The sequence below is a fragment of the Bacillus sp. BML-BC051 genome, from assembly GCF_019656175.1.
GTDB classification, from domain to species: Bacteria; Bacillota; Bacilli; order Bacillales; family Bacillaceae_G; genus Bacillus_A; species Bacillus_A mobilis.
This window is the reverse complement of the sequence record NZ_BPLI01000059.1, coordinates 1-56432: the sequence shown is the minus strand read 5'-3', so window position 1 is coordinate 56432 and position 56432 is coordinate 1. Positions and strand designations below refer to the sequence as shown.

Annotated in this window: 72 protein-coding genes and 2 other annotated features (1 of these 74 running past the window's edge); of the genes, 70 read left to right on the top strand and 2 right to left on the bottom strand. The window is 39.0% G+C overall.

All coding sequences use genetic code 11. The features are described from left to right. From mcsB to K5S59_RS22265, 68 genes are all read left to right on the top strand, one after another. A protein-coding gene (mcsB, locus tag K5S59_RS22600; RefSeq protein ID WP_000050824.1) for a protein-arginine kinase McsB crosses the window boundary here: on the top strand, positions 1-635 show its 3' portion. It extends 430 nt beyond the left edge of the window; the window shows 635 of its 1065 coding nt (coding positions 431-1065); its start codon lies off the left edge, out of view; its stop codon occupies positions 633-635. A 22-nt stretch (positions 636-657) separates the two neighbouring features. After that, positions 658-3093: an ATP-dependent protease ATP-binding subunit ClpC gene (gene clpC / locus K5S59_RS22595; RefSeq protein ID WP_061678382.1), complete on the top strand. Its 2436-nt coding sequence runs from the start codon at positions 658-660 to the stop codon at positions 3091-3093. A gap of 96 nt (positions 3094-3189) precedes the next feature. Further along, a complete protein-coding gene (radA, locus tag K5S59_RS22590; protein ID WP_001085204.1) occupies positions 3190-4566 on the top strand; it encodes a DNA repair protein RadA in 1377 nt (458 codons plus the stop codon). 3 nt (positions 4567-4569) lie between these two features. Continuing rightward, a complete protein-coding gene (gene disA / locus K5S59_RS22585; RefSeq protein WP_000392166.1) occupies positions 4570-5643 on the top strand; it encodes a DNA integrity scanning diadenylate cyclase DisA in 1074 nt (357 codons plus the stop codon). Between the two features lie 160 nt (positions 5644-5803). Beyond that, positions 5804-6913 (top strand): PIN/TRAM domain-containing protein, encoded by a 1110-nt coding sequence (locus K5S59_RS22580; protein ID WP_000919678.1) that lies wholly within the window; start codon positions 5804-5806, stop codon positions 6911-6913. A gap of 16 nt (positions 6914-6929) precedes the next feature. After that, a complete protein-coding gene (ispD, locus tag K5S59_RS22575; RefSeq protein WP_120449335.1) occupies positions 6930-7610 on the top strand; it encodes a 2-C-methyl-D-erythritol 4-phosphate cytidylyltransferase in 681 nt (226 codons plus the stop codon). A gap of 115 nt (positions 7611-7725) precedes the next feature. Then, positions 7726-8202 (top strand): 2-C-methyl-D-erythritol 2,4-cyclodiphosphate synthase, encoded by a 477-nt coding sequence (ispF, locus tag K5S59_RS22570; RefSeq protein ID WP_000488390.1) that lies wholly within the window; start codon positions 7726-7728, stop codon positions 8200-8202. Between the two features lie 91 nt (positions 8203-8293). Beyond that, positions 8294-9751: a glutamate--tRNA ligase gene (gene gltX, locus K5S59_RS22565; protein WP_097845670.1), complete on the top strand. Its 1458-nt coding sequence runs from the start codon at positions 8294-8296 to the stop codon at positions 9749-9751. A gap of 47 nt (positions 9752-9798) precedes the next feature. Continuing rightward, positions 9799-10045 (top strand) — a binding site (T-box leader). Between the two features lie 138 nt (positions 10046-10183). Further along, entirely contained in the window at positions 10184-10849 is a 666-nt protein-coding gene (cysE, locus tag K5S59_RS22560; protein ID WP_000476503.1) for a serine O-acetyltransferase, read from the top strand. After that, complete coding sequence (gene cysS, locus K5S59_RS22555; protein WP_000152266.1) at positions 10830-12227, top strand: cysteine--tRNA ligase; 1398 nt, start codon at positions 10830-10832, stop codon at positions 12225-12227. Before cysE ends, cysS begins: the two co-directional genes overlap by 20 nt. Positions 12228-12229: 2 nt before the next feature. Beyond that, a complete protein-coding gene (locus tag K5S59_RS22550; protein WP_000564258.1) occupies positions 12230-12637 on the top strand; it encodes a Mini-ribonuclease 3 in 408 nt (135 codons plus the stop codon). After that, on the top strand, positions 12634-13377 hold the full coding sequence (rlmB, locus tag K5S59_RS22545; RefSeq protein ID WP_000093762.1) for a 23S rRNA (guanosine(2251)-2'-O)-methyltransferase RlmB: 744 nt from the start codon (positions 12634-12636) through the stop codon (positions 13375-13377). The genes K5S59_RS22550 and rlmB overlap by 4 nt, the downstream gene beginning before the upstream one ends. Before the next feature lie 3 nt (positions 13378-13380). Then, positions 13381-13893, top strand: a complete 513-nt coding sequence (locus tag K5S59_RS22540; RefSeq protein ID WP_000997888.1) for an NYN domain-containing protein — start codon at positions 13381-13383, stop codon at positions 13891-13893. A 67-nt stretch (positions 13894-13960) separates the two neighbouring features. Continuing rightward, complete coding sequence (locus K5S59_RS22535) at positions 13961-14620, top strand: RNA polymerase factor sigma-70 (RefSeq protein WP_000387198.1); 660 nt, start codon at positions 13961-13963, stop codon at positions 14618-14620. Between the two features lie 128 nt (positions 14621-14748). Beyond that, positions 14749-14895: a 50S ribosomal protein L33 gene (rpmG, locus tag K5S59_RS22530; RefSeq protein ID WP_002070160.1), complete on the top strand. Its 147-nt coding sequence runs from the start codon at positions 14749-14751 to the stop codon at positions 14893-14895. A gap of 32 nt (positions 14896-14927) precedes the next feature. Further along, positions 14928-15107, top strand: coding sequence for a preprotein translocase subunit SecE (gene secE / locus K5S59_RS22525; RefSeq protein WP_001241321.1), 180 nt, complete (start codon positions 14928-14930; stop codon positions 15105-15107). Positions 15108-15238: 131 nt separating this feature from the next. After that, the gene (gene nusG / locus K5S59_RS22520; RefSeq protein WP_000415794.1) at positions 15239-15772 is read left to right on the top strand and encodes a transcription termination/antitermination protein NusG; all 534 of its coding nucleotides are present in this window, start codon (positions 15239-15241) and stop codon (positions 15770-15772) included. A gap of 167 nt (positions 15773-15939) precedes the next feature. Then, on the top strand, positions 15940-16365 hold the full coding sequence (rplK, locus tag K5S59_RS22515; RefSeq protein ID WP_001085872.1) for a 50S ribosomal protein L11: 426 nt from the start codon (positions 15940-15942) through the stop codon (positions 16363-16365). A 177-nt stretch (positions 16366-16542) separates the two neighbouring features. Continuing rightward, positions 16543-17235 (top strand): 50S ribosomal protein L1, encoded by a 693-nt coding sequence (gene rplA / locus K5S59_RS22510; protein ID WP_002070162.1) that lies wholly within the window; start codon positions 16543-16545, stop codon positions 17233-17235. A gap of 49 nt (positions 17236-17284) precedes the next feature. After that, positions 17285-17429 (top strand) — a sequence feature (ribosomal protein L10 leader region). A gap of 39 nt (positions 17430-17468) precedes the next feature. After that, the gene (gene rplJ / locus K5S59_RS22505; protein ID WP_000048719.1) at positions 17469-17969 is read left to right on the top strand and encodes a 50S ribosomal protein L10; all 501 of its coding nucleotides are present in this window, start codon (positions 17469-17471) and stop codon (positions 17967-17969) included. A 67-nt stretch (positions 17970-18036) separates the two neighbouring features. Beyond that, positions 18037-18396, top strand: a complete 360-nt coding sequence (gene rplL, locus K5S59_RS22500) for a 50S ribosomal protein L7/L12 (protein ID WP_000159737.1) — start codon at positions 18037-18039, stop codon at positions 18394-18396. Positions 18397-18472: 76 nt separating this feature from the next. Further along, positions 18473-19072: a class I SAM-dependent methyltransferase gene (locus K5S59_RS22495; RefSeq protein ID WP_000763261.1), complete on the top strand. Its 600-nt coding sequence runs from the start codon at positions 18473-18475 to the stop codon at positions 19070-19072. A 291-nt stretch (positions 19073-19363) separates the two neighbouring features. Next, the gene (gene rpoB / locus K5S59_RS22490; protein WP_000147556.1) at positions 19364-22897 is read left to right on the top strand and encodes a DNA-directed RNA polymerase subunit beta; all 3534 of its coding nucleotides are present in this window, start codon (positions 19364-19366) and stop codon (positions 22895-22897) included. Between the two features lie 37 nt (positions 22898-22934). After that, the gene (gene rpoC, locus K5S59_RS22485; RefSeq protein WP_000567949.1) at positions 22935-26546 is read left to right on the top strand and encodes a DNA-directed RNA polymerase subunit beta'; all 3612 of its coding nucleotides are present in this window, start codon (positions 22935-22937) and stop codon (positions 26544-26546) included. A gap of 113 nt (positions 26547-26659) precedes the next feature. Next, complete coding sequence (locus K5S59_RS22480) at positions 26660-26908, top strand: 50S ribosomal protein L7ae-like protein (protein ID WP_000121828.1); 249 nt, start codon at positions 26660-26662, stop codon at positions 26906-26908. 114 nt (positions 26909-27022) lie between these two features. Next, positions 27023-27445 carry a 30S ribosomal protein S12 gene (rpsL, locus tag K5S59_RS22475; protein ID WP_001142341.1) on the top strand — a complete coding sequence of 141 codons (423 nt, stop codon included), beginning with the start codon at positions 27023-27025 and terminating at the stop codon, positions 27443-27445. A gap of 29 nt (positions 27446-27474) precedes the next feature. Then, positions 27475-27945, top strand: coding sequence for a 30S ribosomal protein S7 (rpsG, locus tag K5S59_RS22470; protein WP_001137490.1), 471 nt, complete (start codon positions 27475-27477; stop codon positions 27943-27945). A gap of 208 nt (positions 27946-28153) precedes the next feature. Beyond that, positions 28154-30232, top strand: coding sequence for an elongation factor G (fusA, locus tag K5S59_RS22465; RefSeq protein ID WP_000090359.1), 2079 nt, complete (start codon positions 28154-28156; stop codon positions 30230-30232). 117 nt (positions 30233-30349) lie between these two features. Next, a complete protein-coding gene (gene tuf / locus K5S59_RS22460) occupies positions 30350-31537 on the top strand; it encodes an elongation factor Tu (RefSeq protein WP_001029617.1) in 1188 nt (395 codons plus the stop codon). A gap of 400 nt (positions 31538-31937) precedes the next feature. Further along, positions 31938-32246, top strand: coding sequence for a 30S ribosomal protein S10 (gene rpsJ / locus K5S59_RS22455; RefSeq protein WP_001040595.1), 309 nt, complete (start codon positions 31938-31940; stop codon positions 32244-32246). A gap of 34 nt (positions 32247-32280) precedes the next feature. After that, positions 32281-32913 (top strand): 50S ribosomal protein L3, encoded by a 633-nt coding sequence (rplC, locus tag K5S59_RS22450; RefSeq protein WP_000160209.1) that lies wholly within the window; start codon positions 32281-32283, stop codon positions 32911-32913. A 24-nt stretch (positions 32914-32937) separates the two neighbouring features. Then, positions 32938-33561, top strand: a complete 624-nt coding sequence (gene rplD, locus K5S59_RS22445; protein ID WP_001127258.1) for a 50S ribosomal protein L4 — start codon at positions 32938-32940, stop codon at positions 33559-33561. Continuing rightward, the gene (gene rplW / locus K5S59_RS22440) at positions 33561-33851 is read left to right on the top strand and encodes a 50S ribosomal protein L23 (RefSeq protein ID WP_001205558.1); all 291 of its coding nucleotides are present in this window, start codon (positions 33561-33563) and stop codon (positions 33849-33851) included. Before rplD ends, rplW begins: the two co-directional genes overlap by 1 nt. Positions 33852-33879: 28 nt before the next feature. Continuing rightward, positions 33880-34710, top strand: a complete 831-nt coding sequence (gene rplB / locus K5S59_RS22435) for a 50S ribosomal protein L2 (protein ID WP_000511582.1) — start codon at positions 33880-33882, stop codon at positions 34708-34710. 60 nt (positions 34711-34770) lie between these two features. Further along, the gene (rpsS, locus tag K5S59_RS22430) at positions 34771-35049 is read left to right on the top strand and encodes a 30S ribosomal protein S19 (RefSeq protein ID WP_000124454.1); all 279 of its coding nucleotides are present in this window, start codon (positions 34771-34773) and stop codon (positions 35047-35049) included. Positions 35050-35066: 17 nt separating this feature from the next. After that, positions 35067-35408 carry a 50S ribosomal protein L22 gene (gene rplV, locus K5S59_RS22425; protein ID WP_001148024.1) on the top strand — a complete coding sequence of 114 codons (342 nt, stop codon included), beginning with the start codon at positions 35067-35069 and terminating at the stop codon, positions 35406-35408. Positions 35409-35411: 3 nt separating this feature from the next. Next, entirely contained in the window at positions 35412-36071 is a 660-nt protein-coding gene (rpsC, locus tag K5S59_RS22420) for a 30S ribosomal protein S3 (RefSeq protein ID WP_000529958.1), read from the top strand. Between the two features lies 1 nt (position 36072). Beyond that, positions 36073-36507 carry a 50S ribosomal protein L16 gene (gene rplP, locus K5S59_RS22415; RefSeq protein ID WP_000928969.1) on the top strand — a complete coding sequence of 145 codons (435 nt, stop codon included), beginning with the start codon at positions 36073-36075 and terminating at the stop codon, positions 36505-36507. Beyond that, complete coding sequence (rpmC, locus tag K5S59_RS22410; protein ID WP_000855718.1) at positions 36497-36697, top strand: 50S ribosomal protein L29; 201 nt, start codon at positions 36497-36499, stop codon at positions 36695-36697. The genes rplP and rpmC overlap by 11 nt, the downstream gene beginning before the upstream one ends. A 20-nt stretch (positions 36698-36717) precedes the next feature. Beyond that, positions 36718-36981, top strand: coding sequence for a 30S ribosomal protein S17 (gene rpsQ / locus K5S59_RS22405; RefSeq protein ID WP_000004106.1), 264 nt, complete (start codon positions 36718-36720; stop codon positions 36979-36981). A 43-nt stretch (positions 36982-37024) separates the two neighbouring features. Further along, positions 37025-37393: a 50S ribosomal protein L14 gene (gene rplN / locus K5S59_RS22400; protein WP_000615912.1), complete on the top strand. Its 369-nt coding sequence runs from the start codon at positions 37025-37027 to the stop codon at positions 37391-37393. 38 nt (positions 37394-37431) lie between these two features. Beyond that, positions 37432-37743, top strand: coding sequence for a 50S ribosomal protein L24 (gene rplX / locus K5S59_RS22395; protein ID WP_000558201.1), 312 nt, complete (start codon positions 37432-37434; stop codon positions 37741-37743). Between the two features lie 26 nt (positions 37744-37769). Beyond that, complete coding sequence (rplE, locus tag K5S59_RS22390) at positions 37770-38309, top strand: 50S ribosomal protein L5 (protein WP_001080829.1); 540 nt, start codon at positions 37770-37772, stop codon at positions 38307-38309. A 33-nt stretch (positions 38310-38342) separates the two neighbouring features. After that, entirely contained in the window at positions 38343-38528 is a 186-nt protein-coding gene (gene rpsN, locus K5S59_RS22385) for a 30S ribosomal protein S14 (protein WP_001085700.1), read from the top strand. Between the two features lie 29 nt (positions 38529-38557). Continuing rightward, positions 38558-38956, top strand: a complete 399-nt coding sequence (gene rpsH / locus K5S59_RS22380) for a 30S ribosomal protein S8 (RefSeq protein ID WP_000245511.1) — start codon at positions 38558-38560, stop codon at positions 38954-38956. Between the two features lie 32 nt (positions 38957-38988). Next, complete coding sequence (rplF, locus tag K5S59_RS22375) at positions 38989-39528, top strand: 50S ribosomal protein L6 (RefSeq protein WP_000086555.1); 540 nt, start codon at positions 38989-38991, stop codon at positions 39526-39528. Positions 39529-39561: 33 nt separating this feature from the next. Beyond that, positions 39562-39924 (top strand): 50S ribosomal protein L18, encoded by a 363-nt coding sequence (gene rplR / locus K5S59_RS22370; RefSeq protein WP_000628818.1) that lies wholly within the window; start codon positions 39562-39564, stop codon positions 39922-39924. A gap of 21 nt (positions 39925-39945) precedes the next feature. Continuing rightward, positions 39946-40446: a 30S ribosomal protein S5 gene (gene rpsE / locus K5S59_RS22365; RefSeq protein WP_000554646.1), complete on the top strand. Its 501-nt coding sequence runs from the start codon at positions 39946-39948 to the stop codon at positions 40444-40446. A 13-nt stretch (positions 40447-40459) separates the two neighbouring features. Further along, positions 40460-40642, top strand: coding sequence for a 50S ribosomal protein L30 (gene rpmD / locus K5S59_RS22360; RefSeq protein WP_001085231.1), 183 nt, complete (start codon positions 40460-40462; stop codon positions 40640-40642). A gap of 33 nt (positions 40643-40675) precedes the next feature. Continuing rightward, positions 40676-41116, top strand: coding sequence for a 50S ribosomal protein L15 (gene rplO / locus K5S59_RS22355; RefSeq protein ID WP_000766082.1), 441 nt, complete (start codon positions 40676-40678; stop codon positions 41114-41116). Then, the gene (gene secY / locus K5S59_RS22350; RefSeq protein WP_000490122.1) at positions 41116-42417 is read left to right on the top strand and encodes a preprotein translocase subunit SecY; all 1302 of its coding nucleotides are present in this window, start codon (positions 41116-41118) and stop codon (positions 42415-42417) included. The genes rplO and secY overlap by 1 nt, the downstream gene beginning before the upstream one ends. 56 nt (positions 42418-42473) lie before the next feature. Continuing rightward, complete coding sequence (locus K5S59_RS22345; RefSeq protein WP_001048992.1) at positions 42474-43124, top strand: adenylate kinase; 651 nt, start codon at positions 42474-42476, stop codon at positions 43122-43124. Further along, a complete protein-coding gene (map, locus tag K5S59_RS22340) occupies positions 43124-43870 on the top strand; it encodes a type I methionyl aminopeptidase (protein ID WP_000582541.1) in 747 nt (248 codons plus the stop codon). Before K5S59_RS22345 ends, map begins: the two co-directional genes overlap by 1 nt. A 68-nt stretch (positions 43871-43938) precedes the next feature. Next, positions 43939-44157, top strand: coding sequence for a translation initiation factor IF-1 (infA, locus tag K5S59_RS22335; RefSeq protein ID WP_001029884.1), 219 nt, complete (start codon positions 43939-43941; stop codon positions 44155-44157). A gap of 35 nt (positions 44158-44192) precedes the next feature. Then, entirely contained in the window at positions 44193-44306 is a 114-nt protein-coding gene (gene rpmJ / locus K5S59_RS22330) for a 50S ribosomal protein L36 (RefSeq protein WP_000868344.1), read from the top strand. A 21-nt stretch (positions 44307-44327) separates the two neighbouring features. Further along, positions 44328-44693, top strand: a complete 366-nt coding sequence (rpsM, locus tag K5S59_RS22325) for a 30S ribosomal protein S13 (protein WP_000090790.1) — start codon at positions 44328-44330, stop codon at positions 44691-44693. A gap of 24 nt (positions 44694-44717) precedes the next feature. Beyond that, complete coding sequence (rpsK, locus tag K5S59_RS22320) at positions 44718-45107, top strand: 30S ribosomal protein S11 (RefSeq protein WP_000101797.1); 390 nt, start codon at positions 44718-44720, stop codon at positions 45105-45107. Positions 45108-45287: 180 nt separating this feature from the next. Next, positions 45288-46232 (top strand): DNA-directed RNA polymerase subunit alpha, encoded by a 945-nt coding sequence (locus tag K5S59_RS22315; RefSeq protein ID WP_000569644.1) that lies wholly within the window; start codon positions 45288-45290, stop codon positions 46230-46232. Between the two features lie 35 nt (positions 46233-46267). Then, on the top strand, positions 46268-46630 hold the full coding sequence (gene rplQ / locus K5S59_RS22310; protein ID WP_000331490.1) for a 50S ribosomal protein L17: 363 nt from the start codon (positions 46268-46270) through the stop codon (positions 46628-46630). Between the two features lie 103 nt (positions 46631-46733). Continuing rightward, positions 46734-47576 carry an energy-coupling factor ABC transporter ATP-binding protein gene (locus K5S59_RS22305; RefSeq protein WP_000711784.1) on the top strand — a complete coding sequence of 281 codons (843 nt, stop codon included), beginning with the start codon at positions 46734-46736 and terminating at the stop codon, positions 47574-47576. Then, positions 47552-48433 (top strand): energy-coupling factor ABC transporter ATP-binding protein, encoded by an 882-nt coding sequence (locus tag K5S59_RS22300; protein ID WP_000406519.1) that lies wholly within the window; start codon positions 47552-47554, stop codon positions 48431-48433. Before K5S59_RS22305 ends, K5S59_RS22300 begins: the two co-directional genes overlap by 25 nt. Further along, positions 48421-49215: an energy-coupling factor transporter transmembrane component T family protein gene (locus tag K5S59_RS22295; RefSeq protein WP_001186531.1), complete on the top strand. Its 795-nt coding sequence runs from the start codon at positions 48421-48423 to the stop codon at positions 49213-49215. The genes K5S59_RS22300 and K5S59_RS22295 overlap by 13 nt, the downstream gene beginning before the upstream one ends. Before the next feature lie 14 nt (positions 49216-49229). Next, the gene (gene truA / locus K5S59_RS22290) at positions 49230-49973 is read left to right on the top strand and encodes a tRNA pseudouridine(38-40) synthase TruA (protein ID WP_033656275.1); all 744 of its coding nucleotides are present in this window, start codon (positions 49230-49232) and stop codon (positions 49971-49973) included. Positions 49974-50125: 152 nt separating this feature from the next. Next, positions 50126-50563, top strand: a complete 438-nt coding sequence (gene rplM, locus K5S59_RS22285; RefSeq protein ID WP_001260795.1) for a 50S ribosomal protein L13 — start codon at positions 50126-50128, stop codon at positions 50561-50563. 21 nt (positions 50564-50584) lie between these two features. Next, complete coding sequence (gene rpsI, locus K5S59_RS22280) at positions 50585-50977, top strand: 30S ribosomal protein S9 (RefSeq protein ID WP_000079986.1); 393 nt, start codon at positions 50585-50587, stop codon at positions 50975-50977. A gap of 162 nt (positions 50978-51139) precedes the next feature. Then, positions 51140-51568 carry a YbaK family protein gene (locus K5S59_RS22275; RefSeq protein ID WP_001101006.1) on the top strand — a complete coding sequence of 143 codons (429 nt, stop codon included), beginning with the start codon at positions 51140-51142 and terminating at the stop codon, positions 51566-51568. A 66-nt stretch (positions 51569-51634) separates the two neighbouring features. Next, complete coding sequence (cwlD, locus tag K5S59_RS22270) at positions 51635-52348, top strand: N-acetylmuramoyl-L-alanine amidase CwlD (RefSeq protein WP_000822445.1); 714 nt, start codon at positions 51635-51637, stop codon at positions 52346-52348. Between the two features lie 143 nt (positions 52349-52491). Beyond that, positions 52492-53559: an Mrp/NBP35 family ATP-binding protein gene (locus K5S59_RS22265; RefSeq protein WP_097845666.1), complete on the top strand. Its 1068-nt coding sequence runs from the start codon at positions 52492-52494 to the stop codon at positions 53557-53559. A 59-nt stretch (positions 53560-53618) separates the two neighbouring features. On the opposite strand, the gene gerD is transcribed toward K5S59_RS22265, so the two are convergent. Next, entirely contained in the window at positions 53619-54233 is a 615-nt protein-coding gene (gerD, locus tag K5S59_RS22260; RefSeq protein ID WP_000827518.1) for a spore germination protein GerD, read from the bottom strand. 138 nt (positions 54234-54371) lie between these two features. Between gerD and kbaA the strand changes: the two genes are divergently transcribed. After that, positions 54372-54983, top strand: coding sequence for a KinB signaling pathway activation protein KbaA (gene kbaA, locus K5S59_RS22255; protein ID WP_001088506.1), 612 nt, complete (start codon positions 54372-54374; stop codon positions 54981-54983). A gap of 90 nt (positions 54984-55073) precedes the next feature. On the opposite strand, the gene pdaB is transcribed toward kbaA, so the two are convergent. Next, positions 55074-55838, bottom strand: coding sequence for a polysaccharide deacetylase family sporulation protein PdaB (gene pdaB, locus K5S59_RS22250; protein ID WP_000464698.1), 765 nt, complete (start codon positions 55836-55838; stop codon positions 55074-55076). A 170-nt stretch (positions 55839-56008) separates the two neighbouring features. Between pdaB and K5S59_RS22245 the strand changes: the two genes are divergently transcribed. Next, complete coding sequence (locus K5S59_RS22245) at positions 56009-56227, top strand: hypothetical protein (protein ID WP_000900299.1); 219 nt, start codon at positions 56009-56011, stop codon at positions 56225-56227. The last annotated feature ends 205 nt before the right edge of the window (positions 56228-56432 follow it).

Sequence of the window (56432 nt, the reverse complement as noted above, 5' to 3'; positions counted from 1 at the left end):
AAATAGATAATTGGATAGAGGAAGAGGTTGAATATGCTTTTGATGAATCACTTGGATATATAACGAGCTGTCCTACTAACGTTGGTACAGGATTGAGGGCTTCTGTAATGATTCACTTACCGGGACTCGTTTTAACGAAAAGAATTAGCCGTATTATACAAGTAATTCAAAAATTAGGGTTAGTAGTAAGAGGAATATACGGTGAAGGTAGCGAAGCGTTAGGTAATATATTTCAAGTGTCAAATCAAATGACGCTAGGAAAATCTGAAGAAGACATTATTGCAGATTTAAAGAGTGTCATTCAACAAATCATACAGCAAGAAAAAATGGCTAGAGAATTAATTGTACAAAATTCAAGTATTGAGCTTGAAGATAAAGTTTATCGCTCTTATGGCATACTAGCAAACAGTCGGTTAATTCAATCTGCGGAAGCGGCCACTTGCTTATCAGATGTACGACTTGGTATTGATTTAGGATATATAAAAGGTGTATCGAGAAATATTTTGACTGAGCTAATGGTTCTTACACAACCAGGTATTTTACAACAATATGCAGGTGGACCTTTAGGACCAGAAGAAAGAGATTATCGAAGAGCAACCTTAATCCGTGAGCGATTACGTATTGAAAAAAACTAAGCGCAAGTAGGAGGCGATTTCTATGATGTTTGGAAGATTTACAGAAAGAGCACAGAAAGTATTAGCTTTATCTCAAGAGGAAGCAATTCGTATTGGGCATAATAATATTGGAACAGAACATATTTTACTTGGGCTTGTACGTGAAGGTGAAGGAATTGCAGCAAAAGCGTTAATTGCTCTTGGATTAAGTCCAGAGAAAGTTCAAAAAGAGGTAGAAGCATTAATTGGACGCGGAACAGAAGCTTCTCAAACTGTACATTATACACCGCGTGCCAAAAAGGTTATTGAGTTGTCAATGGATGAAGCTCGTAAATTAGGTCATTCTTACGTTGGAACAGAACATATCTTACTTGGTTTAATCCGTGAAGGTGAAGGTGTAGCAGCACGTGTTTTAAATAACTTGGGTGTTAGCCTAAATAAGGCAAGACAACAAGTATTGCAACTTCTTGGAAGTAATGAAGCAAGTTCAGGTCACCAAGGTGGTTCTTCAACAAATGCAAATACACCGACACTGGATAGCTTAGCGCGTGATTTAACAGTTGTTGCACGTGAGAATCGTCTAGATCCTGTTATCGGGCGTGGTAAAGAAATTCAACGTGTAATTGAAGTTTTAAGCCGTAGAACAAAAAACAATCCTGTATTAATTGGAGAGCCTGGTGTGGGTAAAACGGCAATTGCAGAAGGATTAGCACAACAAATTGTAAATAATGAAGTTCCTGAAACATTAAGAGATAAGCGTGTTATGACACTAGATATGGGTACAGTTGTAGCTGGAACGAAATATCGTGGTGAATTTGAAGATCGTTTAAAGAAAGTTATGGATGAAATTCGTCAAGCTGGCAACATTATTCTATTTATTGATGAACTTCATACATTAATTGGTGCAGGTGGAGCAGAAGGTGCTATTGATGCATCGAACATTTTAAAACCATCTTTAGCACGCGGAGAATTACAATGTATTGGGGCAACAACTTTAGATGAATATCGTAAATATATTGAAAAAGATGCGGCTTTAGAGAGACGATTCCAACCAATTCACGTTGATGAGCCAAGTTTAGACGAATCAACTCAAATCTTGAAAGGTTTACGTGATCGTTACGAGGCACATCACCGTGTATCTATTACAGATGATGCAATTGATGCAGCTGTAAAGCTTTCAGACCGTTATATTACAGATCGTTTCTTACCAGATAAGGCAATTGACTTAATTGATGAAGCTGCTTCCAAGGTTCGCTTACGTTCTTATACAACACCACCAAATCTAAAAGAGCTTGAAGTGAAGCTTGAGGAAATTAGAAAAGAAAAAGATGCAGCTGTGCAAAGTCAAGAATTTGAAAAAGCTGCTTCCTTACGTGATATGGAACAACGCTTACGTGAGAAGTTAGAAGATACGAAGCGTCAATGGAAAGAGCAACAAGGAAAAGAAAACTCAGAAGTGACAGTAGAAGATATTGCAAATGTCGTTTCTACGTGGACTCGTATACCGGTTTCTAAACTTGCACAAACAGAGACTGATAAATTGTTAAACTTAGAATCGATCCTTCACGATCGTGTTATTGGTCAAGATGAAGCAGTAGTGGCTGTGGCGAAAGCTGTTCGTCGTGCTAGAGCGGGATTGAAAGATCCGAAACGTCCGATTGGTTCATTTATTTTCTTAGGACCAACAGGTGTAGGTAAAACGGAGCTAGCAAGAGCATTAGCGGAATCTATGTTCGGTGATGAGGATGCAATGATTCGCATCGATATGTCTGAGTATATGGAGAAGCATTCTACTTCTCGTTTGGTTGGATCTCCTCCAGGATATGTTGGATATGAAGAAGGTGGACAATTAACAGAAAAGGTTCGCCGTAAGCCATATTCAGTTGTCCTATTAGATGAAGTAGAGAAAGCTCACCCTGATGTGTTTAACATTTTACTACAAGTATTAGAAGATGGTCGTTTAACGGATTCTAAAGGGCGTACAGTTGATTTCCGTAATACAATTGTTATTATGACATCTAACGTTGGTGCAGACGCGTTAAAACGTAATAAACATCTTGGATTTAACGTACAAGATGAGAGCCGCGATTATTCAGATATGAAAGGTAAGGTAATGGATGAACTGAAAAAGGCATTTCGTCCAGAATTCTTAAACCGTATTGATGAAATTATCGTGTTCCATATGCTTGAGAAAAAACATATTCAAGAGATTGTAACACTTATGGTAAATCAGTTAGTGAATCGCTTAAAAGAGCAAGAAATTGAATTGCATTTAACAGAAGGAGCAATTTCAGCCATTGCTGATAAAGGATTTGACCGAGAATACGGTGCTCGTCCGCTTCGTAGAGCAATTCAGAAACATGTAGAAGATAGACTGTCGGAAGAACTTTTAAAAGGTGCTATTGAGAAAGGACAAAAAGTTATCTTTGATGTTGAAGGGGAAACATTTGTCATTCATAGTGCTGAAAAGGTAAAATAAGTATAGACAAACTAAGAGGGCTACGAGATAGCCCTCTTTCTTGTACGAGAAGGATAAACTGTTTATAGATGAAAGTGAAGTGAAATATAAAACGATATGGCTAAAAAGAAAACAAAATTCACATGTCAAGAGTGTGGTTATCAGTCACCAAAATATATGGGGAAATGCCCTGGTTGTGGTCAATGGAATACACTTGTTGAAGAGATGGAACCGGTTGTATCATCAAGACGCCTTAATTATGCCAATGCAATTCAATCAGAAGTAACAAAACCAAGACGCCTAACAGAAGTAGAAACAAAATCTGAGGCACGTATTGAAACGAAATTCCAAGAGTTTAACCGTGTACTTGGTGGTGGGATTGTAGATGGATCTTTAGTACTTATTGGTGGAGACCCTGGTATTGGAAAATCAACATTGCTATTACAGATTTCATCACAATTAGCAGATTCTTCATATGATGTACTATATATATCAGGTGAAGAATCGGCAAAACAGATTAAACTTCGTGCAGATCGTTTGCATGTAAAGGGTAGTAATCTATTTGTTGTAGCAGAGACAGATTTGCAGCGAATTGCTGCACACATTGAAGAGATGAATCCAGCTTTTGTTGTTATTGATTCCATTCAAACGATACATTTACCTGAGGTAACGTCAGCGCCGGGAAGTGTGGCACAAGTACGTGAATGTACAGCGGAATTAATGAAACTTGCAAAAACGAAAGGAATTCCTATTTTTATCGTCGGACATGTAACAAAAGAGGGGGCAATTGCAGGACCTCGTATGTTAGAACATATGGTCGATGCAGTTCTTTACTTTGAAGGAGATCGTCATCATACATATCGTATCTTGCGAGCTGTGAAGAATCGTTTTGGTTCCACGAATGAAATGGGTATTTTTGAAATGAAAGAGCTTGGTCTTGCGGAAGTCTTAAACCCTTCTGAAATTTTTCTTGAGGAAAGACCCGTTGGAGTCGCAGGATCAACAGTAGTTGCCTCAATGGAAGGAACAAGACCGGTTTTAGTAGAAATACAAGCATTAATCTCCCCTACTAGTTTTGGAAACCCTCGAAGAATGGCGACGGGAATTGATCATAACCGTGTATCGCTTATTATGGCAGTGCTAGAAAAAAGAACAGGTTTATTATTGCAAAACCAAGACGCATATTTAAAAGTAGCAGGTGGTTTGAAATTAGATGAACCAGCAATTGATTTAGCTGTGGCTTTAAGTATTGCTTCAAGTTTTAGAGATAAACCTACGACACCAACTGATGCAGTAATAGGAGAAGTAGGATTAACTGGAGAAATAAGAAGAGTATCAAGAATTGAACAACGTGTACAAGAAGCAGCTAAATTAGGATTTCAACGTGCTATTATTCCTAGAAAAAATTTGGGGGGATGGACAATCCCGGATGGGATTGAGGTAGTAGGTGTATCTAATTTAGGGGAAGCGCTTCGTTTGACATTAGGAGGCTAGGCTATGGAAGAAAACAAGCAACGTGTCAAAAGTATGATTAATATTTTACAGCTCGTGGCCCCAGGAACACCACTGCGCGAAGGGATAGATAATGTGCTTCGCGCACAAACAGGGGGACTAATTGTTCTTGGATATAATGAACAAATTAAAAGTATTGTTGATGGAGGATTTCACATTAATTGTGCATTCTCTCCTGCTAGTTTATACGAATTAGCAAAAATGGATGGGGCACTTATTTTAAATGAAACTGGAAGTAAAATTTTAATTGCAAATGCACAGTTAGTTCCAGAGGCATCTATTGATTCTATTGAAACAGGTATGCGCCATCGGACGGCAGAGCGTGTAGCAAAGCAGACAGGTAGTCTCGTTGTGGCTATTTCACAAAGACGTAACGTAATTACACTATATCAAGGGAATTTACGTTATACACTAAAGGATATAGGTGTTATTTTAACAAAGGCAAATCAAGCTATTCAAACGTTAGAAAAATATAAGGCCGTATGGAATGATGGTATTACGAATTTGGGCATTCTAGAATTTGAAGAAGTCGTTACAATGTCCGAGGTGGTTCATGTGTTACATAGTGTTGAAATGGTACTGCGTATTAAAAATGAAATATTGAGCTATATTCATGAGTTAGGAACAGAGGGTAGGTTAATTCGTTTACAACTTACAGAACTACTAGCTGATTTAGAGGCAGAGGCAGCGTTATTAATTAAAGATTATTACCAAGAAAAAACACAAGACCATCATCAAATTTTGAAAAAGTTACAAGAGCTTGCGAACACGCAACTTCTAGAGGATAGCGATTTAGTTAAATTGCTTGGCTACCCAGGGCAAACGAGTTTAGAAGAAAGTGTGACGCCGAGAGGATACCGAATCACAAGCAAAATTTCGCGCGTTCCGCCACTTATCATTGAAAATTTAATTAATCGGTTTAAGACTTTGCAAGGTGTTTGTCGAGCGACTATTAATGAATTGGATGATGTGGAAGGAATTGGAGAAGTCAGGGCGAAGAAAATACGAGAAGGCCTAAAAAGAATCCAAGAGCATCTCTATATGAGTAGACACAATTAAGAATATTACATTGATTCCATAATATAACGACACTAGAACACTTTTGGTATATGATATGATATATTGGTAAATAAAACTATTTATAAAAAAACACGTCCGCTTTTGCATTCGGCGTTTTGATTAGCGAAACAATGGTTAATAATGAGTAGGAGGTGGTTGGATGTTAAAACGGATTGTACAGCTCTTCTTTCTAGTAATTGGGGGAGCGTTAGGGATTTACTTAATCCCAAAAGTTATTAATGTATTAGACATCGGTGCCGTTCCTTTATTGGAAGGATCGTATGCTCGTGCAATTATTGGTGCAATTATTTTATTTTTAACAACATTTTGGCTTGTAGATTATATTGTTCAACTTATCAAGCATATTGAAGAGGCTCTTGTAAAGGCGCCTGTAGCGGATGTTTTATTTGGTACATTAGGTTTAATCTCTGGGCTTATTGTTGCGTATTTAATTTTAATACCAATTCGTGAATTTACAATTCCAGTTATTAGTACAGTGTTGCAAGTATTCTTTACTCTTTTACTTGGATACTTAGGATTCCAAGTAGGGTTTAAAAAGAGGAATGAATTGCTAGGGTTATTTACACTACCACAACGTGGAAAGAAGAAAAATAATAATAGTGATAATGAAGAAACTGAAACAGAGGTAGAAGAATCTACAACTCATTGGAAAATTCTCGATACGAGTGTAATTATCGACGGACGTATTGCTGATATTTGCCAAACGAAGTTTTTAGAAGGAACAATTGTGATTCCACAATTCGTGTTAGAAGAACTTCAGCACATTGCCGATTCTTCTGATGCTTTAAAACGTAATCGTGGTCGCAGGGGATTAGATATTTTAAATCGTATTCAAAAAGAGATGCCGATTCCGGTAGAAATTTATGAAGGCGATTTCGATGATATTCAAGAAGTGGATAGCAAACTTGTAAAGTTGGCGAAAATCACTGGTGGAACGGTAGTAACGAATGATTTCAACTTAAACAAAGTTTCTGAATTACAAGGGGTAACGGTGTTAAATATTAACGATTTAGCTAATGCAATTAAACCTGTTGTACTCCCAGGTGAAGAACTAAGTGTTTATGTTGTCAAAGATGGAAAAGAACAAAATCAAGGTGTTGCATACTTAGATGATGGCACGATGATTGTAGTAGAAGATGGTAGGGAATATGTAGGTTCACAACTCGATGTGCTTGTTACTAGTGTGTTACAAACATCGGCTGGTCGTATGATTTTCGCCAAACGTAAATTATTAGAAAAAGCATTATAAGTAGAGGATTATTAATATGTATACATTAATTATTCCAGCAGCTGGTCAAGGTAAGCGGATGGGTGCCGATAAAAATAAGTTGTTCTTACTTATTAATGAAGTACCGATTATTGTGCATACGTTACGTGCTTTTGAAACAGATAAAGCGTGCAAAAGTATTATTATGGCAATTAACGAAGAGGAACGTCCTTATTTTGAAGAATTAATGCAGAAGTATCCAATTGAAAAGCCAGTACAATTTATTCAGGGTGGAGCTGAAAGACAAGATAGTGTATATAACGCCATTCAGCATACTAGTGATGTTGATTATGTTCTTGTACATGACGGTGCGCGTCCATTTGTAACGAATAAAGTGATTCAAGATGTATTAACTGCAGCGGAAAGATATGGAGCATCCATTTGTGCGGTACCAGTGAAAGATACAGTTAAGAAAGTAGAGCAGGATATCGTTGTTGAAACGGTAGAAAGATCTCAGCTTAAAGCTGTACAAACACCACAAGGGTTCGCTGTTTCTCTTTTGTTAGAAGCTCATAGAAGTGCGAAACAGAGTTGTTTCCTTGGTACAGATGATGCAAGTCTCGTAGAACGTATCGGGAAGCAAGTAGGTGTAGTAGAGGGGAGTTATTATAATATTAAAGTGACGACTCCAGAGGATTTATTAATTGCTGAAAGTTTCCTTCATGTTCAAAAGAAATGACAGTGATGATTATAGCGAAGAAAAGCTCGGCAACAGCCGGGCTTTTCTTTATAAGGATAGCGATATAATATAGAATCATAAAGCTATGTAGTTTAGCTTGAGGAGGATGTAAAAAATGTTTCGAATTGGACAAGGTTTTGATGTGCATGAATTTGCGGAAGGCAGACCGTTAATTATTGGTGGAATTACAATTCCTCATGAGAAAGGATTAATTGGTCATTCAGACGCAGACGTATTGTTACATACGATTGCAGACGCATGTTTAGGTGCAATTGCAGCTGGGGATATTGGAAAGCATTTCCCTGATACAGATCCTGCCTTTAAAGATGCTGATTCAGCTGTATTGCTGCAAAAGGTTTGGGAATTTGTACGTGAACAAGGTTACGAGTTAGGGAATCTAGATTGTACAATTATTGCTCAAAAGCCAAAGATGGCACCACATATTGAAAGTATGCGTCAACGCATTAGTGAACTATTAGAAACGTCTATTGATAATATCAATGTAAAGGCAACAACAACAGAAAAATTAGGATTTACAGGTAGAGAAGAAGGAATTGCTTCTCAAGCAGTTGTTTTATTACAGAAAAAATAATATGGTTTTTAATTCGTAAGATGGATAATCACATTTTTTTGGTGTACAATTATAGAATGTGTTGACATTAAGAATGGAAGGTGTACCAATTATGGAAAAGCAAGTGAGAGTGCGCTATGCGCCAAGTCCAACAGGACACTTACATATCGGAAATGCGCGTACGGCATTATTTAATTATTTATTTGCTCGTCATCAAGATGGTAAGTTTATTATTCGTATTGAAGATACTGATGTAAAACGTAATGTTGCTGGTGGAGAAGAAAGCCAATTAAAATACTTGAAATGGCTCGGTATGGACTGGGATGAAGGTGTTGATGTTGGTGGTGAATTTGGACCATATCGTCAAACAGAGCGTTTAGATATTTATAAAAAATTATATGAAGATTTACTAGAGCGTGGTTTAGCTTACAAATGTTATATGACAGAAGAAGAGCTAGAAGCAGAACGTGAAGGGCAAATCTCTCGTGGTGAAACACCTCGTTACGCAGGTAATCATCGTGATTTAACTGAAGCACAAGTGAAAGAATTTGAAGCTGAGGGACGTATTCCAAGTATTCGTTTCCGTGTGCCAGCTGACCGTGATTACACATTTAAAGATATCGTAAAAGATGAAGTTGCATTCCATTCAAATGATTTCGGTGATTTCGTTATCGTGAAAAAAGATGGAATTCCAACTTATAATTTTGCGGTAGCAGTAGATGATCATTTAATGGAAATTACACACGTACTTCGTGGTGATGATCATATTTCAAATACGCCAAAACAAATGATGATTTATGAAGCTTTCGGTTGGGATATCCCGCAATTTGGTCATATGACTTTAATTGTAAATGAAAGCCGTAAAAAATTAAGTAAGCGTGATGAATCTATTATTCAATTTATTGAGCAATATAAAGAGCTTGGATATCTTCCAGAAGCAATCTTTAACTTTATTGCACTACTAGGTTGGTCGCCAGTAGGAGAAGAAGAAATCTTCTCTCAAGAAGAGTTTATCAAAATGTTCGATGCAGCTCGTTTATCAAAATCGCCTGCATTATTTGATTCTCAAAAATTAAAATGGATGAACAACCAATATATGAAAAAGCAAGACTTAGATACGGTGGTAGAATTAAGCTTACCGCATCTAGTGAAAGCTGGACGTATAGGTGAAACTTTAAGTGAACAAGAACAAGCTTGGATTCGTGATGTAATTGCGTTATATCATGAACAAATGAGTTTTGGAGCTGAAATTGTAGAGCTTTCTGAAATGTTCTTCAAAGATCATGTTGATCATGAAGAAGAAGGACAAGAAGTATTAAAAGGTGAACAAGTACCAGAGGTACTTCGTGCATTTGCTGGTCAAGTAGAAGCACTAGAAGAGATGGAACCAGCAGCAATTAAGGCGGCTATTAAAGCAGTTCAAAAGGAAACAGGTCATAAAGGTAAAAACTTATTTATGCCAATCCGTGTTGCAACTACTGGTCAAACACATGGTCCAGAGCTTCCTAATGCTATTGCACTTCTTGGAAAAGAAAAAGTTTTAAATCGTCTTCAAAAAGTAATTGGTTAACATTTTCTAGGTTTAGAAATATAATAAGTATACTTAAAACCTAATAAGGAAAAGCGACGAGAAGGAGAAGTAGAAAATCAGGCTTTTTACAGAGAGAACCACCTTTAGGCTGGAAGTGGTTTATAAGCGGATTTTTGAAATGCCCCTTCGAGTCTTCTGCTGAACAGCAAATTGTTTTGCGAAACGTCTTAGGGCGTAAAGTAAGCAGAAGCGGTGTACACCGTTATCAGAGATGAGTTTGAGGCTTTTTTTAGCCTAAACAGAGTGGAACCGCGCTTATAAGGCGTCTCTGTCAATATGACAGAGGCGTCTTTTTTTATACCGTAAAACTGGGTATGAGTATAAGTTTTATCTGCGTGTATAAAGGTTTAGGAAGATAAGTAGGGATTTAGTTCGCTCGAAAAAGCAGCCCATAAAGGGGAGGGAACGTCGATGTTTAAGAGGCTTCGGGAAGATATTGAAGTCGTTTTTGAACAGGATCCAGCGGCAAGAAGTTATTTCGAAGTCATTTTGACTTACTCTGGATTACATGCAGTTTGGGCCCATCGAATTGCACATTCTTTTTATAAAAAGAATTTCTTCTTTATTGCACGTTGGATCTCACAAGTTAGTCGTTTCTTTACTGGCATCGAGATTCATCCAGGAGCAACAATTGGTCGTCGTTTTTTCATAGACCATGGAATGGGGGTTGTAATTGGAGAAACGTGCGAAATTGGCGATAATGTAACAATCTATCAAGGGGTTACATTAGGTGGTACGGGTAAAGAAAAGGGAAAGAGGCACCCTACAATTCAGGATAATGTATTAATTGCAACAGGTGCTAAAGTACTAGGTTCTATTACAGTTGGAGAGAACTCTAAAATTGGAGCAGGGTCTGTTGTATTAAAAGAAGTCCCTGCACATTCTACAGTTGTAGGTATACCTGGCCGAGTCGTTATTCAAAATGGAGTAAAGATCGGTCAAGAATTAAATCATTCTGACCTTCCAGACCCAATTTTTGATAAGTTAAAGGTCATGGAAGTAGAACTTGATAAATTGAAAAAACAACTTGAAGTAAAGGTAGAAAGGAAGGGTAAAAATGACTATTCACATTTATAATACGTTAACGCGTCAAAAGGAAGAGTTTACTCCATTAGAAGAAAATAAGGTAAAGATGTATGTGTGCGGACCTACAGTTTATAACTATATTCACATTGGGAACGCAAGACCACCTATGGTATTTGATACGGTACGCCGTTATTTAGAATATAAAGGTTATGATGTGCAGTATGTATCTAACTTTACTGACGTAGATGATAAACTAATTAAAGCAGCAAATGAATTAGGGGAAGATGTGCCGACAATTGCGGACCGTTTCGTTGAAGCGTATTTTGAAGATGTAACGGCACTAGGTTGCAAACATGCAACAGTTCATCCGCGTGTAACGGAAAATATGGACATTATTATTGAATTTATTCAAGAACTTGTGAATAAAGGATATGCATATGAATCAGAAGGTGATGTGTACTTTAGAACGAAGGAATTCGAAGGGTACGGTAAATTATCACATCAACCAATCGCAGACTTACGTCACGGTGCACGCATTGAAGTAGGAGAAAAGAAACAAGACCCTCTTGATTTTGCTTTATGGAAAGCTGCGAAAGAAGGAGAAATCTTCTGGGAAAGCCCTTGGGGGAACGGTCGTCCGGGCTGGCATATTGAATGCTCGGCAATGGCGCGTAAATACTTAGGAGATACAATCGATATTCATGCTGGTGGTCAAGACTTGGCATTTCCTCATCATGAGAATGAAATTGCACAGTCTGAAGCATTAACAGGAAAAACATTTGCACGTTATTGGATGCACAATGGATATATTAATATTAATAATGAGAAGATGTCTAAGTCACTGGGGAACTTCATTTTAGTTCACGATATCATTAAGCAATATGATCCGCAGCTAATTAGATTCTTTATGTTATCGGTACATTACCGTCACCCAATTAATTTCAGTGAAGAGTTATTACAAAGCACAAATAACGGACTGGAAAGAATTAAAACGGCTTACGGTAACTTAAAACACCGTATGGAAAGTAGTACTGAGTTAACAGATCATAATGAGAAATGGTTAGCTGAACTGGAAAAATTCCAGACTGCATTTGAAGAAGCGATGAATGATGACTTCAACACTGCTAATGCAATCACTGAATTATATAATGTAGCAAATCATGCAAATCAATATTTACTGGAAGAACATACGTCTACAGTTGTAATTGAAGCATACGTAAAACAACTTGAAACATTATTTGATATTTTAGGGCTAGAATTAGCGCAAGAAGAGTTGCTTGATGAAGAAATTGAGGCACTTATTCAAAAGCGGATTGAAGCTCGTAAAAATCGAGATTTTGCATTATCAGATCAAATTCGTGATGATTTAAAAGATCGTAATATTATTTTAGAAGATACCGCTCAAGGTACAAGATGGAAAAGAGGATAAGAATGATTGATGCAAAGCAATTGAACAGCTTAGCGTTAGCATATATGGGTGATGCGGTATATGAACAATATATCCGCTATCACCTACTCCAAAAAGGGAAAGTTCGTCCTAACCAATTACATCGATTAGGGACAAACTTTGTTTCGGCAAAAGCACAGGCGAAAGTTGTTTATCATTTATTAGAGACAGCATTTTTAACTGAGGAAGAAGAAGCGGTACTAAGAAGAGGGCGTAATGCAAATTCAGGTACTGTTCCGAAAAATACAGATGTACAAACATATCGATATAGTACAGCCTTTGAAGCGCTAATTGGCTATCATCATTTATTAAATAATCGCGAAAGATTAGACGAAATTGTATATAAGGCAATTGCTGTTTTAGAAGAAAAGGAAGGGGGCACATCATCATGAGTAGTGAATATATTATCGGACGTAACCCTGTAATTGAAGCGTTACGATCAGGAAGAGATATTAATAAAATTTGGATTGCAGAAGGTGCTGCCAAAGGACAAGTACAAATTGTACTAGCACTAGCGAAAGAAAATAAGGTTATTTTACAACATGCACCAAAGAAGAAGTTAGATCAATTAGTTGAGGGGAACCATCAAGGTGTAATTGCTCAAGTGGCTGCGTATCAATATGCTGAGCTAGAAGATCTATTTAAAGTAGCAGAGAAGCGTAATGAAGATCCGTTTTTCTTAATTTTAGATGAAATTGAAGACCCGCATAACTTAGGTTCTATTATGCGTACTGCGGATGCAACAGGAGCTCATGGAATTATTATTCCGAAAAGAAGAGCTGTGGGACTTACAGCGTCAGTTGCAAAAGCATCTACTGGAGCAATTGAATACATTCCTGTTGCACGTGTAACGAATTTATCTCGTACAATCGATGAATTAAAAGAACGTGGACTTTGGATTGCTGGTACAGATGCAAAAGGGAAAACGGATTACCGTAATTTAGATGGTAAAATGCCAATTGGATTAGTAATTGGAAGTGAAGGGAAAGGTATGAGTCGTATTATTGGTGAAAAATGTGATTTCCTAATTACTTTACCGATGGTCGGTAAAGTTACATCCTTAAATGCTTCAGTAGCCGCAAGTTTGTTAATGTATGAGGTATATCGTAAGCGTCACGAAATTGGTAAATAAAAAATGAACGATATTTTAATCGTTGACGGTTACAACATTATCGGAGCTTGGGGAGACTTGAAGAAACTACGGGATGTAGATTTGCAATCATCAAGGGATGCACTGATTGATAAGATGGCGGATTACCAAGGATACACTGGTACAAAGGTAATGATAGTCTTTGATGCTTATACAGTACAAGGTATTGAAAAAAAGATGAAACAATCGCGTGTGGAAGTCATATTCACGAGGAAGAATCAAACTGCAGATGAAAAGATAGAGCAACTAGCGATTGAGCTTAGAAATATAAATACGCAAATATATGTTGCGACTTCTGATTATACGGAACAATGGGTTATATTTGCGCAAGGTGCTCTTCGGAAATCGGCACGTGAATTAGAGTTGGAAGTACAAGCGATGGAGCAACAAGTAAGAAGGCGTACGCAAGACACAAAAGAAAAGCAACCCGCCATGCGAAAGATATTTAGTAAAGATATTACAGAAAAATTAGAAAAATTAAGAAGAGGAGAGCGTTGAAGCATTGACGCTCTTTATCTTTTTACTGTATAATATTGCTAAATAAATAGCGGTCGGAGGGATCAAGGTGGAAGCAGGCTTCGTAAGTGTAGGCGACGTTACATTTCGTGATTTAGAGGATGAGGCAATCGTTGAGTTAGTTCGAAAAGGTAATACTGACGCTCTAGAATATTTGATTCACAAATATAAGAACTTTGTTCGCGCGAAATCAAGATCTTATTTCTTAGTGGGTGCCGATCGAGAAGATATTGTTCAAGAAGGTATGATTGGATTGTTTAAAGCGATTCGTGATTATAAAGAGGACAAGCTGTCTTCATTCAAAGCATTTGCTGAACTGTGTATCACTCGACAAATTATTACCGCTATTAAAACAGCAACAAGGCAAAAGCATATTCCGTTAAATTCATATGTGTCTTTAGATAAGCCGATTTATGATGAGGAATCTGATCGGACGTTATTAGATGTTATTTCGGAAGCAAAGGTAACAGATCCTGAAGAAATGATTATAAGTCAGGAAGAATATACAGACATAGAATCTAAAATATCTGAATTATTAAGCGATTTAGAAAGGAAAGTTCTTTCTTTATATCTAGATGGTCGTTCTTATCAAGAGATTTCGGAACAGTTAAATAGACATGTGAAATCTATTGATAACGCTTTACAGAGAGTCAAGCGGAAATTGGAACGATATATGGAAATGAGAGAGAGTACCACTTTAAATTCATAACAAATACTACAGGTGTAAAAAATCACCTGTTTTCTTTTTGTAGAGAGTACAAAAGGCATGTCATTGACATTGTCTTTTGTTGTATGATACATTTTTAGGGACATAATGTTACAAGGTTGGTGTAACTAATGAGGAAAAAAGTTGTACTCTCATGTGAAGAGTGTAAAAATCGAAACTACTCTACGATGAAAGATACGAGCTCAGTAGAGCGACTTGAAATAAAAAAGTTTTGTAAAACATGCAATCAGCATACAGTTCACAAGGAAACAAAATAAATAATTGAAATAATACACTGGAGGTCCCGTAGATGCGTTTAACGAACTTTTTCGGCGATGTAGGTCGCGAAATGAAAAAAGTAAGTTGGCCTAAAAAAGATGAATTACTCCGTTCAACAGCGACTGTTATCGCTACAGTTGTCTTCTTTGCGATTTTCTTCGCAGTGGTTGATATGGGCATTTCTTCTTTAATTCGGTTAATTCTTGGTTAATTCTTGAATAAGAAGCACTTATCCATGATATAATGTTATTTATAAGAACTGTGTAAAAGCCCGGTGAACGGGTTTTTTCATTTGCGCAAAAAAATGTACGTCAGGGAGGGAAGGACGCTCGTCCTAAATGAATGGAAAAAAGTTGGTATGTTGTCCATACTTATTCTGGATATGAAAATAAAGTAAAAGCAAACCTAGAGAAACGTGTAGAATCAATGGGTATGCAAGATAAAATTTTCCGTGTTGTTGTCCCGGAAGAAGTAGAAGTAGAAATGAAAAACGGTAAAGAAAAATTAATGAAAAGAAAAGTGTTCCCAGGTTATGTATTAGTAGAATTAATCATGACTGATGACTCTTGGTATGTTGTACGTAACACGCCAGGTGTAACTGGGTTCGTTGGTTCTTCTGGTTCTGGATCTAAACCATCACCTCTATTAGAAGAGGAAGTTGTTACCATTATGAAGCATATGGGAATGGACAACGAAGTGGTTGATTTCGACTTTGAACTTCATGAAACAGTGCGTGTAAATGAGGGACCATTCGCAGATTATACAGGTGCTATTGAAGAAATTGATGTGGAGAAGAAAAAGGTTAGCGTGCTTGTGGACATGTTTGGTCGCGAGACTCCAGTTGAGCTTGACTTCCATCAAATTGAAAAATTATAAAATGAAACTTGAAATGAATTGTAAAAAGTGATAATATCTTTTAAGTCAGTACGTCTTCGTTATCGGAGACGTTTTTTGAAAGATTTTATCCTTACAGATAAAATATGACGTGGGAGGGCAAATCACTGTCCAATTGACCACATCACGGACTTAAGGAGGTGTGTCTCGTGGCTAAAAAGGTAATTAAAATGGTAAAGCTTCAAATTCCTGCAGGTAAAGCTAACCCAGCTCCACCAGTTGGTCCAGCATTAGGACAAGCAGGTGTTAACATCATGGGCTTCTGTAAAGAGTTTAACGCTCGTACAGCTGATCAAGCTGGTCTTATCATCCCTGTTGAAATTACGGTATTTGAGGACCGTTCATTCACTTTCATTACTAAAACTCCTCCTGCTGCTGTTCTTCTTAAGAAAGTAGCTGGTATTGAGTCTGGTTCTGGTGAACCAAACCGTAATAAAGTGGCAACTGTTAAGCGTGATAAAGTACGCGAAATCGCTGAAACTAAAATGCCTGACCTAAACGCTGCTAGCGTAGAAGCTGCAATGCGTATGGTTGAAGGTACTGCACGCAGTATGGGCATCGTTATCGAAGACTAATTCGATTTGTTTTTTTAAAAAGGTTGCGGGTCTGGAATTCCAATTCGCAACCTTTATTATCGTAAATGATTATCGTTTTTAAATAAATGGATGGCGCGCATCCTCAGGTTATACCTGAAAATAAGCGTAAACGTGGGAGGTTATTCCGCTAAAACCACATTCGAGGAGGAAATAAAAATGGCTAAAAGAGGTAAAAAGTACGTAGAAGCTGCAAAGCTTGTTGATCGTGCAACTGCTTACTCTGCAACAGAAGCAGTAGAATTAGTAAAGAAAACAAACACAGCTAAATTTGATGCGACTGTAGAAGTTGCATTCCGTTTAGGTGTTGACCCTAAGAAAGCTGACCAACAAATCCGTGGTGCAGTTGTTCTTCCACACGGTACTGGTAAAGTACAACGTGTATTAGTATTCGCTAAAGGTGAAAAGGCTAAAGAAGCTGAAGCTGCTGGAGCTGACTTCGTAGGCGATGCTGATTACATCGGTAAAATCCAACAAGGTTGGTTCGATTTCGATGTAGTAGTAGCAACTCCTGACATGATGGGTGAAGTTGGTAAACTTGGTCGCGTATTAGGACCTAAAGGTTTAATGCCAAACCCTAAAACTGGAACAGTTACTTTCGATGTAACTAAGGCTGTTAACGAAATCAAAGCTGGTAAAGTTGAATACCGCGTTGATAAAGCTGGTAACATCCACGTTCCAATCGGTAAAGTATCTTTCGAAGATGCTAAATTAGTAGAAAACTTCAGCACAATTGCTGACACTTTACAAAAAGTTAAGCCAGCTGCTGCAAAAGGTACTTACATGAAGAACGTAACAGTTGCTTCTACAATGGGACCTGGCGTACGTGTAGACGTTTCTACATTAGCGTAAATTTTGGAAGTTGACTTCATAAAGAAGTTTTTATATAATCATTTATGTTGTGAATTTAATTAGTGTACCGTAGACAGTAGGTGTCAATAGACTTAATTTCCTACCTAGGTGTTAATATACGAAACGGAATTTTTTTTCTGTGACTATATGCCTCCATGTCTACAAGTTGGGCATGGAGGTTTTTAGTGCACTTTCGGTACATCTTCTATATAATCTACAGGAGGTGTAATAACATGAGCAAAGTAATCGAAACTAAACAACAAGTTGTAACTGAAATCGCGGACAAACTTCGTGAAAGTAAATCTACGATCGTTGTTGACTACCGTGGTTTAACAGTTTCTGAAGTAACAGAATTACGTAAAAACTTACGTGAAGCTGGCGTTGAGTTCAAAGTTTACAAAAACTCTTTAACTCGTCGTGCTGCAGAATCTGCTGAAATGGCTGAGTTAAACGAATTCTTAACAGGACCAAACGCAATCGCGTTCAGTAACGAGGATGTAGTTGCTCCTGCGAAAGTATTAAACGACTTCGCTACAAAACATGAAGCTTTAGAAATTAAAGCTGGTGTAATCGAAGGTAAACTTGTAACACTTGATGAGGTTAAAGCTATCGCTACTCTTCCATCACGTGAAGGCTTACTTTCTATGCTTCTTAGCGTTCTTCAAGCTCCAATCCGTAACCTTGCACTTGCTACTAAAGCAGTTGCAGATCAAAAGGAAGAGCAAGGCGCTTAATTTTTTAAAAGATAATTACTTGTTATCTATAAAACAATACAAACCTATTTAAGGGAGGATATTTACAATGACTAAAGAACAAATCATTGAAGCAGTTAAATCTATGACTGTATTAGAACTTAACGACTTAGTAAAAGCTATCGAGGAAGAATTCGGCGTAACTGCTGCTGCTCCTGTAGCTGTAGCTGGTGGCGCTGGTGAAGCTGCTGCTGAGAAAACTGAATTTGACGTAGTACTTGCAAGTGCTGGCGCTCAAAAAATCAAAGTTATCAAAGCTGTACGTGAAATCACTGGTCTTGGCTTAAAAGAAGCTAAAGAATTAGTTGACAACACTCCAAAAGCAATCAAAGAAGGCGTTTCTAAAGAGGAAGCTGAAGAAATGAAAGCTAAACTTGAAGAAGTTGGCGCTGCTGTAGAAGTTAAGTAATTAACTTTTGATGCTTTAAAAAAAGCTCGCTCTCATGCGAGCTTTTTTTTTAACTGTAAAGAAAAGAGGTGGCCATATGGCAGACCATTATTTTTCTAATGACCCTTCTAGTAAAAGTGATCGCAAGCGATGGGAATTTGCACTTCGTGGATCTCAATTTACTTTCTTATCTGACCGTGGGGTGTTCTCGAAAAACGAAGTGGACTTTGGTTCTCGTCTTTTAATTGAAGCGTTTCAAGTGTCGGATATTAAAGGTGATATATTAGACGTAGGTTGTGGATATGGACCAATTGGTTTATCGTTGGCGAAAGAGTTTCAAGACCGTAAAGTTCACATGGTGGATGTGAATGAAAGGGCGCTTGAGCTTGCGAAAGAAAATGCCGCTAACAATAGAATTGGAAATGTACACATTTTTCAAAGTAGCGTCTATGAAAATGTAGATGGTATGTATGCTGCTATTCTATCTAATCCTCCAATTCGTGCAGGTAAAGATATCGTGCATGAGATTTTAGAAAAGGCTGTAGAGTATTTAGTTCCAGGTGGAGAGTTGTGGATTGTTATTCAAAAGAAGCAAGGTGCACCATCTGCACTGAAGAAACTAGAGGAAGTGTTTTCTGAAGTCGAAGTTGTAGAAAAGAAAAAGGGATATTATATCATAAAATCAAAAAAACGTTGACGGTTATTTTTGGCTATGTTAACATTATACAATGCCAATATATGATTTTCTGCGTTGAGAAAGATGTATATTTTTGTTTCTCTTGGAAAAGATAGTAAAATCAGCAGATTATGAAACAGAATGATGGTTTTCTTATAGAAGCCATTTTTCTTTTTTGAGCAGGTAGAAAGACTCAACGTATTTATCTTTAAGAGAAAAAGACTACGCTAATAGCAGTAGTTGTATTTATTTGTGATTTTGCGCAAATTTTTTTGCGCATTTATAATACTCATGATTTGAGGGGTGAAGCAGTTGACAGGTCAACTAGTTCAATACGGACGCCACCGCCAACGAAGAAGTTATGCCCGTATTAGTGAAGTATTAGAGTTACCAAATCTTATCGAAATTCAAACCTCTTCTTATCAGTGGTTTCTTGATGAGGGTTTGCGAGAAATGTTCCAAGACATTTCTCCGATTGAAGACTTTACGGGAAATCTATCGCTTGAATTTATCGACTACAGCTTAGGTGAACCTAAATACTCTGTAGACGAATGCAAAGAGCGTGATGTGACGTATGCAGCACCACTTCGTGTAAAAGTGCGTCTAATCAACAAGGAAACTGGTGAAGTAAAAGAACAAGATGTGTTCATGGGAGATTTCCCACTCATGACAGAGACTGGAACATTCGTAATTAACGGTGCAGAACGTGTTATCGTTTCCCAGTTAGTTCGCTCTCCAAGCGTATACTATAGTGGCAAAGTGGATAAAAACGGAAAACGTGGTTTTACTGCTACTGTAATTCCAAACCGCGGAGCTTGGTTAGAGTATGAGACAGATGCTAAGGATGTTGTATATGTGCGTATTGACCGTACGCGTAAACTTCCTGTAACTGTTTTGTTACGCGCATTAGGGTTTGGCTCTGATCAAGAAATCACCGAGCTTTTAGGTGATAACGAATACTTAAGCAACACATTAGAAAAAGACAACACAGATAGCACAGAAAAAGCATTGCTTGAAATTTATGAGCGTCTACGTCCTGGTGAACCACCAACAGTAGAAAATGCAAAGAGCTTACTTGTGTCTCGTTTCTTCGATCCGAAGCGCTACGATTTAGCAAATGTAGGTCGCTATAAGATCAACAAGAAGTTACACATTAAAAACAGATTGTTTAACCAACGCTTAGCTGAAACATTAGTGGATCCAGAAACTGGTGAAATTTTAGCGGCAGAAGGAACAATCTTAGATCGTCGTACACTTGATCGCATTTTACCTTACTTAGAGAAAAACATTGGATTCAAAACAGCGAAACCAATGGGTGGAGTGGTAGAAGGCGATGTTGAGCTGCAATCTATTAAGATTTATGCTCCTGAGTCAGAAGGCGAACGCGTAATTAATGTAATTGGTAATGCGAATATTACTCGTGATGTAAAACACATCACACCAGGTGATATCCTTGCTTCTATCAGTTACTTCTTCAACCTACTATACAAAGTAGGGGATACAGATGATATCGACCATTTAGGAAACCGTCGTCTGCGTTCAGTTGGAGAACTATTACAAAATCAATTCCGTATCGGTCTTTCTCGTATGGAACGTGTTGTTCGTGAGAGAATGTCGATTCAGGATACAAATGCAATTACACCACAGGCACTAATTAATATTCGTCCTGTTATTGCATCTATTAAAGAGTTCTTCGGAAGTTCTCAGTTATCTCAGTTCATGGACCAAACAAACCCATTAGCAGAGTTAACTCACAAACGAAGACTATCTGCATTAGGACCCGGTGGTTTAACGCGTGAGCGCGCAGGCTTTGAAGTGCGTGACGTTCACTACTCTCACTATGGTCGTATGTGTCCGATTGAAACACCAGAGGGACCAAACATCGGTTTGATTAACTCATTATCATCGTTCGCGAAAGTAAATGAGTTTGGTTTCATTGAAACACCATACCGTCGTGTTGATCCAGAAACTGGTCTTGTAACAGGGCAGGTTGATTACTTAACTGCAGATGAAGAAGATAATTATGTTGTAGCCCAAGCGAATATGAAATTATCTGAAGAAGGAGAATTCCTTAGTGAAGATATCGTAGCTCGTTTCCGTGGTGAAAACATTGTCACAAATAAAGAACGCATCGATTACATGGATGTATCTCCAAAACAAGTAGTGTCGGCAGCGACAGCTTGTATTCCGTTCTTAGAAAACGATGACTCTAACCGCGCACTTATGGGAGCGAACATGCAACGTCAGGCGGTTCCGTTAATGAATCCGGAATCTCCGATTGTAGGTACAGGTATGGAGTACGTATCAGCAAAAGACTCAGGTGCTGCAGTAATCTGTAAACACCCTGGTGTTGTTGAACGCGTAGAAGCACGTGAAGTTTGGGTACGTCGCTATGTAGAAGTTGACGGTCAAACAGTAAAAGGCGACTTAGATCGCTACAAAATGCAAAAATTCATTCGTTCTAACCAAGGAACTTGCTACAACCAACGCCCAATCGTAAGTGTTGGAAATGAAGTTGTAAAAGGTGAAATCCTTGCGGATGGTCCTTCTATGGAATTAGGTGAACTAGCACTTGGACGTAACGTGCTTGTTGGCTTCATGACTTGGGACGGTTATAACTACGAGGATGCGATCATTATGAGTGAGCGCCTTGTAAAAGACGATGTGTACACTTCTATTCATATTGAAGAATATGAGTCAGAAGCTCGTGATACGAAGCTTGGACCAGAAGAAATTACACGTGACATTCCAAACGTTGGGGAAGATGCATTACGCAACCTTGACGAGCGCGGTATCATTCGCGTTGGTGCGGAAGTAAAAGATGGAGATTTACTTGTTGGTAAAGTAACACCTAAAGGTGTAACAGAATTAACAGCTGAAGAACGTCTATTACATGCTATCTTTGGAGAAAAAGCACGTGAAGTACGTGATACATCACTACGTGTACCACACGGTGGTGGCGGTATTATCTTGGACGTAAAAGTATTCAACCGTGAAGATGGCGATGAATTGCCACCAGGCGTGAATCAACTTGTACGTGCATATATCGTTCAAAAACGTAAAATTTCTGAAGGTGACAAGATGGCCGGACGTCACGGTAACAAAGGTGTTATCTCTCGTATTTTACCAGAAGAAGATATGCCTTACTTACCAGACGGTACGCCAATCGATATCATGTTAAACCCATTAGGGGTACCATCTCGTATGAATATCGGTCAGGTATTAGAGCTTCATCTTGGTATGGCAGCAAGATACCTTGGCATTCACATTGCAACACCAGTATTCGATGGTGCTCGTGAGGAAGATGTTTGGGGCACTATTGAAGAAGCTGGTATGGCAAATGACGCGAAAACAATCCTGTATGACGGACGTACTGGTGAACCATTCGATAACCGCGTATCTGTTGGTGTCATGTATATGATCAAACTTGCGCACATGGTTGACGATAAACTTCATGCTCGTTCTACTGGACCATACTCACTTGTAACGCAGCAGCCTCTTGGAGGTAAAGCTCAGTTCGGTGGACAGCGTTTCGGTGAGATGGAGGTTTGGGCACTTGAAGCTTATGGTGCTGCTTATACTCTTCAAGAAATCTTAACAGTGAAGTCTGATGATGTTGTTGGACGTGTTAAGACGTATGAAGCAATTGTTAAAGGCGAAAATGTTCCAGAACCAGGCGTTCCTGAATCATTCAAAGTATTGATTAAAGAGCTGCAAAGTTTAGGTATGGACGTTAAAATGATGTCTAGCGACGATAAAGAAATTGAAATGCGTGATACAGAAGATGACGATGATCATCAATCAGCAGATAAATTGAATGTCGAAGTTGAGACAACTAAGGAATAATTGGGATAACCTGTAGACTAAAAGGGAGGTAGGCCCCTTGATAGATGTAAATAACTTTGAATATATGAAGATTGGACTTGCTTCACCTGACAAGATTCGTTCTTGGTCATACGGTGAAGTTAAGAAACCAGAAACAATTAACTATCGTACGTTAAAGCCTGAGAAAGATGGCTTGTTCTGTGAGCGTATTTTCGGACCACAAAAGGACTGGGAATGTCATTGCGGAAAATACAAACGTGTACGTTATAAAGGTGTAGTTTGTGATCGATGTGGCGTTGAAGTAACGCGTGCAAAAGTTCGTCGTGAACGTATGGGTCATATCGAATTAGCTGCTCCTGTATCTCATATTTGGTATTTCAAAGGTATCCCGAGCCGCATGGGACTTGTCTTAGACATGTCCCCTCGCGCGCTTGAAGAAGTAATTTATTTCGCTTCTTATGTTGTAACAGAAAGTGGAGATACACCACTTGATAAGAAGCAATTACTTTCTGAAAAAGAATACCGTGCATATCGTGATCGATATGGTAGCACATTCCAAGCTGCTATGGGTGCAGAAGCGATTAAAAAGCTACTACAAGACATCGATTTAGATAAAGAAGTAGACTTCTTAAAAGAAGAATTAAAAACAGCACAAGGACAACGCCGTACTCGTGCTATTAAACGTCTAGAAGTATTAGAAGCATTCCGTAACTCTGGAAATCACCCATCTTGGATGATCCTAGATGTTCTTCCAGTTATCCCACCAGAACTACGCCCAATGGTACAGTTGGATGGTGGACGTTTTGCTACTTCTGACTTAAACGACTTATACCGTCGTGTAATTAACCGTAATAATCGTTTAAAACGTCTATTGGACTTAGGTGCACCAAGCATCATCGTTCAAAACGAAAAACGTATGTTACAAGAAGCTGTAGACGCATTAATCGATAATGGTCGCCGTGGCCGTCCAGTTACTGGACCGGGTAACCGTCCATTAAAATCACTATCTCACATGCTTAAAGGTAAACAAGGACGTTTCCGTCAAAACTTATTAGGTAAACGTGTTGACTACTCTGGCCGTTCTGTAATCGTTGTAGGACCGAACTTAAAGATGTACCAATGTGGATTACCGAAAGAAATGGCGCTTGAATTGTTTAAGCCTTTCGTTATGAAAGAGTTAGTTGGAAAAGGTTTAGCACACAACATTAAGAGTGCTAAACGTAAAATCGAGCGTGTACAACCTGAAGTTTGGGACGTTTTAGAATCTGTGATCAAAGAGCATCCAGTACTTCTAAACCGCGCACCAACACTTCACCGTCTTGGTATCCAGGCGTTTGAACCTACATTAGTAGAAGGTCGCGCAATTCGTCTTCATCCACTTGTATGTACTGCATACAACGCGGACTTTGACGGTGACCAAATGGCGGTTCACGTTCCGTTATCATCAGAGGCACAAGCAGAAGCTCGTATTCTTATGTTAGCGGCACAAAACATCTTGAATCCAAAAGACGGAAAACCAGTTGTTACTCCATCTCAGGATATGGTATTAGGTAACTACTACTTAACTCTTGAGCGTGAAGGCGCGATCGGTGAAGGTATGGTCTTCAAAGATGCAAACGAAGCAATACTTGCATACCAAAATGGATATGTACATCTGCACACACGTGTTGCAGTTGCTGCAAGTTCAGTAAATAACGTAACATTTACTGAAGAGCAAAAAGGTAAGCTTCTATTAACAACAGTTGGTAAATTAATATTTAACGAAATCTTACCAGAGTCGTTCCCTTATATTAATGAACCGACAAACTCAAACCTTGAAAAAGAAACACCAGCGGAGTATTTCGTTGAAAAAGGTGCGAACATTAAAGAAATTATTGCTAGTCGCGAAGAAGTGGCGCCATTTAGCAAGAAGATCCTTGGTAACATCATTGCGGAAGTATTCAAACGTTTCCAAATTACGGAAACATCTCGCATGCTTGACCGCATGAAAAACTTAGGATTTAAGTACTCTACAAAAGCTGGTATCACAGTTGGGGTATCTGACATTCTTGTATTAGGCGAAAAAGATGAAATTCTCCATGAAGCACAAGCAAAAGTAGATAATGTAATTAAACAATTCCGTCGCGGTTTAATCACAGAAGAAGAACGTTACGATCGCGTTATCTCTATTTGGAGTAATGCAAAAGATGTTATCCAAGGAAAACTGATGAAATCCTTGAATAAACGCAATCCAATCTTCATGATGAGTGATTCCGGTGCCCGTGGTAACGCATCGAACTTTACTCAGCTTGCTGGTATGCGTGGTCTGATGGCCAATCCATCTGGTCGTATTATCGAACTTCCAATTAAATCAAGTTTCCGTGAAGGTTTAACAGTACTTGAGTACTTCATCTCTACGCATGGTGCGCGTAAAGGTCTTGCCGATACAGCACTTAAAACTGCCGATTCTGGTTACTTAACACGTCGTCTTGTAGACGTTGCACAAGATGTAATTGTCCGTGAAGATGATTGTGGAACAGATCGTGGTCTATTAATTGGTGCGATTAAAGAGGGTAATGAAGTAATTGAGTCATTATATGATCGTCTTGTTGGACGTTTTGCAAGAAAAACTGTAAAACATCCTGAAACAGGTGAAGTATTAGTTAGTGAAAACCAACTAATTACTGAAGATATCGCTCATATCGTTGAAAATTCGGGTGTTGAAACTGTAAACATTCGTTCAGCATTCACGTGTAACACTCGCCATGGTGTATGTAAGAAGTGTTACGGTCGTAACTTAGCAACTGGTACAGACGTAGAAGTAGGAGAAGCGGTAGGTATTATCGCAGCTCAATCTATCGGTGAGCCAGGTACACAGTTAACGATGCGTACGTTCCATACAGGTGGGGTTGCCGGAGATGATATCACTCAAGGTTTACCTCGTATCCAAGAGATCTTCGAAGCTCGTAACCCGAAAGGTCAGGCAGTTATCAGTGAAATCGATGGTGTTATCGCAGCGATCAACGATGTTAAAGATCGCCAAGAAGTAGTTGTACAGGGTGAAGTTGAAGCTCGTACGTATGCTATTCCTTACGGTGCGCGTCTGAAAGTAACTCCAGGACAGCCAATTAGCCACGGTAAAGAGTTAACAGAAGGTTCTATTGATCCGAAAGAATTACTAAAAGTAACGGACATTACGGCGGTTCAAGAATACTTATTACGTGAAGTTCAAAAAGTATACCGTATGCAAGGGGTAGAAATTGGCGACAAACACGTAGAAGTAATGGTACGTCAAATGTTACGTAAAGTTCGTGTAAGTGATGCGGGTGAAACAGATGTATTACCAGGAACATTACTAGATATTCATCAGTTTACTGATGCGAATGCGAAGGTGTTACTGAAAGGTAAACAACCAGCAACAGCTAGACCTGTTCTACTTGGTATTACAAAAGCTTCGCTTGAAACTGATTCATTCTTATCTGCAGCATCGTTCCAAGAAACGACACGTGTCTTAACTGATGCAGCAATTAAGGGTAAACGCGATGAACTTCTAGGATTGAAAGAAAATGTTATTATCGGTAAACTTGTTCCTGCTGGAACAGGTATGAATCGTTATCGCAAAGTGGACCTTGTAAAAACAACACAAGGTGACATGAATGTAGAAAACGATGAAGTTTATGTGGAACAGTAAAATTTTCCGTCGTAAATTTTGTATAAAAACAGCTAATCCTAGTTGACATTGTATGAATCAAAATGTTACTATAATCAAGGTTGCTCCTGAATGATGCTTTGGAGGATATTTATATGTCTTATCAAAAAGTGTCAAATGCTGAAAATGTAGTCGTTGGTCATAAACGTACATTGGAGGCAATCAAAAATGGTATAGTTAAAGAAGTTGTTATTGCGGAAGATGCTGATATGCGGTTAACCCATATGATCATTCGCACTGCTTTGCAACATAACATACCCATAACAAAAGTTGAATCAGTTCGTAAGCTTGGAAAAGTTTCGGGGATTCAAGTGGGAGCTTCAGCAATAGGAATAATAAGTTAAAACTGTTTTTGTGAGGAGAGAGCATTTGCTCTTCCTTGCAAAAACTTTGTTTTCAACTAATAATGAACCACCTGGATATGTGGTCATACAAACATGCGAAGGGAGGATAATCAAATGCCTACTATTAACCAATTAGTGAGAAATGGTCGTACTGATAAAGTATGGAAGTCTAAATCACCTGCGTTAAACAAAGGTTTTAACTCTTTAAAGAAAAAATCAACTGATATCTCTGCACCTCAAAAACGTGGTGTATGTACTCGTGTTGGTACAATGACTCCGAAGAAACCGAACTCAGCGTTACGTAAATACGCTCGTGTACGTTTAACAAATGGTATTGAAGTTACAGCTTACATCCCAGGTATCGGTCATAACCTACAAGAGCATAGCGTAGTATTAATTCGCGGTGGTCGAGTAAAGGATTTACCAGGGGTACGTTACCACATCGTTCGTGGTGCGCTTGATACAGCTGGTGTTGACAAACGTATGCAAGGACGTTCTAAATATGGTACTAAGCGACCAAAACCTGCTAAAAAATAATAACTTTAAAATGAAAGGAGGAACTCAATATGCCTCGTAAAGGACCTGTTGCGAAACGTGACGTGTTACCAGATCCAATGTACAAATCTAAGCTAGTAACACGCCTTATCAACAAAATGATGGTTGACGGTAAAAAAGGTAAATCTCAAACAATTCTTTATAACGCTTTCGATATCGTTCGTGAACGTTCAGAGAAAGACCCTATGGAAGTATTCGAGCAAGCTCTTAAGAACATCATGCCTGTTCTTGAAGTACGTGCTCGTCGTGTTGGTGGTGCTAACTACCAAGTTCCAGTTGAGGTTCGTCCAGAACGCCGTACAACTTTAGGTCTTCGCTGGTTAGTAAACTATGCTCGTCTTCGTGGTGAAAAAACTATGGAAGAGCGTCTAGCTTACGAAATCTTAGATGCAGCTAACAACGCTGGTGCATCTGTTAAGAAACGTGAAGACACTCATAAAATGGCAGAAGCTAACAAAGCATTTGCTCATTACCGTTGGTAGGATTCAACGTAAAATAAATGTAAGCATAAACCGCTTTATTTGTCGCTTATGGAAGTGTGGAGAGGGAGAATGCCTCTCCCTTTCGTTGGGCGCTCGTTTTACATAATGAGGGTACTGGACATACTGACATGTGTAACAATATAAAGTGGCTTTTTTGCTACTTAAAATAAAAAAATCCAATCCATATATGGAAGGAGCAAGACACCAAATGGCAAGAGAGTTCTCTTTAGAAAACACTCGTAATATTGGTATCATGGCTCACATCGATGCTGGTAAAACAACAGCAACTGAGCGTATTCTGTATTACACAGGACGTATTCATAAAATCGGTGAAACTCACGAAGGTGCATCTCAGATGGACTGGATGGAGCAAGAGCAAGAGCGTGGTATCACAATTACTTCTGCTGCAACTACAGCACAATGGAAAGGTCACCGTGTAAACATCATTGACACTCCAGGTCACGTAGACTTCACAGTAGAAGTAGAACGTTCTTTACGCGTACTTGATGGCGCGGTAGCAGTACTTGATGCACAATCTGGTGTAGAACCACAAACAGAAACTGTTTGGCGTCAGGCTACTACTTACGGCGTACCTCGTATCGTATTCGTTAACAAAATGGATAAAATCGGTGCGGATTTCTTATACTCTGTAGGAACAATCCACGATCGTTTACAAGCAAACGCACACCCAATTCAGTTACCAATCGGTGCTGAAGATGAGTTCAATGGTATCATTGACCTTGTTGAAGAATGTGCTTACATGTACGGTAACGATTTAGGAACAGACATTCAACGTGTTGAAATTCCTGAAGAGCACAAAGAATTAGCTGCAGAATATCGTGGAAAGCTTATTGAAGCGGTAGCTGAGCTTGATGAAGAAATGATGATGAAGTACCTAGAAGGTGAAGAAATCACTGTAGAAGAGCTTAAAGCTGGTATCCGTAAGGCTACAACTTCTGTAGAATTCTTCCCAGTAATCTGTGGTTCTGCATTCAAAAATAAAGGTGTTCAAATTCTGTTAGACGCAGTTATCGATTACCTACCATCTCCATTAGACGTACCTGCAATTAAAGGTACTCTTCCGGATACAGATGAAGAAATCGAACGTAAGTCTAGCGATGAAGAACCATTCGCAGCTTTAGCATTCAAAATCATGACTGACCCTTATGTTGGTAAGTTAACGTTCTTCCGTGTGTATTCTGGTGTGTTAAACTCTGGATCATACGTGAAAAACTCAACTAAAGGTAAGCGTGAGCGTGTAGGTCGTATCCTACAAATGCACGCTAACAGCCGTGAAGAGATCTCAACAGTTTACGCTGGTGATATCGCTGCTGCTGTAGGTTTAAAAGATACTACTACTGGTGATACTCTTTGTGACGAGAAGAGCCTTGTTATCCTTGAGTCTATGGAATTCCCAGAGCCAGTTATCTCTGTAGCTATCGAACCAAAATCAAAAGCTGACCAAGATAAAATGGGTACAGCATTATCTAAGCTTTCTGAAGAAGATCCAACATTCCGTGCTCACACTGACCAAGAAACTGGCCAAACAATCATCGCTGGTATGGGTGAACTTCACCTTGATATCATCGTTGACCGTATGCGCCGTGAATTCAAAGTTGAAGCAAACGTTGGTGCTCCTCAGGTAGCATACCGTGAGACTTTCCGCGCTGCTGCGAAAGTTGAAGGTAAGTTCGCTCGTCAATCTGGTGGACGTGGACAATTCGGACACGTTTGGATTGAGTTTGAACCTAACGAAGAAGGTAAAGGATTCGAATTCGAAAACAAGATCGTCGGTGGTGTAGTTCCTCGTGAATACATCCCAGCTGTTGGAGCAGGTCTTGAAGATGCACTTAAAAATGGTGTACTAGCTGGTTATCCACTAGTTGACATTAAAGCTGCATTAGTTGACGGATCTTACCATGATGTCGATTCATCTGAGATGGCGTTCAAAATCGCTGCATCTATGGCACTTAAAGCTGCGGTTTCTAAATGTAGCCCAGTAATTCTTGAGCCAATGATGAAAGTTGAAGTTGTAATTCCTGAAGAGTACATGGGTGACATTATGGGTGACGTAACATCTCGTCGTGGACGTGTAGAAGGTATGGAAGCTCGCGGTAACGCTCAAGTTGTTCGCGCTATGGTTCCACTTTCTGAAATGTTCGGTTATGCAACGTCATTACGTTCTAACACTCAAGGACGCGGAACATTCTCTATGGTGTTTGATCACTATGAAGAGGTACCAAAGTCTGTTTCTGAAGAAATTATCAAAAAAAATAAAGGTGAATAATTGATTTTTATCGATTGTTCAAGTATAACTACTTATGTAAGCTTAGAAAGTGGGACGTAAGTTTCACTTTCTAGACTAAATATAAAATAACCTATATAAACTAAGGAGGAATTTAGAATGGCTAAAGCTAAATTCGAACGTTCTAAACCCCATGTTAACATCGGTACAATCGGCCACGTTGACCATGGTAAAACTACATTAACTGCTGCGATCACTACAGTTCTTGCAAAAGCTGGTGGTGCTGAAGCACGCGGATACGATCAAATCGACGCTGCTCCAGAAGAAAGAGAGCGCGGAATCACAATCTCAACTGCACACGTTGAGTACGAAACTGAAACTCGTCACTATGCACACGTTGACTGCCCAGGTCACGCTGACTATGTTAAAAACATGATCACTGGTGCTGCTCAAATGGACGGCGGTATCTTAGTAGTATCTGCTGCTGATGGCCCAATGCCTCAAACACGTGAGCACATCCTTCTTTCTCGTCAAGTAGGTGTTCCTTACATCGTTGTATTCTTAAACAAATGCGACATGGTAGACGACGAAGAATTATTAGAATTAGTAGAAATGGAAGTTCGTGACCTATTATCTGAATACGGATTCCCAGGCGACGACATTCCTGTAATCAAAGGTTCTGCTCTTAAAGCTCTTCAAGGAGAAGCTGATTGGGAAGCAAAAATCATTGAATTAATGACTGAAGTTGATGCTTACATCCCAACTCCAGAACGTGAAACTGACAAACCATTCTTAATGCCTATCGAGGATGTATTCTCTATCACAGGTCGTGGTACAGTTGCAACTGGTCGTGTAGAGCGCGGAATCGTTAAAGTTGGTGACGTAGTAGAAATCATCGGTCTTGCTGAAGAAAATGCTTCTACAACTGTAACTGGTGTAGAGATGTTCCGTAAACTTCTTGACCAAGCTCAAGCTGGAGACAACATCGGTGCTTTACTTCGTGGGGTTGCTCGTGAAGACATCCAACGTGGACAAGTTCTTGCTAAAACTGGCTCTGTAAAAGCTCACGCTAAATTCAAAGCTGAAGTTTTCGTATTATCTAAAGAAGAAGGTGGACGTCACACTCCATTCTTCGCTAACTACCGTCCTCAGTTCTACTTCCGTACAACTGACGTAACTGGTATCATCCAATTACCAGAAGGTACTGAAATGGTAATGCCTGGTGACAACATCGAAATGACTATCGAACTTATCGCTCCAATCGCTATCGAAGAGGGAACTAAATTCTCTATTCGTGAAGGTGGACGTACAGTAGGTTACGGTGTAGTTGCAACTATCGTTGAGTAATCTTAACTGATATAAAAAAACCCAAGGGATCTTCCCTTGGGTTTTTTGTTTGTAGTTATATAATGAATGAAATTTTATTTTTATGTTTTGACGAGTTTCTTCTATAGTAATATGAAATCAGCAAAACTAAAATCCAGAAACTGTAAAATGAATTCTGTTAGATGAAAACTTGAAATTCTTTAAAGTGCCATGTATAATAGCAAAAGTAGAGAAAAGCAGATGCAAACAAAAAGATGCTTGCATCTAGACGAATAACATTGTATAATAGACAATGTTGGTCTTTGACTGCGATGAAGTGGAAGGTTGCTGACACACCCGGCCGCTTTGCCATGGCATGGTGTGGGGAAATTTCCATGGAGAAGGTCTATTTTAGAAATAGGCGAACGAAGGAGGGAAAATAATGGCAAAAGAAAAAATTCGTATCCGTTTAAAAGCTTATGATCACCGTATTCTTGATCAATCAGCTGAGAAAATTGTAGAAACAGCTAAGCGTTCTGGGGCAACAGTTTCTGGTCCGATCCCATTACCAACTGAGAAGACTATTTACACAATTCTTCGTGCTGTTCATAAGTACAAAGATTCTCGTGAGCAATTCGAAATGCGCACACACAAACGTTTAATCGATATCGTGAGTCCTACTCCACAAACAGTAGATTCATTAATGCGTTTAGACTTACCGTCTGGTGTAGATATCGAAATCAAACTATAATTCATATAACTTAAAAATGTAGGAGGTGTAACTCATGACCAAAGGAATCTTAGGAAGAAAGATCGGTATGACTCAAGTATTTGCTGAGAACGGTGAGTTAATCCCAGTAACAGTTATCGCTGCTAATCCAAACGTTGTTCTTCAAAAGAAAACAACTGAAACTGATGGCTACAATGCAATCCAGTTAGGATTTGAAGATAAACGTGAAAAGTTAACTAACAAACCTGAACAAGGCCACACTGCTAAAGCATCTACAACTCCTAAGCGCTTCATTCGCGAAATCCGCGATGCAGACGTGGACGGATTAGAGGTTGGTCAAGAGGTAAAAGTTGAAGTTTTCGCTGCAGGTGAAATCGTTGACGTAACAGGAATTTCTAAAGGTAAAGGTTTCCAAGGTGTTATCAAACGCCACGGACAATCTCGCGGACCTATGTCTCATGGTTCTCGCTATCACCGTCGTCCAGGTTCAATGGGCCCAGTTGCTCCGAACCGTGTATTCAAAGGTAAAAAACTTGCTGGACGTATGGGTGGAGACCAAGTTACTATCCAAAACTTAGAAATCGTTCAAGTTGACACTGAGCGCAACTTATTACTAGTAAAAGGTAACGTTCCAGGTGCTAAGAAATCTCTTGTAGTTGTTCAAGGCGCTGTGAAGGTTAGCAAATAATTCACATAGGAAGGAGGAATTCCAATGCCAAAAGTTACTGTATATAACCAAACTGGTTCACAGGTTGGTGAAATCGAATTAGCTGAAGCTATTTTCGGTATCGAACCAAATGAAGCTGTACTTTTCGAAGCTGTAATGATGCAACGTGCATCTTTACGTCAAGGTACACACAAAGTAAAAACTCGTTCTGAAGTTCGTGGTGGTGGTCGTAAACCATGGCGTCAAAAAGGAACTGGACGTGCTCGTCAAGGGTCTATCCGCTCTCCTCAATGGCGTGGTGGTGGTACGGTATTCGGACCTACACCAAGAAGCTATGCGTACAAACTTCCTAAGAAGGTGCGTCGTTTAGCAATCAAATCTGCATTAGCTACTAAAGTAGTTGAGAACAACATTGTAGTTCTTGAAGACCTAGTGTTAAATGCACCAAAAACAAAAGACATGCTAGCAGTACTTAAAGGATTAACTGTTGAGAAGAAAGCTCTTATCGTAACTGCTGATGCAAACGAATCTGTAGAGTTATCTGCTCGCAATATCCCTGGAGTAACAGTAATCACTGCTGATGGCGTAAACGTTTTAGACGTGCTTCATCATGATAAGCTAATCATGACAAAAGCGGCAGTGGAAAAAGTAGAGGAGGTGCTTGCATAATGAGAGATCCTCGTGATATCATTAAGCGCCCAGTTATCACTGAACGTTCTATGGAAATGATGGCTGAAAAAAAATACACGTTCGATGTGGACGTTAAATCTAATAAAACAGAAGTTAAAGATGCTCTTGAAGCGATCTTTGGTGTTAAAGTAGAAAAAGTGAACATCATGAACTACAAGCCGAAAGCAAAACGCGTTGGTCGTCACGCTGGTTTTACTAGCCGTCGTCGTAAAGCAATCGTTAAGCTAACTGCTGACAGCAAAGAAATCGAAATCTTCCAAGGCGTTTAATTCTTACTAAAGAAGGAGGGAAATTGAGATGGGAATTAAAAAGTATAATCCAACTACTAACGGTCGTCGTAATATGACTACGAATGATTTCGCTGAAATCACGACTGACAGACCAGAAAAGTCATTACTTGCTCCTTTAAGCAAGAAAGCTGGTCGTAATAACCAAGGTAAAATTACTGTACGTCATCAAGGTGGCGGACATAAGCGTCAATACCGTATCATCGACTTTAAGCGTAACAAAGATGGAATTCCAGGACGCGTTGCTACGATCGAATACGATCCAAACCGCTCTGCGAATATCGCATTAATTAACTACGTTGACGGTGAAAAACGTTACATTCTTGCTCCTAAGAACTTAGAAGTAGGTATGGAAGTTATGTCTGGCCCAGAAGCTGACATCAAAATCGGTAACGCATTACCATTAATCAACATTCCAGTAGGTACTGTTGTTCATAACATCGAGCTTAAGCCTGGTCGTGGCGGACAATTAGTTCGTTCTGCTGGTACATCTGCTCAAGTACTTGGTAAAGAAGGTAAATACGTACTTGTACGTTTAACTTCTGGTGAAGTACGTCTTGTATTATCTGCTTGTCGCGCTTCAATCGGTCAAGTAGGTAACGAACAACACGAACTTATCAAGATCGGTAAAGCAGGTCGCTCTCGCTGGTTAGGTAAACGCCCAACAGTTCGTGGTTCTGTAATGAACCCGGTTGATCACCCACACGGTGGTGGTGAAGGACGTTCTCCAATCGGACGTAAGTCTCCAATGTCTCCATGGGGTAAACCAACTCTTGGATTCAAGACTCGTAAGAAAAACAAAGCGTCTGACAAATTCATCGTTCGTCGTCGTAAAAAATAATGGGATTGTAGTACGGTTCATTTCTAGAACCGTACGCCAATCACGAAGGGAGGCACCAAAATGGCTCGTAGCTTAAAAAAAGGACCATTTGTCGATGATCACTTAATGAGCAAAATGGAAAAATTAGTTGCATCTGAGCAAAAACAAGTTGTTAAAACTTGGTCTCGCCGTTCAACAATCTTCCCTCAGTTCATCGGACACACAATCGCTGTATATGATGGTCGTAAACACGTACCTGTGTACATCACTGAGGATATGGTTGGCCATAAGTTAGGTGAATTCGCACCAACTCGTACGTATAAAGGTCACCTTGCTGACGATAAGAAAACTAGAAGATAATGAGAGGAGGCACTTCAATGCAAGCTAAAGCAGTAGCGAGAACAGTTCGTATTGCTCCTCGTAAAGTTCGTTTAGTAGTAGACTTAATCCGAGGTAAGCAAGTGGGTGAAGCGATTGCTATCCTTAACCACACACCAAAAACTGCTTCTCCAGTTGTAGAGAAAGTTTTAAAATCTGCAATCGCAAATGCAGAGCACAATTATGAGATGGATATTAACAACCTAGTTGTTGAAAAAGTTTTCGTTGACGAAGGTCCAACGTTGAAACGTTTCCGTCCACGTGCAATGGGTCGTGCAAGCCAAATTAACAAACGCACAAGCCACATCACAGTTGTGGTATCAGAAAAGAAGGAGGGATAATCGATGGGTCAAAAGGTTAATCCAATTGGTCTTCGTGTCGGCGTTATCCGTGACTGGGAATCTCGTTGGTTCGCAGAGAAAGATTATGCTACATTATTACATGAAGACATCAAAATCCGTGAGTACATTACTGTACGCTTAAAAGATTCTGCTGTTGCTAAAGTAGAAATCGAACGTGCAGCAAATCGTGTAAATGTTACAATTCACACTGCAAAACCTGGTATGGTAATTGGTAAAGGTGGTACTGAAGTTGAAGCACTTCGTAAAGCTCTTAACCAATTAACAGGCAAGCGTGTACACATCAACATTTTAGAAGTTAAGAGAGCTGATCTTAACGCTAAATTAGTAGGCGAAAACATTGCTCGTCAATTAGAAAACCGTGTATCATTCCGTCGTGCACAAAAGCAAGTTATTCAACGTGCTATGCGTGCAGGTGCTAAAGGTATTAAAACACAGGTTTCTGGTCGTCTTGGCGGAGCTGATATCGCTCGTGCAGAATCTTACAGTGAAGGAACTGTTCCACTTCATACACTTCGCGCTGATATTGACTATGCAGCAGTTGAAGCTGATACAACATACGGTAAATTAGGCGTAAAAGTATGGATCTACCGTGGAGAAGTCCTTCCTACAAAAAAGAAAGCTTCTGAGGAAGGAGGAAAATAATATGTTAATGCCAAAACGCGTAAAATATCGTAGAGAGCATCGTGGTAAAATGCGTGGTCGTGCAAAAGGTGGAACTGAAATTGCTTTCGGTGAATTCGGTTTACAAGCACAAGCTGCTTCATGGATTACAAACCGTCAAATCGAAGCTGCTCGTCGTGCAATGACTCGTTACATGAAACGTGGCGGTAAAGTATGGATTAAAATTTTCCCTTCTAAACCTTACACTGCAAAACCTCTAGAAGTACGTATGGGTTCCGGTAAAGGGGCACCAGAAGGCTGGGTAGCAGTAGTAAAACCTGGGAAAATTATGTTCGAAATCGCGGGTGTATCTGAAGAGGTAGCACGCGAAGCATTACGTCTTGCAGCTCACAAGTTACCTGTGAAATGTAAATTCGTAAAACGTGAAGAAAATGGTGGTGAATCTAATGAAAACTAATGATATTCGTGAATTAACCACTGCCGAAATCGAAACAAAAGTTAAAGCTTTAAAGGAAGAATTGTTCAATCTTCGCTTCCAACTTGCTACAGGACAATTAGAGAATCCAACTCGCATTCGTGAAGTGCGTAAAGCAATTGCTCGTATGAAAACTGTAGTTCGTGAAAGAGAGATCGGAATTAATCGATAAATTGAGGGGAGGTTTGCATAGTGAGCGAACGTAACCAACGCAAAGTTTATACTGGTCGTGTTGTGTCTGACAAAATGGACAAAACGATTACAGTTTTAGTTGAAACTTACAAAACTCATTCCTTGTACGGAAAGCGTGTTAAGTATTCTAAGAAGTACAAAGCCCATGATGAGCAAAACCAAGCGAAACTTGGCGATATCGTTAAAATCATGGAAACTCGCCCGCTTTCTGCTACTAAGCGTTTCCGTTTAGTTGAAATCGTTGAAGAAGCGGTTATTATCTAAATAGATGAATCGGAATTTTTAGTCCGAAGGGAGGTTTCATAAGATGATCCAACAAGAATCTCGTTTGAAAGTTGCTGACAACTCTGGTGCACGTGAACTTTTAACAATTAAAGTATTAGGCGGCTCTGGTCGTAAATATGCTAACATCGGTGATATTATCGTTGCTACGGTAAAACAAGCAACACCAGGTGGCGTTGTTAAAAAAGGTGACGTTGTTAAAGCAGTAGTAGTACGTACGAAGAGCGGAGCTCGTCGTCCGGACGGTTCTTACATCAAATTTGATGAAAACGCAGCGGTTATCATTAAAGACGATAAGAGCCCACGTGGTACTCGTATCTTCGGACCAGTAGCTCGTGAATTACGTGATAGCAACTTCATGAAGATCGTTTCTTTAGCTCCAGAAGTTCTATAATTTAAGGTATTGCCTTGCTAAGGAGGTGCAGAATTAAGATGCATGTAAAAAAAGGTGATAAAGTACAGGTAATCACTGGTAAAGACAAAGGAAAACAAGGCGTTATCCTTGTGGCTTTCCCAAAGCAAAACCGTGTTATCGTTGAGGGTGTTAACATCGTTAAAAAACACTCTAAGCCATCTCAATTAAATCCACAAGGTGGAATTATTACTAAAGAAGCACCTATTCACGTTTCTAACGTTATGGTTTTAGATCCTAAAACAGGTGAACCTACTCGCGTAGGCTTCAAAGTAGAAGATGGTAAAAAAGTTCGTATTGCAAAAAAATCTGGTGAATTATTAGATAAATAATTTTCTTAAGAAAGGAGGTCACTTCATTGAATCGCCTTAAAGAGAAGTTCCAAAAGGAAATTACTCCTGCTCTAGTGAGCAAGTTTAACTATAAATCTGTGATGGAAGTACCGAAAATCGAAAAGATCGTAATCAACACTGGTGTTGGTGACGCGGTATCTAACTCAAAAGCTTTAGACAATGCAGTAGAAGAATTAACACAAATCGCAGGTCAAAAACCTGTTGTAACTCGTGCTAAAAAATCAATCGCTGGTTTCCGTCTTCGTGAAGGTATGCCAATCGGTGCGAAAGTAACTTTACGCGGCGAGCAAATGTATGAATTCTTCGACAAATTAGTATCAGTTTCTTTACCACGTGTACGTGATTTCCGTGGTGTTTCTAAGAAATCATTCGATGGTCGTGGGAACTACACATTAGGTGTTAAAGAGCAACTTATCTTCCCTGAGATTGATTATGATAAAGTAAGCAAAGTCCGCGGTATGGACATCGTAATCGTTACTACAGCGAAAACTGATGAAGAAGCTCGTGAACTGTTAACACAATTCGGTATGCCATTCCAAAAATAATGGAAGCCAACGCTAAGTAGAGGAGGCGAAAACGTGGCTAAAAAATCTATGATAGCGAAACAAAAGCGTACTCCTAAGTTTAAAGTACAAGAGTATACACGTTGCGAACGCTGCGGTCGTCCGCATTCTGTATACCGCAAATTTAAGCTTTGCCGTATTTGTTTCCGTGAACTTGCATATAAAGGTCAAATTCCTGGTGTTAAAAAAGCTAGTTGGTAAAACCCACAAATGGGAAGGAGGTAAAACACATGGTGATGACAGATCCAATTGCAGACATGCTTACTCGCATCCGTAATGCGAACATGGTACGTCATGAGAAATTAGAGGTTCCTGCTTCTAAAATCAAAAAAGAGATCGCTGAACTTTTAAAACGTGAAGGTTTCATTCGTGATGTAGAATACATCGAGGATAACAAACAAGGTATCCTTCGTATTTTCCTGAAATATGGTGCAAACAATGAACGTGTAATCACTGGATTAAAACGTATCAGTAAACCTGGCTTACGCGTTTACGCTAAAGCTGATGAAGTACCACGTGTACTTAACGGATTAGGTATCGCTCTTGTTTCTACATCTAAGGGAGTAATGACGGACAAAGACGCTCGTCAATTACAAACTGGTGGAGAAGTAGTAGCATACGTTTGGTAATATATATTTAAAACGAACGGAGGTGTGACCACATGTCTCGTATTGGTAAAAAGATTCTTGAAATCCCTGCAGGTGTTACTATTACAGTTGCAGAAGACAATACTGTAACAGTAAAAGGCCCTAAAGGTGAATTAACTCGTACTTTCAATGCTGATATGCTTATCAAAATTGAAGAGAATACATTAACAGTTGAGCGTCCATCTGAACAGAAGGACCACCGTGCATTACACGGTACAACTCGTGCTTTAATCGGAAACATGGTTGAAGGTGTAACTGCAGGTTTCGCACGCGGACTTGAATTAGTCGGTGTTGGTTACCGTGCTCAAAAACAAGGTGATAAACTTGTATTAAGCGTAGGTTATTCTCATCCAGTAGAAATGACTCCAGAAGCAGGTCTTGAAGTTGAAGTACCTGCACCAACTAAAATCGTAATCAAAGGTATCGACAAGCAACGTGTTGGCGAATTTGCTGCTAACATCCGTGCTGTACGTGCTCCTGAGCCATATAAAGGTAAAGGTATTCGTTACGAAGGCGAAGTTGTTCGTCGTAAAGAAGGTAAAACTGCTAAGTAAACCCGTTAGGTGAGAGAAAGGAGTGACAAGAAAATGATCACTAAAGCTGATAAAAATGCGACTCGTAAGAAAAGACATGCACGTGTACGTGCTAAACTTACTGGTACTGCAGAGCGTCCACGTTTAAACGTGTTCCGTTCTAACCAACATATTTACGCTCAAGTTATTGATGATGTGAATGGTGTAACGTTAGTAAGTGCATCTACTCTTGATAAAGACCTTGCTCTTAACGGTACTAGCAATACTGAAGCTGCTACGAAAGTAGGAGAATCAGTTGCTAAGCGTGCTGTAGAGAAAGGCGTTAAAGAAGTAGTATTCGATCGCGGTGGTTACTTATACCATGGCCGTGTTAAAGCTCTAGCTGAAGCTGCTCGTGAGGCTGGATTACAATTTTAATGGTCAAAGGAGGGAAAATTGATGCATCGCATTGACCCAAGTAAATTAGAACTTGAAGAACGTGTAGTTACGATAAATCGTGTCGCGAAAGTTGTTAAGGGTGGTCGTCGTTTCCGCTTTGCTGCACTAGTTGTAGTTGGCGATAAAAACGGTCATGTTGGATTCGGTACTGGTAAAGCACAAGAGGTACCAGACGCAATCCGCAAAGCAATCGAAGACGCTAAGAAAAACTTAATCGCTGTACCATTAGTTGGTACAACAATTCCACACACAATCAACGGTCACTTTGGAGCTGGTGAAGTATTCTTAAAACCTGCTGCTGAAGGTACTGGTGTTATTGCTGGTGGACCTGTTCGTGCGGTACTTGAATTAGCTGGTGTACAAGATATTCTTTCGAAATCTCTTGGTTCTAACACACCAATCAACATGATTCGCGCTACTGTGAACGGATTAAGCGAACTTAAGCGCGCTGAAGATGTTGCAAAATTACGCGGTAAATCTGTAGAAGAGCTACTAGGTTAAGGAGGGAAAACAAATGGCGAAAAAGTTAGAAATTACCCTCACTCGTAGTGTAATTGGTCGTCCACAAGATCAACGTGCGACGGTAGAAGCTTTAGGTCTTAAAAAGTTGAATTCAACTGTAGTTAAGGAAGAAACTCCTGCTATTCTTGGTATGATCAACAAAGTTTCTCACCTTATAACTGTAAAAGAAGCTTAAGGATAACTCATTAATATAAGGAGGTGCCTGGGAATGAAACTTCATGAATTAAAACCTGCAGAAGGTTCTCGTAAAGTACGTAACCGTGTCGGTCGTGGTATCGGTTCTGGTAACGGTAAAACTGCTGGTAAAGGTCATAAAGGACAAAACGCACGTTCTGGTGGCGGTGTTCGTCTTGGCTTCGAAGGTGGTCAAACTCCATTATTCCGTCGTTTACCAAAACGCGGCTTCACAAACATTAACCGTAAAGAGTTTGCTATTGTAAACTTAACAACGTTAAATCGTTTTGAAGATGGTACAGAAGTAACACCTGAATTATTGCTGGAAACTGGCGTTATCAGCAAGTTAAACGACGGTGTTAAAATTCTTGCAAGCGGCGCAGTAGAGAAAAAATTAACTGTTAAAGCGCACAAGTTCTCTTCAAGTGCTAAAGAAGCAATTGAAGCAGCTGGCGGATCAGTTGAGGTGATCTAATGTTTCGTACAATCTCCAACTTTATGCGCGTTGCTGAGATAAGACGTAAAATATTATTCACTTTAGCGATGTTAATCGTATTCAGGATTGGCACGTTTATCCCAGTGCCATTTACAAATGGAGACGTACTGAAAGCACAAGATCAATTAAATGCCTTAGGTATCCTAAATACATTTGGCGGTGGCGCCTTGAAAAACTTCTCCATCTTCGCGATGGGAATCATGCCGTATATTACAGCATCCATCATCGTGCAATTATTGCAGATGGATGTTGTTCCTAAATTTTCGGAATGGTCGAAGCAAGGTGAAATGGGCCGTCGTAAACTAACGCAATTCACGCGTTACTTTACAATTGTTCTTGCGTTTATTCAGGGGTTTGGTATGTCAATCGGTTTTAACGGTATGGTAGGTGGGCAATTAATTTTGAATCCTGGTTGGAGCACTTATTTATACATTGCTACGGTACTGACTGCTGGTACTGCATTTTTAATGTGGTTAGGCGAACAGATTACATCTAAAGGTGTAGGTAATGGTATTTCCATCCTTATCTTTGGAGGTATTGCCGCAGCGATCCCAAGTGTTATATCTCAAGTGTATCAACAACAGTTTCAAAATATCGGAGATCAATTGTTCATGAGTATCGTTAAAGTTGCATTGATCTTACTAGCTGTGCTAGCGGTTATTGTTGGTGTTATTTTCATTCAACAGGCTGTTAGAAAGATCCCAATTCAATATGCGAAGCGTGTAACAGGAGGGAATGGGAATCATGCTGGAGCACAAAACACACATTTACCGCTTAAGGTAAATAGTGCGGGTGTTATTCCAGTCATTTTTGCTGTTTCATTCTTAATTACGCCTCCAACTATTGCACAGTTCTTCCCGAATCATGATGTATCGCAGTGGATCATTGCAAACTTTAACTATTCTCACCCAGTGGGAATGATCATATATGTTGCGCTCATTGTAGCCTTCACATATTTCTATGCGTTTGTTCAGGTTAATCCAGAGCAAATGTCAGAGAATCTAAACAAACAAGGTGGATATGTTCCAGGTATTCGTCCGGGTAAGAATACGGAACAATATCTAACAAAAATCTTGTATCGTTTGACCTTTGTAGGATCAATTTTCCTAGCAGCGATTGCAATCTTACCAGTTATCTTTACGAAACTGGGAAATCTTCCTCCATCTGCACAGATTGGTGGAACGAGTATGTTAATCGTTGTCGGCGTTGCTTTAGAAACAATGAAGCAGCTAGAAAGCCAACTGGTAAAACGCCATTACAAAGGGTTTATCAAGCAGTGAGTAAGTGGGAAGAATTGTCTTCCCTACATGCTCATGTACTCTGAGGGGGAACAAGGATGAACTTAATTTTAATGGGGCTTCCTGGTGCTGGTAAAGGTACACAAGCCGAACAGATTGTTGCCAAGTATAACATCCCTCACATTTCAACAGGAGATATGTTCCGTGCAGCTATGAAGGCTGAAACTGAAATGGGTTTACAAGCAAAATCTTTTATTGATAAAGGTGCACTTGTTCCAGATGAAGTTACAATCGGAATCGTTCGTGAACGTTTAAGTCAAGAAGACTGCGTAAGAGGTTTCTTACTAGACGGTTTCCCACGAACTGTTGCACAAGCATCAGCTCTTGAAGAGATTATGAAAGATCTTGGCAAAAAAATCGACTATGTTTTAAACATTAATGTGGATTCAGGGTTGTTATTAAAACGCCTTACAGGCCGTCGCATTTGTAAAGAGTGCGGTGCGACTTACCACTTAGAATTCAATGCGCCAGCAAAAGCTGACGTGTGCGATAAATGTGGTGGCGAATTATATCAACGCTCTGATGACAATGAAGAAACTGTAGCAAATCGTTTAGATGTAAATATTAAGCAAACAAAACCTTTGCTTGATTTCTACGAGGAGCTTGGTTACCTACAAAGCATTAATGGTGAGCAAGATATCAATAAAGTATTTGCTGATATCGATGTTCTCATCGGAGGCTTAGCGTAATGATAATCTGCAAAACTCCTCGCGAGATAGAAATCATGCGAGAAGCTGGCAGGATTGTTGCTTTAACTCATCAAGAGTTGAAACAGCACATTACTCCAGGAATTACAACGAAAGAGCTCGATCAAATAGCGGAAAAGACGATTCAAAAATATGGTGCTACGCCATCTTTTAAAGGATACAACGGATTTCCGGGGAGCATTTGTGCTTCTGTAAATGAAGAGCTTGTACACGGAATTCCAGGGAAGCGCAAGCTCAAAGAGGGCGATATCATCAGTATCGATATTGGTGCGAAATACAATGGGTACCATGGCGATTCTGCATGGACGTATCCAGTTGGAAGCATTTCTGAATCTGTTCAAAAGCTACTTGATGTCACAGAAAAATCGTTGTATCTTGGTCTAGAACAAGTAAAACCAGGCGAAAGATTATCAAATATCTCACATGCGGTTCAAACCCATGCTGAAGAGAATGGGTTCTCGATCGTTAGGGAGTATGTTGGTCACGGAATCGGGCAAGACTTACATGAGGACCCTCAAATCCCGCACTATGGTCCACCAAATAGAGGCCCTAGATTAAAGCCGGGAATGGTCATCTGTGTTGAGCCGATGGTGAATCAAGGAAGACGATATGTAAAAACACTATCTGATGACTGGACAGTGGTAACGGTAGATGGTAAATGGTGTGCCCATTTTGAGCACACGATTGCTCTTACAGAAGCAGGATACGAAATCCTTACCACTTTATAAGTAGCTGGCTCTCCGGGATTTCAGAGCAGTGTAAAATGTTACTGATTTGAAGAAGGGAGAACTATTGAATGGCTAAAGATGATGTAATTGAAGTCGAAGGTACCGTTCTTGAAACGTTGCCAAATGCTATGTTCAAAGTAGAATTAGAGAATGGGCATGTCGTATTGGCTCACGTTTCTGGTAAAATCCGTATGAACTTCATTCGTATTTTACCAGGAGACAAAGTTACGGTAGAATTATCTCCGTACGATTTAAATCGTGGTCGTATTACGTACCGTTTTAAATAATATAGCACTCCGTAATCTTTAAGGAGGTTCGAGACATGAAAGTAAGACCGTCAGTTAAACCAATCTGCGAAAAATGTAAAGTTATTCGTAGACGTGGAAAAGTAATGGTTATTTGTGAAAACCCTAAACATAAACAAAAACAAGGTTAATCAGAAGGAGGTGCATTCAGAATGGCACGTATCGCAGGTGTAGATATTCCTCGAGACAAACGCGTTGTTATTTCTTTAACTTACGTATTCGGCATTGGTCGCACAACTGCTGAAAAAATTCTTACTGAAGCTGGTATTTCTTCAGAAACACGAGTTCGTGATTTAACGGAAGACGAACTAGGACGTATCCGTGATATCATCGATCGTATTAAAGTTGAGGGAGACCTTCGTCGTGAAGTATCTCTTAACATTAAACGTCTAATGGAGATCGGTTCTTACCGTGGTCTTCGTCACCGTCGTGGTTTACCAGTTCGTGGTCAAAACTCTAAAAACAATGCTCGTACACGTAAAGGTCCACGTCGTACAGTAGCAAATAAAAAGAAATAATAAGTAAAGGAGGTTGAACTAACAATGGCACGTAAAACAAACACTCGTAAAAAACGTGTGAAAAAGAATATTGAAGCTGGTATAGCTCATATTCGTTCTACTTTCAACAACACAATCGTAACACTTACAGATACTCATGGTAACGCACTTTCTTGGTCTAGTGCTGGTGCACTTGGTTTCCGTGGATCTCGTAAGTCTACTCCATTCGCTGCGCAAATGGCTGCTGAAGCTGCTGCTAAAGTTGCAATGGAACACGGTTTAAAAACTTTAGAGGTTACTGTTAAAGGTCCTGGTGCTGGTCGTGAAGCTGCAATTCGTGCTCTTCAAGCTGCAGGTCTAGAAGTAACAGCAATTAGAGATGTTACTCCAGTTCCTCATAATGGATGTCGTCCACCAAAACGTCGTCGTGTGTAATTTTTCTGTATAGAATTTTCCCTTTTGTCTATAATGGATATGATGCATTATCGAGAAATTTCGTACAGAAACATCGCTTGTTGTGCACAATCGGGAACTGCCTAAGGGGGACTTTCGGTTAGACAGGGGGTATCCCTTTGTTTAACCGGGGTTTCGACGTTTTGAAGGAGGGTTTAGTTAATGATTGAAATCGAAAAGCCGAAAATCGAAACGGTTGAACTTAACGAAGATGCTAAATATGGTAAATTCGTAATTGAACCGCTTGAGCGTGGATATGGTACTACTTTGGGTAACTCCTTACGTCGTATTCTTTTATCCTCACTCCCTGGTGCCGCTGTTACTGCTATCCAAATCGATGGCGTATTACATGAATTTTCAACAGTTGAGGGCGTAGTAGAAGACGTTACGACGATCATCTTAAACTTGAAAAAGTTAGCTCTTAAAATCTACTCTGAAGAAGAGAAGACGTTGGAAATTGATGTGCAGGGCGAAGGTATTGTCACAGCTGCTGATATTACTCACGATAGTGATGTAGAAATCTTAAATCCAGATTTACACATTGCAACGTTAGCAAAAAATGCGCATTTCCGCATGCGTTTAACTGCAAAGCGTGGCCGTGGGTATACGCCAGCTGATGCAAATAAAAGCGAAGATCAACCAATAGGAGTAATTCCTATTGATTCTATTTATACTCCAGTATCACGTGTGACTTACCAAGTGGAAAAGACACGTGTCGGACAAGTGGCTAATTATGATAAGCTTACGCTTGATGTATGGACGGATGGAAGCATCGGGCCAAAAGAAGCTATCTCTTTAGGTGCCAAAATCTTAACTGAGCATTTAAATATCTTTGTTGGTTTAACTGATGAAGCACAAAATGCTGAGATTATGGTCGAGAAGGAAGAAGATCAAAAAGAGAAAGTTCTTGAGATGACTATCGAGGAACTAGATCTTTCTGTTCGTTCTTATAATTGCCTTAAACGTGCAGGAATTAATACTGTACAAGAGCTTGCGAACAAAACAGAAGAAGATATGATGAAAGTTCGTAACTTAGGACGTAAATCCTTAGAAGAAGTTAAACATAAACTTGAGGAATTAGGTTTAGGTTTACGTAAAGACGACTGAGGATTTAAACCCATCAACAAAGGAGGGAACTACGAATGGCATACAGAAAATTAGGCCGTACAAGTGCGCAACGTAAAGCTATGTTACGTGATTTAGCTACTGATTTAATTATCAACGAGCGCATCCAAACGACAGAAACTCGTGCAAAAGAACTTCGTTCTGTAGTGGAAAAAATGATCACTTTAGGTAAACGCGGAGATCTTCACGCTCGTCGTCAAGCAGCAGCTTTCATTCGCAATGAAGTAGCTAACGCTGAGACTGGTCAAGATGCACTTCAAAAATTATTCGCTGATGTAGCTCCACGCTATGCTGAGCGCCAAGGCGGATACACTCGTATTGCAAAAATTGGTCCACGTCGCGGAGACGCAGCACCAATGGTAATTATCGAGTTAGTATAATGATAATTAAAAGGGCAGGACAGTTCTTTTCAAGAAACTGGTCATGGCCCTTTTTTTTAAATATAAAAATAGGCTAACTCGGCGAAGGAAAGGGTGCCTTGTATTGAAAAAAGAGAAACTTCGGACAGAAAATATATCATTTCAATATCCTGGGGCAGCCACTTATGCATTACAAGATGTTTCATTTTCTTTGTATGAGGGAGAATGGGTATCTGTTATTGGACAAAATGGTTCAGGGAAGTCTACACTTGCAAAATTATTGAATGGTTTGTTTTTGCCGGAAGCAGGGACTATTACAGTAAATGATACAATGGTTTTATCAGAGGAAACGGTGTGGGATGTTCGAAAACAAATTGGTATGGTATTTCAAAATCCAGATAATCAATTTGTTGGAACGACAGTGCAAGACGACGTTGTATTTGGCTTAGAAAATATCGGAATGCCAAGAGAACAGATGGTAGAAAGATTAGAGCAGGCTCTCAAACTTGTCCGTATGGAAGATTTTCTTAATGATGAACCTCATTCGTTATCTGGTGGGCAAAAGCAGCGAGTGGCAATAGCAGGCGTTTTAGCACTTCAGCCATCTATTTTGATATTAGATGAAGCAACGTCAATGCTAGATCCTCAAGGAAGACGTGAAGTAGTAGAAACGGTTAGACAACTTGTTAATCAAAAAGGTATTACCGTGTTATCAATTACGCACGATTTAGAAGAAGCGGCACAATCAGACCGTGTCATTATTTTAAATAAGGGAGAAATATTAGAGGAAGGGACTCCAGAGCAAATTTTCAAGTCCTCTCATATGCTCCAAGAAATTGGATTAGATGTACCATTTTCAGTGAAAATAGCAGAATTATTAAAAAGAAATGAAATTCTCTTGCAAAATACGCATCTTACAATGGAAAGCTTGGTGAACGAACTTTGGAGATTACATTCCAAAAAGTAGAACATCGTTATCAATATAAAACTCCATTTGAAAGACGCGCACTTTATGATGTAGACGTGTCGTTTCCAAGTGGGGGCTATTATGCCATTATCGGTCATACTGGTTCAGGTAAGTCGACGATGATTCAACATTTAAATGGTTTATTGCAGCCGACAAATGGCACAGTTCAAATTGGTGAACATTTCATTTCGGCAGGAAAGAAAGAAAAAAAGCTAAAGCCACTACGTAAAAAGGTAGGGGTTGTCTTTCAATTCCCAGAACATCAGTTGTTTGAAGAGACTGTGGAGAAAGATATTTGTTTCGGCCCTACTAATTTTGGGGTATCTGTAGAAGAAGCGAAGCAAAAGGCAAGAGAGGCAATTGAACTTGTAGGGTTAGAACCAGAACTGTTAACACGTTCACCGTTTGAGCTAAGTGGTGGACAGATGAGGCGTGTTGCGATAGCGGGCGTATTGGCGATGGAACCCGAAGTGCTTGTATTAGATGAACCTACAGCAGGACTAGATCCAAAAGGACAGAATGAACTTATGGAGATGTTTTATAAGCTACATAAGGAAAAAGGTCTTACAGTTATCCTAGTAACACATAATATGGAGGATGCTGCTAAGTATGCCGAGCAGATTGTAGTCATGCATAAAGGAACGGTCTTTTTGCAAGGAAGTGCAGAGGAAGTATTTTCACATGCTGATGAGCTAGAGAAAATTGGCGTGGATCTTCCTATGTCTTTAAAGTATAAACGTGCAATTGAAGAGAAGTTTGGCATTTCAATCCCAAAGGCTACCTTATCTTTAGAGGATCTTACTCATGAAGTTGTGCAGGTGTTACGAAAAGGTGGTCATGAATCATGCAGCAGTTGATTATTGGAAGGTATATTCCAGGGAATTCTCTTATTCATCAACTTGATCCACGTACGAAGCTGCTGATTGTCTTTTTATATGTATTTGTTGTTTTCTTGGCAAATAATGCGATTTCATATGGATTTTTATTTTTATATGCACTCATTGCTTTATTTTTTGCAAAAGTGCCGATTCGTTATGTACTTTCGGGCTTAAAACCAATTCTATGGATTTTTCTTTTTACATTTTTCCTGCATATTTTTACAAATAAAGAAGGGGAAGTACTATTCCAGCTTGGTTGGTTTTCAATACATGAAAAAGGATTAGAGCAAGGGATATACATTTCTATACGATTCTTCGTTATTATTTTAATGACGACATTATTAACGTTAACGACGACACCTATTGAGATTACAGATGGTTTGGAGACGTTATTAAAGCCGTTGAAGCGTATAAAAGTTCCTGTTCATGAAATCGCATTAATGATGTCAATTTCTCTTCGTTTTATTCCGACATTAATGGATGAAACGAGTAAAATAATGAAGGCACAATCGTCACGCGGTATTGATTTCGCAGGAGGACCGATAAAAGATAGGATGAAAGCTATTATCTCACTACTTGTTCCTCTATTTATCAGTGCTTTTAAGCGTGCTGAGGACTTAGCAATTGCTATGGAGGCTCGTGGATATCAAAGTGGCGAAGGACGTACTAAATTTAGGCAACTACGCTGGAAAATAAGCGATACAGTAACGATTATAAGCTTACTTTGTTTAGCTTGTATTTTGGCATGGGTGCGATCGTAATGGAGAATAGAGAAATGGATAGAATAAAGTGTACGGTTGCATATGATGGCATGCATTTTTGTGGTTATCAAATTCAGCCGCAGCATCGTACTGTTCAACAAGAGATTGAAAAAGCTTTGCAGAAATTGCATAAAGGAGAACTTGTTCGTGTTCAGGCATCGGGCAGAACGGATTCTACCGTTCACGCTAAAGGACAAGTTATACACTTTGATACACCGTTGTCTCTTGAAGAGTGGCAATGGAGTAATGCATTAAACACAATGTTGCCAGATGATATTGTTATCAGACAGGTAGAGAAAAAAACAGAAGAATTTCATGCGCGTTACGGTGTTGAGAGAAAAGAATATCGTTATCGTGTGTTATTATCAAAGACTGCGGATGTATTCCGTAGAAATTACGTATATCAATATCCATATCCGCTCGAAATAAACTCTATAAGAAAAGCGATTCCTTATTTTATTGGAACGCATGACTTTACTTCTTTTTGTTCGGCAAAAACTGACAAAAAAGATAAAGTGAGAACAATTTATGAAATTGAGCTAATCGAACAAGACGATGAATTAATTTTTCGTTTTGTAGGTAATGGATTTTTATATAATATGGTCAGAATTATTGTTGGTACGTTACTGAACGTAGGGCAAGGAAAGCTTGATCCAGACAGCATTCCAGAGATTCTAGCGAAACAAAATCGTCAGTTTGCTGGAAAGATGGCTCCTGGTCATGGGCTTTACTTATGGCAGGTAAACTATAACAACTAATCCTGGTGTAACATTTGCTTGACATTAGAAACTCAAAAGTATATCATAACATATGGTATTGTTTCTAAAACCACGATTAGCCCCGGAAGGAAATCGTGTTTAAGATAAACAATAGATTTTTTCTATGGAAAAGATAACGAGGAGGGAAACACATGCGTACGACTTTTATGGCAAAAGCTAACGAAGTTGAGCGTAAATGGTATGTGGTTGATGCTGAAGGTCAAACTTTAGGTCGCCTATCTACAGAAGTAGCATCTATTTTACGCGGTAAAAACAAACCTACATTTACACCACACGTTGACACGGGTGATCATGTAATTATTATTAACGCTGAGAAAATTCATTTAACAGGTAATAAATTAAACGATAAAATTTACTACCGTCACACTAACCACCCAGGTGGACTTAAACAAAGAACAGCTCTAGAAATGCGTACAAACTACCCTGTACAAATGTTAGAGCTTGCAATTAAAGGCATGCTTCCAAAAGGACGCTTAGGCCGTCAAGTTTCTAAGAAACTAAACGTGTATGCTGGAGCAGAGCATCCACACCAAGCACAAAAACCAGAAGTTTACGAACTTCGCGGATAATTAATTAAAGGAGGGCTTACTTTGGCACAGGTTCAATACTATGGCACTGGACGTCGTAAGAGTTCAGTAGCGCGCGTACGCCTAGTTCCAGGCGAAGGACGCGTTATCATTAACGGTCGTGATTTTGAAAACTATATCCCATTTGCTGCATTACGTGAAGTAGTGAAACAACCTCTAGTTGCAACAGAAACTTTAGGTAACTACGATGTACTTGTAAACGTAAATGGTGGTGGATACACTGGTCAAGCTGGTGCTATTCGTCACGGTATTTCTCGCGCTTTATTAAAAGCTGATCCAGAATACCGTCTAACACTAAAACGTGCAGGTCTATTAACTCGTGACGCACGTATGAAAGAGCGTAAAAAATACGGTCTTAAAGGCGCACGTCGTGCACCTCAGTTCTCAAAACGTTAATTTTTGCGAACTACAAACCCCAACCATTTTGGTTGGGGTTTTTTTATGTTTCATTCCTCTTTTGTAATTTTTGTAGTTTGGAATATTTTAGTGCTATCCTCTTGCGTATGCTTCTTCTTTAGAAGTTTAGACTAATACGTATTAGGGAGGTTTATAAGTACTATGAATGTCATTGTCAGCTTACAAGAAAAACAAAAAGAAAAGCAGCTGAAATATGAACGGAAGATGCTGCGAGAATTATCATTAAAAACATTACGTTCAAATATTAGAGATGCCTTTCAGATGCAGGAACTTCATCGTCAGTATGAAGATTACTGTATTGAATTAGGGATAGAATCGTATTTATTAGGAGCGAGATACAGTAAGTTTGGTTATTATGGTGAATCATTTTTTGATGTGAAATATAGAGCCTTAGAAGAAGAGCAACAATTAACGGAAACACTATTTCAATTTTTAACGAGCATGACTATGAGAGAAATTAAGTTACAAGATGAGGAATTACTTTTTGAATCTTGTCAGCAGTTTATTGGCTTATGGTGGCAGGAAGGATATGAAAAAGGTGAAAGAAGATATCGATTAAAGCTTCATTAAGACAAGCATAAACTTTCCTCTTGTCCCATATAAGTAATTAGAGGGACTAGCTGGAGGAGGAAAGGTATGAAGAGAATTCGAATTATCTCTTTTGCACTCGCTGCGGTTGTTTTGTTTTTTTTAGTCAAACAAGAATTTCAAATTACAAAATCGTGGCGAGCGTGGAATTTACCCTTATCAGGGAAAGTGATTGTATTAGATGCTGGGCATGGTGGGCCAGACGGAGGGGCTGTTGGTGGAAAAGATATTATAGAAAAAGATATTACGCTTGAGATTACAAAGAAGGTACAAGATTATTTACAAGAACAAGGTGCACTAGTTATTTTAACGCGTGAGGGAGATTATGATTTAGCTCAGAAAGATACAAAATCATATAGTAGACGTAAAGCAGAGGATTTAAAAAAGCGTGTAGAGATTATTAATAAACCTGATGTAGACTTTTTTGCGAGTATTCATTTAAATGCTTTAACTAGTAGTGGATCGAAAGGCGCACAAACGTTCTATTACCGTTCTTCGATTGAAAATGAACGTGCTGCGAAATTTATACAAGCTGAATTGAGAACGAGTTTAGAGAATACGAATCGTTCTGCTAAAACAATTTCTCATGTGTATTTATTAAAGTATGCGAAAACACCAGGTGCTTTAATTGAAGCTGGCTTTTTATCGAATGTAAACGAAAGGTATATGTTAAATTCGGAGAAATATCAGCAAAAGGTAGCGGCTGCAGTATATCGTGGTATATTACGCTATTTCACGGAAAAAGGAAATCCTCCAGAATAAGGAGGATTTTTTGAGTTTCTCTCGTTAACGAAGTTTTCCGAAAATATGTTATACTGGAAATGTAAACGCATTTATTTAAAAAATAAAGAGAGATAAATTTAATTAACATTACGTTATTTTTCATACAGGGGGCTGGGCTAATCATGGTAACGAAAGAGCAAGTAGTGGAAGCGTTAGAAGGGGTTGTAGATCCGTTTTTACATAAAACGCTAAAAGAAACAGGGGCAATTAAAGAGGTAACAGTTAAGCCTGAGAAGGAACATGTAAGTGTTAAAATTGCAATCGTAAAAACCGGTACAGCGGAACAAATGCAATTGCAATCTGGAATTGTAAAGTTAGTAAAAGAATTAGGAGCAGCAACAGTAGGGCTTCGCTTTGCAGAATTTACAGAAGAGGAATTAGCTCAGTTTGCACCGGAACAAGAAGAAGAGCAAATTGAATCTTTATTGTCACCAAATTCAAAAACGACATTTTTAGCAGTGGCGAGTGGAAAAGGTGGGGTAGGGAAATCAACAGTTTCTGTTAACCTTGCTATTGCTTTAGCTCGTCTAGGGAAAAAGGTCGGTATCATTGATGCCGATATTTACGGTTTTAGCGTACCGGATATGATGGGGATAGAAAAACGTCCTGTTGTAAGAGGGGATAAAATTATTCCAGTTGAGCGTCTAGGTGTAAAGGTAATCTCAATGGGATTCTTTGTAGAAGATAATGCACCGGTTATTTGGAGAGGGCCTATGCTTGGGAAAATGTTAAATCACTTCTTCACAGAAGTAGAATGGGGCGATTTAGACTATTTAGTTTTAGATTTACCACCGGGTACAGGTGATGTTGCGCTAGACTTACATTCGATGTTGCCGGCTTGTAAAGAGATTATTGTAACAACGCCACATCCAACAGCGGCATTTGTAGCAGCGCGTGCTGGAGCCATGGCTTTACGTACAGAACATAGTATTCTTGGTGTTGTTGAAAATATGGCGTATTTTGAAAGTAAAACAACTGGTGAAAAGGAATATGTGTTCGGAAGGGGTGGAGGAGATAAATTAGCCACAGAACTTCAAACAGAAGTACTTGGCCGAATCCCACTTCAACAACCTGATTGGAATAAAGAAGACTTTGCACCATCAGTATATGAAGATACACATACGACAGGTCTTATTTATCGCACGATAGCTGAGACTGTAATTGATAAAATAGCTGTCGCGCAAAAATAAAATAATAATGAGTGGACGATACATATATTGTCCACTCATTATTATCGTTATAATTTTTACTACTGTTCTTTTTTACCGTCTTGGGAACCACCTTCCCCGCCTGCTTCTTTTTTATCAGATCCACTTTTTTCGGCCTTTTGTACACCTTTACTAATAATATCAATCATCTTAGCTTGGAAGAGTGGGCTTTCAGCGGTTTCGGTTAGTACTTGTTGTAAATATTGACGGTATTCTTTGCTCTTCATCGTTTGTAACATCATTTTTTCTACTTCAGGGTTTTTCATAATTTCTATAACGCCTGCTTGGTATTCAGGGTCTTTTAGTAATGTTTTCATTAAGGTTGTTTGTTCTTTCCCCATACTTTTAGCGAATTTCGATGAGAACTCAGGGTCTTTAAAGAGCTTTTCCCAGAATTGTTGCCCTTTGTCGGATACCATTGCATCTTCAATCGTTTTCTTTACTACTGTTTCATCTAGTATGAGTGCTTGTTTCATTTTTTCATCAGTTAACACATCTTGAATGGCTTTCTTACCTTGATCGGTTTTTAAAATATCAACAATCATTTTCTTCGTTTGATCGTAATCAAGTTCGGACTTTGCTTCTTTTCCTTGTGCACATGCTACAAGTGCGAAGAATAGAAAAGAAGAAGTCAAAACGAGCAGCATCCGTTTCATAAGTTGGAACTCCTTTCAGCACAGTTCTCTCTTTTTAATATAAATATCTTTAGGGAATTTATACATGAACATGGCTAGCTTTTTGAAATTGTCATTGATACAATTTAATTAGAAATATAAGATAATGGGGGATGTGTTGTGAATAGCCGCAAGTGGGTACGACTATTTTTTACGACGTTGTTTCTTGGTGGGATTAGCACGGTCATTATTGGGTTTGTTTTAGAGTGGGACAAGTACGCTAAATTTTTTCAAAATTTCGACGGAAAAGAAATTCTAGCAGTTTCCTTTTGGTTGATGGGTGTAGGATTTATTTTTAGTGTTATAAGTCAAATGGGATTCTTTGCTTATTTAACAATCCATCGTTTTGGGTTAGGTATGTTCCGTTCACCTTCTTTATGGAATGCAGTCCAGCTCTTCTTTATTGCATTCGTTTTGTTTGATTTCGTGTATTTAAGATCTGTATTGATTGCAAATGGGGAAGTTTCATTAGGGAATAACATACTTGTTGCTGGTGTGTTATTTATGTTCGGGGCCATTGTTGCTTACATAAAAAGTAAGGAAACAAATAAAAAGGCATTTGTGCCCGCTTTGTTCTTTATGGTTGTTGTAACAATTCTTGAGTGGGTACCAGCTCTTCGAATTAATGATACAGACTGGTTATATTTAATGGTGATCCCACTTTTATTATGTAATGCATATCAGTTACTTATATTACATCGTTTAATTGGAAAGAGGAGTAAGTCGGCCTAATATAAGAGAGTTTGTACGAATGAAAAAAGCTCTATTACCTGAATGAAAGGTAGTAGAGCTTTTTATGTGTGAAAGTACAATGGAAAAGAATTACTGTACATCTTTACTTTTCGTACTTGTGTTGGAAATAAGTTGTGATACGGATATTTGCTCATATCCGTCACTCTTTAATTTTTGTAGAAGCAGCGGTAAAGCTTTATTTGTTTGAAGAGCAGAATCGGATGCATGTAATAAGACGATATCTCCACCTTTTAAATTATTAGAGACGGTGGAAACGATATTGTTTACACCAGGGTTTTTCCAATCGTTTGAGTTATTACTCCAATGAACGACAGTGTATCCGAGTGATTCTGCTATTTTTAGTGTTGCTTTGTTAAAGTCTCCACTAGGTGGACGCAATAGCTTGACTTGTTTCACACCGAGTTTTGTAAAAGCATCTTGCGCTCGTAAAAGATCTCTTCGTATTTCATTTGTCTCTAAAGAAGTGTAGGACGTGTAATTATAACCCATACTACCGATTTCATGTCCATCTTTTATGATGCGTTCAACAACATCAGGGTGTCTTTCTGCCCATGCAGCAGAAAGGAAGAAGGTTGCATTCTTAATATCTCTTTCTTTAAGTGTATCAAGGATTGGAATTGCTTTTTTGTCTCCCCAACTAATATCAAACGTGAATGCAACTTGTTTTTTAGAGATGTCTCCTTTGTAAATAACTTTAGGTCCTGTAGCAGTTGAAAAAGCAGATTCATGTGAATATGTTTTTAAAAAGAGAAGCCATGCTGTAAATAAGGAAAGTATCACTATTAAGCTAATGTGTTTAAAAGCTCGTTTACTCGTAATAAAAAAGAAAAACATAATATTACGCCCCTTTGTCCAATCCTTTTCAGTTACATATATGCTTTAAATATTAAAAAGAGAACAAAGGATTAATATCGTACGCAGTGGATATAATGAATGATAGGATTTTGATAAGTGAAAATGAGCGAAACGTTTATTGCTTTGTAGGAAATGATTGAGGTGATGATTTGCTTGGGTTTATGTTAACGAAAGAAGAGAAAAAAGAAATGGAATACATATTGAAGAGAGAGTTAGAAGAACTTTTATTTGATTTTGAAGATGAACGTATTCATGACGTTGTAAAAAAGGCGATGGAAGAAAGATATAAAATCATTTTTTGTTTGTTTCGAAGAGTTGCTAATGCAGAAGAATGTATGCGTTATGTAAGGAGAAGAACTTTTTATTAAAAAGTGTTGACGTTAATGACTGTTATATGATAAATTAATAAACGTCGCTGATGCAGAAACGCAGAAAACGACAAAAAAGAAATTAAAAAACTTAGTTGACATTGAAAAATGAAGATGTTAACATAAGGAAGTCGCAAATGAGCGACCAAGTAGTTCTTTGAAAACTGAACGAAACAAACAACGTGAAACGTCAATTTTTATTTTT

Bases quoted from the DNA above. Each gene is read 5' to 3' on its own strand.
- infA (WP_001029884.1), top strand. From the start codon at position 43,939: ATGGCTAAAGATGATGTAATTGAAGTCGAAGGTACCGTTCTTGAAACG.
- ispD (WP_120449335.1), top strand. From the start codon at position 6,930: ATGTATACATTAATTATTCCAGCAGCTGGTCAAGGTAAGCGGATGGGT.
- disA (WP_000392166.1), top strand. From the start codon at position 4,570: ATGGAAGAAAACAAGCAACGTGTCAAAAGTATGATTAATATTTTACAG.
- tuf (WP_001029617.1), top strand. From the start codon at position 30,350: ATGGCTAAAGCTAAATTCGAACGTTCTAAACCCCATGTTAACATCGGT.
- cysS (WP_000152266.1), top strand. From the start codon at position 10,830: ATGACTATTCACATTTATAATACGTTAACGCGTCAAAAGGAAGAGTTT.
- rplR (WP_000628818.1), top strand. From the start codon at position 39,562: ATGATCACTAAAGCTGATAAAAATGCGACTCGTAAGAAAAGACATGCA.
- rplL (WP_000159737.1), top strand. From the start codon at position 18,037: ATGACTAAAGAACAAATCATTGAAGCAGTTAAATCTATGACTGTATTA.
- secE (WP_001241321.1), top strand. From the start codon at position 14,928: ATGCGTTTAACGAACTTTTTCGGCGATGTAGGTCGCGAAATGAAAAAA.
- rplX (WP_000558201.1), top strand. From the start codon at position 37,432: ATGCATGTAAAAAAAGGTGATAAAGTACAGGTAATCACTGGTAAAGAC.
- rpsC (WP_000529958.1), top strand. From the start codon at position 35,412: ATGGGTCAAAAGGTTAATCCAATTGGTCTTCGTGTCGGCGTTATCCGT.
- truA (WP_033656275.1), top strand. From the start codon at position 49,230: ATGGATAGAATAAAGTGTACGGTTGCATATGATGGCATGCATTTTTGT.
- nusG (WP_000415794.1), top strand. From the start codon at position 15,239: ATGGAAAAAAGTTGGTATGTTGTCCATACTTATTCTGGATATGAAAAT.
- rplC (WP_000160209.1), top strand. From the start codon at position 32,281: ATGACCAAAGGAATCTTAGGAAGAAAGATCGGTATGACTCAAGTATTT.
- K5S59_RS22580 (WP_000919678.1), top strand. From the start codon at position 5,804: ATGTTAAAACGGATTGTACAGCTCTTCTTTCTAGTAATTGGGGGAGCG.
- rpsL (WP_001142341.1), top strand. From the start codon at position 27,023: ATGCCTACTATTAACCAATTAGTGAGAAATGGTCGTACTGATAAAGTA.
- rplF (WP_000086555.1), top strand. From the start codon at position 38,989: ATGTCTCGTATTGGTAAAAAGATTCTTGAAATCCCTGCAGGTGTTACT.
- ispF (WP_000488390.1), top strand. From the start codon at position 7,726: ATGTTTCGAATTGGACAAGGTTTTGATGTGCATGAATTTGCGGAAGGC.
- K5S59_RS22540 (WP_000997888.1), top strand. From the start codon at position 13,381: ATGAACGATATTTTAATCGTTGACGGTTACAACATTATCGGAGCTTGG.
- rpsM (WP_000090790.1), top strand. From the start codon at position 44,328: ATGGCACGTATCGCAGGTGTAGATATTCCTCGAGACAAACGCGTTGTT.
- rplJ (WP_000048719.1), top strand. From the start codon at position 17,469: ATGAGCAAAGTAATCGAAACTAAACAACAAGTTGTAACTGAAATCGCG.
- K5S59_RS22275 (WP_001101006.1), top strand. From the start codon at position 51,140: ATGAATGTCATTGTCAGCTTACAAGAAAAACAAAAAGAAAAGCAGCTG.
- rpsS (WP_000124454.1), top strand. From the start codon at position 34,771: ATGGCTCGTAGCTTAAAAAAAGGACCATTTGTCGATGATCACTTAATG.
- K5S59_RS22550 (WP_000564258.1), top strand. From the start codon at position 12,230: ATGATTGATGCAAAGCAATTGAACAGCTTAGCGTTAGCATATATGGGT.
- rpmD (WP_001085231.1), top strand. From the start codon at position 40,460: ATGGCGAAAAAGTTAGAAATTACCCTCACTCGTAGTGTAATTGGTCGT.
- clpC (WP_061678382.1), top strand. From the start codon at position 658: ATGATGTTTGGAAGATTTACAGAAAGAGCACAGAAAGTATTAGCTTTA.
- pdaB (WP_000464698.1), bottom strand. From the start codon at position 55,838: ATGTTTTTCTTTTTTATTACGAGTAAACGAGCTTTTAAACACATTAGC.
- fusA (WP_000090359.1), top strand. From the start codon at position 28,154: ATGGCAAGAGAGTTCTCTTTAGAAAACACTCGTAATATTGGTATCATG.
- rlmB (WP_000093762.1), top strand. From the start codon at position 12,634: ATGAGTAGTGAATATATTATCGGACGTAACCCTGTAATTGAAGCGTTA.
- rpmG (WP_002070160.1), top strand. From the start codon at position 14,749: ATGAGGAAAAAAGTTGTACTCTCATGTGAAGAGTGTAAAAATCGAAAC.
- gltX (WP_097845670.1), top strand. From the start codon at position 8,294: ATGGAAAAGCAAGTGAGAGTGCGCTATGCGCCAAGTCCAACAGGACAC.
- K5S59_RS22295 (WP_001186531.1), top strand. From the start codon at position 48,421: ATGCAGCAGTTGATTATTGGAAGGTATATTCCAGGGAATTCTCTTATT.
- rpsG (WP_001137490.1), top strand. From the start codon at position 27,475: ATGCCTCGTAAAGGACCTGTTGCGAAACGTGACGTGTTACCAGATCCA.
- K5S59_RS22345 (WP_001048992.1), top strand. From the start codon at position 42,474: ATGAACTTAATTTTAATGGGGCTTCCTGGTGCTGGTAAAGGTACACAA.
- rplV (WP_001148024.1), top strand. From the start codon at position 35,067: ATGCAAGCTAAAGCAGTAGCGAGAACAGTTCGTATTGCTCCTCGTAAA.
- rplN (WP_000615912.1), top strand. From the start codon at position 37,025: ATGATCCAACAAGAATCTCGTTTGAAAGTTGCTGACAACTCTGGTGCA.
- rplD (WP_001127258.1), top strand. From the start codon at position 32,938: ATGCCAAAAGTTACTGTATATAACCAAACTGGTTCACAGGTTGGTGAA.
- rplB (WP_000511582.1), top strand. From the start codon at position 33,880: ATGGGAATTAAAAAGTATAATCCAACTACTAACGGTCGTCGTAATATG.
- rpsE (WP_000554646.1), top strand. From the start codon at position 39,946: ATGCATCGCATTGACCCAAGTAAATTAGAACTTGAAGAACGTGTAGTT.
- rpsH (WP_000245511.1), top strand. From the start codon at position 38,558: ATGGTGATGACAGATCCAATTGCAGACATGCTTACTCGCATCCGTAAT.
- rplA (WP_002070162.1), top strand. From the start codon at position 16,543: ATGGCTAAAAGAGGTAAAAAGTACGTAGAAGCTGCAAAGCTTGTTGAT.
- K5S59_RS22315 (WP_000569644.1), top strand. From the start codon at position 45,288: ATGATTGAAATCGAAAAGCCGAAAATCGAAACGGTTGAACTTAACGAA.
- secY (WP_000490122.1), top strand. From the start codon at position 41,116: ATGTTTCGTACAATCTCCAACTTTATGCGCGTTGCTGAGATAAGACGT.
- rplQ (WP_000331490.1), top strand. From the start codon at position 46,268: ATGGCATACAGAAAATTAGGCCGTACAAGTGCGCAACGTAAAGCTATG.
- rpsJ (WP_001040595.1), top strand. From the start codon at position 31,938: ATGGCAAAAGAAAAAATTCGTATCCGTTTAAAAGCTTATGATCACCGT.
- cysE (WP_000476503.1), top strand. From the start codon at position 10,184: ATGTTTAAGAGGCTTCGGGAAGATATTGAAGTCGTTTTTGAACAGGAT.
- rpsK (WP_000101797.1), top strand. From the start codon at position 44,718: ATGGCACGTAAAACAAACACTCGTAAAAAACGTGTGAAAAAGAATATT.
- rpmJ (WP_000868344.1), top strand. From the start codon at position 44,193: ATGAAAGTAAGACCGTCAGTTAAACCAATCTGCGAAAAATGTAAAGTT.
- cwlD (WP_000822445.1), top strand. From the start codon at position 51,635: ATGAAGAGAATTCGAATTATCTCTTTTGCACTCGCTGCGGTTGTTTTG.
- rplP (WP_000928969.1), top strand. From the start codon at position 36,073: ATGTTAATGCCAAAACGCGTAAAATATCGTAGAGAGCATCGTGGTAAA.
- K5S59_RS22495 (WP_000763261.1), top strand. From the start codon at position 18,473: ATGGCAGACCATTATTTTTCTAATGACCCTTCTAGTAAAAGTGATCGC.
- rplO (WP_000766082.1), top strand. From the start codon at position 40,676: ATGAAACTTCATGAATTAAAACCTGCAGAAGGTTCTCGTAAAGTACGT.
- rpmC (WP_000855718.1), top strand. From the start codon at position 36,497: ATGAAAACTAATGATATTCGTGAATTAACCACTGCCGAAATCGAAACA.
- radA (WP_001085204.1), top strand. From the start codon at position 3,190: ATGGCTAAAAAGAAAACAAAATTCACATGTCAAGAGTGTGGTTATCAG.
- K5S59_RS22265 (WP_097845666.1), top strand. From the start codon at position 52,492: ATGGTAACGAAAGAGCAAGTAGTGGAAGCGTTAGAAGGGGTTGTAGAT.
- rplW (WP_001205558.1), top strand. From the start codon at position 33,561: ATGAGAGATCCTCGTGATATCATTAAGCGCCCAGTTATCACTGAACGT.
- K5S59_RS22480 (WP_000121828.1), top strand. From the start codon at position 26,660: ATGTCTTATCAAAAAGTGTCAAATGCTGAAAATGTAGTCGTTGGTCAT.
- gerD (WP_000827518.1), bottom strand. From the start codon at position 54,233: ATGAAACGGATGCTGCTCGTTTTGACTTCTTCTTTTCTATTCTTCGCA.
- map (WP_000582541.1), top strand. From the start codon at position 43,124: ATGATAATCTGCAAAACTCCTCGCGAGATAGAAATCATGCGAGAAGCT.
- rplM (WP_001260795.1), top strand. From the start codon at position 50,126: ATGCGTACGACTTTTATGGCAAAAGCTAACGAAGTTGAGCGTAAATGG.